Origin of the sequence: Lutibacter sp., from assembly GCF_041555395.1 — a bacterium.
Classification (GTDB): Bacteria; Bacteroidota; Bacteroidia; order Flavobacteriales; family Flavobacteriaceae; genus Lutibacter.
This window is the reverse complement of record NZ_JBFFKM010000016.1, coordinates 1-49,531: the sequence shown is the minus strand read 5'-3', so window position 1 is coordinate 49,531 and position 49,531 is coordinate 1. Positions and strand designations below refer to the sequence as shown.

45 protein-coding genes and 1 pseudogene are annotated in these 49,531 nt (G+C 33.0%); 23 read left to right on the top strand and 23 right to left on the bottom strand.

Annotated features, from left to right (window positions below; genetic code table 11):
* Positions 1-9 precede the first annotated feature (9 nt).
* Entirely contained in the window at positions 10-165 is a 156-nt protein-coding gene (locus tag ABY285_RS05525) for a hypothetical protein (protein WP_372767866.1), read from the top strand.
* A gap of 57 nt (positions 166-222) precedes the next feature.
* On the opposite strand, the gene ABY285_RS05520 is transcribed toward ABY285_RS05525, so the two are convergent.
* Complete coding sequence (locus ABY285_RS05520; protein WP_372767860.1) at positions 223-1,128, bottom strand: DUF6268 family outer membrane beta-barrel protein; 906 nt, start codon at positions 1,126-1,128, stop codon at positions 223-225.
* Between the two features lie 282 nt (positions 1,129-1,410).
* Between ABY285_RS05520 and ABY285_RS05515 the strand changes: the two genes are divergently transcribed.
* The 3 genes from ABY285_RS05515 (at position 1,411) to ABY285_RS05505 (ending at position 4,448) form a co-directional block, all read left to right on the top strand.
* Positions 1,411-2,343, top strand: coding sequence for an EamA family transporter (locus tag ABY285_RS05515; protein ID WP_372767858.1), 933 nt, complete (start codon positions 1,411-1,413; stop codon positions 2,341-2,343).
* 42 nt (positions 2,344-2,385) lie between these two features.
* Positions 2,386-2,766 (top strand): glyoxalase, encoded by a 381-nt coding sequence (locus ABY285_RS05510; protein WP_372767856.1) that lies wholly within the window; start codon positions 2,386-2,388, stop codon positions 2,764-2,766.
* 131 nt (positions 2,767-2,897) lie between these two features.
* Positions 2,898-4,448 (top strand): SDR family oxidoreductase, encoded by a 1,551-nt coding sequence (locus ABY285_RS05505; RefSeq protein WP_372767864.1) that lies wholly within the window; start codon positions 2,898-2,900, stop codon positions 4,446-4,448.
* A gap of 95 nt (positions 4,449-4,543) precedes the next feature.
* Here ABY285_RS05505 and ABY285_RS05500 read toward each other — a convergent pair whose 3' ends face one another.
* Entirely contained in the window at positions 4,544-5,632 is a 1,089-nt protein-coding gene (locus ABY285_RS05500) for an AI-2E family transporter (protein WP_372767854.1), read from the bottom strand.
* A gap of 298 nt (positions 5,633-5,930) precedes the next feature.
* Entirely contained in the window at positions 5,931-7,001 is a 1,071-nt protein-coding gene (locus ABY285_RS05495) for a DUF3667 domain-containing protein (RefSeq protein WP_372767852.1), read from the bottom strand.
* 221 nt (positions 7,002-7,222) lie between these two features.
* On the opposite strand from ABY285_RS05495, the gene ABY285_RS05490 reads away from it, so the two are divergent.
* Positions 7,223-8,323, top strand: a complete 1,101-nt coding sequence (locus ABY285_RS05490) for an alkene reductase (protein WP_372767850.1) — start codon at positions 7,223-7,225, stop codon at positions 8,321-8,323.
* Between the two features lie 100 nt (positions 8,324-8,423).
* On the opposite strand, the gene ABY285_RS05485 is transcribed toward ABY285_RS05490, so the two are convergent.
* The 4 genes from ABY285_RS05485 to yccS all read right to left on the bottom strand — a co-directional run bounded on the left by ABY285_RS05485 (position 8,424) and on the right by yccS (position 12,901).
* Positions 8,424-8,663, bottom strand: a complete 240-nt coding sequence (locus ABY285_RS05485) for a hypothetical protein (RefSeq protein ID WP_372767848.1) — start codon at positions 8,661-8,663, stop codon at positions 8,424-8,426.
* 303 nt (positions 8,664-8,966) lie between these two features.
* Positions 8,967-9,479 (bottom strand): thioredoxin family protein, encoded by a 513-nt coding sequence (locus tag ABY285_RS05480; protein ID WP_372767846.1) that lies wholly within the window; start codon positions 9,477-9,479, stop codon positions 8,967-8,969.
* A 505-nt stretch (positions 9,480-9,984) separates the two neighbouring features.
* Positions 9,985-10,416 carry a peptidylprolyl isomerase gene (locus ABY285_RS05475; RefSeq protein WP_372767862.1) on the bottom strand — a complete coding sequence of 144 codons (432 nt, stop codon included), beginning with the start codon at positions 10,414-10,416 and terminating at the stop codon, positions 9,985-9,987.
* A 343-nt stretch (positions 10,417-10,759) separates the two neighbouring features.
* Positions 10,760-12,901 carry a YccS family putative transporter gene (yccS, locus tag ABY285_RS05470; protein WP_372767844.1) on the bottom strand — a complete coding sequence of 714 codons (2,142 nt, stop codon included), beginning with the start codon at positions 12,899-12,901 and terminating at the stop codon, positions 10,760-10,762.
* Positions 12,902-13,145: 244 nt separating this feature from the next.
* Here yccS and ABY285_RS05465 point away from each other — a divergent pair, with 244 nt between their 5' ends.
* From ABY285_RS05465 to ABY285_RS05440, 6 genes are all read left to right on the top strand, one after another.
* On the top strand, positions 13,146-13,577 hold the full coding sequence (locus ABY285_RS05465) for a hypothetical protein (RefSeq protein WP_372767842.1): 432 nt from the start codon (positions 13,146-13,148) through the stop codon (positions 13,575-13,577).
* An 87-nt stretch (positions 13,578-13,664) separates the two neighbouring features.
* Positions 13,665-14,849: a TolC family protein gene (locus ABY285_RS05460; RefSeq protein WP_372767840.1), complete on the top strand. Its 1,185-nt coding sequence runs from the start codon at positions 13,665-13,667 to the stop codon at positions 14,847-14,849.
* Positions 14,850-14,867: 18 nt separating this feature from the next.
* Positions 14,868-15,110: a hypothetical protein gene (locus tag ABY285_RS05455; RefSeq protein ID WP_372767838.1), complete on the top strand. Its 243-nt coding sequence runs from the start codon at positions 14,868-14,870 to the stop codon at positions 15,108-15,110.
* A gap of 112 nt (positions 15,111-15,222) precedes the next feature.
* Positions 15,223-16,725, top strand: a complete 1,503-nt coding sequence (locus tag ABY285_RS05450; protein ID WP_372767836.1) for an efflux RND transporter periplasmic adaptor subunit — start codon at positions 15,223-15,225, stop codon at positions 16,723-16,725.
* A 112-nt stretch (positions 16,726-16,837) separates the two neighbouring features.
* Positions 16,838-17,122, top strand: coding sequence for a four helix bundle protein (locus ABY285_RS05445; protein ID WP_372767834.1), 285 nt, complete (start codon positions 16,838-16,840; stop codon positions 17,120-17,122).
* 27 nt (positions 17,123-17,149) lie between these two features.
* Entirely contained in the window at positions 17,150-20,239 is a 3,090-nt protein-coding gene (locus tag ABY285_RS05440) for an efflux RND transporter permease subunit (protein WP_372767832.1), read from the top strand.
* Between the two features lie 574 nt (positions 20,240-20,813).
* On the opposite strand, the gene ABY285_RS05435 is transcribed toward ABY285_RS05440, so the two are convergent.
* The 3 genes from ABY285_RS05435 to ABY285_RS05425 all read right to left on the bottom strand — a co-directional run bounded on the left by ABY285_RS05435 (position 20,814) and on the right by ABY285_RS05425 (position 23,944).
* Positions 20,814-22,151: an MFS transporter gene (locus ABY285_RS05435; protein WP_372767830.1), complete on the bottom strand. Its 1,338-nt coding sequence runs from the start codon at positions 22,149-22,151 to the stop codon at positions 20,814-20,816.
* Positions 22,152-22,228: 77 nt separating this feature from the next.
* Positions 22,229-22,840 (bottom strand): DEAD/DEAH box helicase, encoded by a 612-nt coding sequence (locus ABY285_RS05430; RefSeq protein WP_372767828.1) that lies wholly within the window; start codon positions 22,838-22,840, stop codon positions 22,229-22,231.
* 483 nt (positions 22,841-23,323) lie between these two features.
* Entirely contained in the window at positions 23,324-23,944 is a 621-nt protein-coding gene (locus tag ABY285_RS05425; protein WP_372767826.1) for a class I SAM-dependent methyltransferase, read from the bottom strand.
* 104 nt (positions 23,945-24,048) lie between these two features.
* On the opposite strand from ABY285_RS05425, the gene ABY285_RS05420 reads away from it, so the two are divergent.
* The gene (locus ABY285_RS05420) at positions 24,049-25,275 is read left to right on the top strand and encodes a multidrug effflux MFS transporter (protein ID WP_372767824.1); all 1,227 of its coding nucleotides are present in this window, start codon (positions 24,049-24,051) and stop codon (positions 25,273-25,275) included.
* A 167-nt stretch (positions 25,276-25,442) separates the two neighbouring features.
* A complete protein-coding gene (trxA, locus tag ABY285_RS05415; protein WP_372767822.1) occupies positions 25,443-25,739 on the top strand; it encodes a thioredoxin in 297 nt (98 codons plus the stop codon).
* 9 nt (positions 25,740-25,748) lie between these two features.
* On the opposite strand, the gene ABY285_RS05410 is transcribed toward trxA, so the two are convergent.
* The 4 genes from ABY285_RS05410 to ABY285_RS05395 form a co-directional block, all read right to left on the bottom strand.
* A complete protein-coding gene (locus ABY285_RS05410; RefSeq protein ID WP_372767820.1) occupies positions 25,749-25,928 on the bottom strand; it encodes a CPXCG motif-containing cysteine-rich protein in 180 nt (59 codons plus the stop codon).
* Positions 25,929-25,945: 17 nt separating this feature from the next.
* Positions 25,946-26,713: a sulfite exporter TauE/SafE family protein gene (locus tag ABY285_RS05405; protein ID WP_372767818.1), complete on the bottom strand. Its 768-nt coding sequence runs from the start codon at positions 26,711-26,713 to the stop codon at positions 25,946-25,948.
* A gap of 188 nt (positions 26,714-26,901) precedes the next feature.
* A complete protein-coding gene (locus tag ABY285_RS05400) occupies positions 26,902-27,615 on the bottom strand; it encodes an OmpA family protein (RefSeq protein ID WP_372767816.1) in 714 nt (237 codons plus the stop codon).
* On the bottom strand, positions 27,615-28,097 hold the full coding sequence (locus tag ABY285_RS05395) for a lipocalin family protein (RefSeq protein WP_372767814.1): 483 nt from the start codon (positions 28,095-28,097) through the stop codon (positions 27,615-27,617). Before ABY285_RS05395 ends, ABY285_RS05400 begins: the two co-directional genes overlap by 1 nt.
* 224 nt (positions 28,098-28,321) lie before the next feature.
* Between ABY285_RS05395 and ABY285_RS05390 the strand changes: the two genes are divergently transcribed.
* Positions 28,322-29,014, top strand: a complete 693-nt coding sequence (locus tag ABY285_RS05390; protein WP_372767812.1) for a pseudouridine synthase — start codon at positions 28,322-28,324, stop codon at positions 29,012-29,014.
* A 775-nt stretch (positions 29,015-29,789) separates the two neighbouring features.
* Here ABY285_RS05390 and ABY285_RS05385 read toward each other — a convergent pair.
* The 4 genes from ABY285_RS05385 to ABY285_RS05370 all read right to left on the bottom strand — a co-directional run bounded on the left by ABY285_RS05385 (position 29,790) and on the right by ABY285_RS05370 (position 34,272).
* Positions 29,790-30,236: an Hsp20/alpha crystallin family protein gene (locus ABY285_RS05385; protein WP_372767810.1), complete on the bottom strand. Its 447-nt coding sequence runs from the start codon at positions 30,234-30,236 to the stop codon at positions 29,790-29,792.
* A gap of 267 nt (positions 30,237-30,503) precedes the next feature.
* Positions 30,504-32,507, bottom strand: a complete 2,004-nt coding sequence (locus tag ABY285_RS05380; protein ID WP_372767808.1) for a thiamine pyrophosphate-dependent enzyme — start codon at positions 32,505-32,507, stop codon at positions 30,504-30,506.
* Between the two features lie 98 nt (positions 32,508-32,605).
* Positions 32,606-33,085: an Lrp/AsnC family transcriptional regulator gene (locus ABY285_RS05375; protein ID WP_372767806.1), complete on the bottom strand. Its 480-nt coding sequence runs from the start codon at positions 33,083-33,085 to the stop codon at positions 32,606-32,608.
* 74 nt (positions 33,086-33,159) lie between these two features.
* Positions 33,160-34,272, bottom strand: coding sequence for a M14 family zinc carboxypeptidase (locus tag ABY285_RS05370; RefSeq protein WP_372767804.1), 1,113 nt, complete (start codon positions 34,270-34,272; stop codon positions 33,160-33,162).
* 288 nt (positions 34,273-34,560) lie between these two features.
* Here ABY285_RS05370 and ABY285_RS05365 point away from each other — a divergent pair, with 288 nt between their 5' ends.
* On the top strand, positions 34,561-34,962 hold the full coding sequence (locus tag ABY285_RS05365; RefSeq protein WP_372767802.1) for a helix-turn-helix domain-containing protein: 402 nt from the start codon (positions 34,561-34,563) through the stop codon (positions 34,960-34,962).
* A gap of 50 nt (positions 34,963-35,012) precedes the next feature.
* Here the strand turns inward: ABY285_RS05365 and ABY285_RS05360 are convergent, their stop codons facing one another.
* The 5 genes from ABY285_RS05360 to ABY285_RS05340 all read right to left on the bottom strand — a co-directional run bounded on the left by ABY285_RS05360 (position 35,013) and on the right by ABY285_RS05340 (position 39,572).
* Positions 35,013-37,448 carry a M1 family metallopeptidase gene (locus ABY285_RS05360; protein WP_372767800.1) on the bottom strand — a complete coding sequence of 812 codons (2,436 nt, stop codon included), beginning with the start codon at positions 37,446-37,448 and terminating at the stop codon, positions 35,013-35,015.
* Between the two features lie 121 nt (positions 37,449-37,569).
* Positions 37,570-38,118, bottom strand: coding sequence for a DUF4252 domain-containing protein (locus ABY285_RS05355; protein WP_372767798.1), 549 nt, complete (start codon positions 38,116-38,118; stop codon positions 37,570-37,572).
* 8 nt (positions 38,119-38,126) lie between these two features.
* Positions 38,127-38,645: a DUF4252 domain-containing protein gene (locus ABY285_RS05350; RefSeq protein ID WP_372767796.1), complete on the bottom strand. Its 519-nt coding sequence runs from the start codon at positions 38,643-38,645 to the stop codon at positions 38,127-38,129.
* A gap of 8 nt (positions 38,646-38,653) precedes the next feature.
* Positions 38,654-39,076 carry a hypothetical protein gene (locus ABY285_RS05345; RefSeq protein ID WP_372767794.1) on the bottom strand — a complete coding sequence of 141 codons (423 nt, stop codon included), beginning with the start codon at positions 39,074-39,076 and terminating at the stop codon, positions 38,654-38,656.
* Positions 39,063-39,572: an RNA polymerase sigma factor gene (locus ABY285_RS05340; protein WP_372767792.1), complete on the bottom strand. Its 510-nt coding sequence runs from the start codon at positions 39,570-39,572 to the stop codon at positions 39,063-39,065. Before ABY285_RS05340 ends, ABY285_RS05345 begins: the two co-directional genes overlap by 14 nt.
* Positions 39,573-39,706: 134 nt before the next feature.
* Here ABY285_RS05340 and ABY285_RS05335 point away from each other — a divergent pair, with 134 nt between their 5' ends.
* The 8 genes and pseudogenes from ABY285_RS05335 to ABY285_RS05300 form a co-directional block, all read left to right on the top strand.
* Positions 39,707-41,194 carry a S41 family peptidase gene (locus ABY285_RS05335; protein WP_372767790.1) on the top strand — a complete coding sequence of 496 codons (1,488 nt, stop codon included), beginning with the start codon at positions 39,707-39,709 and terminating at the stop codon, positions 41,192-41,194.
* 108 nt (positions 41,195-41,302) lie between these two features.
* Positions 41,303-42,340 (top strand): oxidoreductase, encoded by a 1,038-nt coding sequence (locus tag ABY285_RS05330; protein WP_372767788.1) that lies wholly within the window; start codon positions 41,303-41,305, stop codon positions 42,338-42,340.
* A 121-nt stretch (positions 42,341-42,461) separates the two neighbouring features.
* Positions 42,462-43,019, top strand: a complete 558-nt coding sequence (locus ABY285_RS05325) for a hypothetical protein (RefSeq protein WP_372767786.1) — start codon at positions 42,462-42,464, stop codon at positions 43,017-43,019.
* A gap of 62 nt (positions 43,020-43,081) precedes the next feature.
* On the top strand, positions 43,082-44,314 hold the full coding sequence (gene pepT, locus ABY285_RS05320) for a peptidase T (protein WP_372767784.1): 1,233 nt from the start codon (positions 43,082-43,084) through the stop codon (positions 44,312-44,314).
* 149 nt (positions 44,315-44,463) lie between these two features.
* On the top strand, positions 44,464-45,675 hold the full coding sequence (gene lysA / locus ABY285_RS05315) for a diaminopimelate decarboxylase (protein WP_372767782.1): 1,212 nt from the start codon (positions 44,464-44,466) through the stop codon (positions 45,673-45,675).
* 344 nt (positions 45,676-46,019) lie between these two features.
* Complete coding sequence (thrA, locus tag ABY285_RS05310) at positions 46,020-48,464, top strand: bifunctional aspartate kinase/homoserine dehydrogenase I (protein ID WP_372767780.1); 2,445 nt, start codon at positions 46,020-46,022, stop codon at positions 48,462-48,464.
* Positions 48,465-48,468: 4 nt separating this feature from the next.
* On the top strand, positions 48,469-49,398 hold the full coding sequence (locus tag ABY285_RS05305) for a homoserine kinase (RefSeq protein WP_372767778.1): 930 nt from the start codon (positions 48,469-48,471) through the stop codon (positions 49,396-49,398).
* A 1-nt stretch (position 49,399) separates the two neighbouring features.
* Positions 49,400-49,531: pseudogene (locus ABY285_RS05300) on the top strand (threonine synthase); the annotation flags it as partial.

Genomic DNA, 49,531 nt, shown 5'->3' with positions numbered 1-49,531 from the left:
GGTGACAGTATGGTGGCCGGATTGATTTATGGAATTCAAAATAATTTGCCACCAGAAAAGATATTGAAATGGGGTGTGGCTTGCGGTGTGGCAACAACTATGAGTGAAGGAACAGGTTTGGCAACTAAAGAAAACATTGATCGTGTACTGAAATTGATGAAGTAAAATTTATTTTACAAAAAAACTAAAGCCATCGCTTAAAACTTTAAATATTTTCTTATTTTATTTAAAATGAACCCTGTATAAAAGCTCCACTTTAAAAATTGCGCCTTTTTCAAAATTAGTGTTTAATTGTGTTCGGTCATCACCAAAATATAGAGAACTCAGCGACAAATCCACTTTATCATCATTGTTGTATACTTTATATGTGCGGCTTATTGAATAACCAACCTTGGTTTTGGCATATAAAGATTTTCCAAGTTGAAATTGAAGATACGTATATAATTCGTTAGAGCTTCTCACAACATATTGTCCTCTAGGCGTGTAAATTGATTCATGTAAATTAAAACTAGAAGTCAATCCGTCGAAATTCATTCCCAAAGCTGTTTTTTTAGCCAGTTGATAATTAAAGTCAGCTTGTCCGGGCAACATTAAAGTCGATTCAAATTTATGGTTCGGGCTCAAATAATACAAGCCCAATAACGGCACAAAAAGTGGGCCATATTTTTCGGTATTGGCATAGAACCCAAATTTATATTTTAGGTTTTCATTTTTTTTGTAAGTGAATAATGATAATAATCCGAGCTGTAAATCTTCCTTAGTAATCGCTGTAAAATCTGAAGAAATGCTAGGCAGTAGGGCATAAGTTCCAGTCCATTTTTCAGAATAAACCTGATTTAATCCTATCTGTAGCCTAACTTTATTAAGAGCAGTATGATCTGGAAAATCTGGATCCAGTTTCAATCGGCTTTTGTCTGCAGACAATCCGGTCAATATAATTGTCTTTTCATTGAGCACTACCGGAAATGTCAAATTCAATCCAAATTCCTCAACTTTAGTTTGTTCCGAAGTGTTTTCAAAACTATTTAGAGGCGTATTCGCGTAGGAAAAACGTACAATATCAATATAATTTTGTGCATTGGCCGTGATCAAAACGAGTCCTAAAAAAAAACTTAATATGTACTTCATAATCTCAATTTATGAGTCCGAAGATACATGAAATAATATTACGATGAATTTTTTAAGTGACTGACTCCTGCTATTTAATAATTAGGCGTTTAACAAAAAAATGATTTGGCTTTTAACAGCAGGGTAGTGCAATTTAAAAATGAATTGGGATGTTCCTGAAACTAAGAAATTTTTCCATGGCAGAACCATAAAATTAAAGCGAATATATTTAGAATTAATCAATTTGTATTTCATAATATTGTTTGATTAACAAGCATCTAAAAAATTCAATAAAATTTAGTTATGGGCAAATTAAGAAGTCCGACTTTTCTCATCTTTTTAGCGTTTTTTTCTATTTATGTAATTTGGGGGTCAACGTATCTTTTAAATAAAATTGCGGTTACTGAATTGCCTCCTTTTATGCTGGCTTCTATTCGATTTATAACTGCAGGGATCTTAATTTTCATCATTGCCTATTTTATGGGAAGTAAATTAAGTGTTACCCGAAAACAATTGATTAATAGCATCATAGCCGGTTTTTTGTTCTTATCATTTGGAAATGGCGTCATTGTATGGGCTCTTAAATATGTTGACAGTAGTTTTGCAGCCCTTGAATCATCTGCACAACCACTGGTGGTGTTATTGTTAATGCGAATTTTAGAAGGAAAAAAAATAAAAGCAATGTCGGTTGTTGGTGTTGTTTTAGGAATGGTTGGAATTTTTCTTTTGGTGAGTCAAAAACAATTTATGAATCAGGAAGGAACATTGTTGGGAATGGTCATGATTTTTGTATGTATCATAAGTTGGGCGTATGGAAGTTTATTTGTTGTGAAAGCCGATCTTCCTCCAAACTTTTTTGTAAATACCGGCTACCAAATGTTAAGTGCAGGCATCACACTTTTAGTTGTTAGTTTATTATTGGGCGATGAATGGACCTATCCAACACAATGGAGCGGAAAAGTTCAGTTTTCTATGATTGCGCTTGTTTTATTTGGAAGCATTGTAGCATTCACCGCGTTTAATTATTTGTTAAGAACAGTGTCTCCAGAAAAAGTGGCGACTTCAACCTACGTAAACCCAGTTATTGCCATGGTTCTTGGGTGGTATTTTTTAGAAGAACAAATTACGACACAGTCTGTTATTGCAGCATCTGTGTTGTTAATAGGCGTTTATTTTATCAATACAAGGAAAAAAAGAGTTATGTTTTCACGGTTTTCAAGACGAATTAAACCTTAGAAATAGAAATTTTCTTAAAAATTATTAATTAATTTTGTGTATATGACAAATAGTAAAGACATGAATAGAAGGCCTATAATAGAAAAAGCAATAGTGTCTGAAAATATGAGCGAGATTGAAAAATTTCAGAACAAAACATTAAGGCCAATCATTAAAATGAAACATGAATTGCTGATTGCTTATTTTGAAAATTATTTGGCCAATAAAAAAATTGATTTCAAGAATTTAAGTGTCATAAAAAAGGCTGAAGTTACGAACCTGACATTTTTAAAAGACAATCAATTCCGAAATGAGTTAAAAGGAATTATCATTGGACATTTTACTTTAGAAGAATTTATTCTTTATAAAAACTTCTCTAAAGAATCAAATAAAAGAATTATAAACATGGTTAAAGAACGTCTTTTAAGCACTTTAATAAGTTAACCATATCCTTTCCTTTTATACTACCACAAAAAAATAAATCACAGCCAAAATTTTAAAACTATATTTGCAGCCTTAATGCTTCGGCAACGCTCAACACAAGTTTAGCCGATTTCAGCACAAGTTTTTTTATGATGCAAAAGAAGGAAATGGAAAATATCAAGACAATCACTCCTGAAGAAATTGAGAAATGTATTGCCGTATTGTCTCAATTGGTTACAAATACTGATCAGATTTTTGATATTGAGAAAGAACAAAGAACAGAACTTATAAAAGTTGCCGGTATGTTTTCCAGACCCGACAGGGATGAATTTGCACGCAGAAAAAAGGATGGTAAAAAAGTGGCGAAACGCAAGATGGCTGCCAAAGAAAAAAATGCCCGAAAAGAAACTGGCATCAGAAATGCCCGTGAAGCTTCAGTGTTTATTGCTCCTCTATTACTTCCAATGGCCGATTTGGAGCATAAAGAACCTCAGGAATTTGAGTCACACAAAAGCTGCTATGTTTGTAAAACGCCATTTATTAAAATGCATCATTTTTATGACAGCATGTGTTCGGATTGTGGCGATTTTAATTATGCCAAACGTTTTCAAACGGCAAATGTAGACGGACAAATAGCCGTAATTACAGGTTCTCGTTTAAAAATAGGATATCACATTACGTTAATGCTTTTGCGTGGCGGTGCAACCGTTGTTGCAACCACCCGTTTTCCGGTAGATTCAGCTTTGCGATTTTCAAAAGAAACTGATTTTGAGGAATGGGGGCAACGGTTAAAAATTCATGGGCTCGATTTAAGGCACATTCCAAGCGTGGAAATTTTTTGCAATTTTATTGAGCAAAAATATGGAAGACTTGATATTTTAATCAACAATGCGGCACAAACTGTGAGACGCCCTTCCGGATTTTATCAGCATTTGATGAAAAACGAAGAAACTCCAATAGCATCCTTACCAAAAAACACAAGAGATTTATTATTTGACCATTGGAGCTGTTTGCAAGAGTTAAATACATTAACTGCGGGAGCTTCATCCAATCAAAATATGCCGGTTACCTGGCATGGACCCGAACCGGGAATTGGGTTAAGGGCCTCTGCAAGGTTATCTCAAATTCCGTATAGTTTTGATAAAGAATTGGTTACCACTGAAGTATTTCCAACAGGAAAACTGGATGCAGATTTGCAACAGGTTGATTTAAGAAAAACGAACAGCTGGCGTTTAAAACTTGGCGAGATTGAAACCACTGAAATGATTGAGGTACAGCTGGTGAATTCTGTGGCGCCCTTTGTGTTGTGCAACCGCCTTTCTGAAGTGATGAAAAAGGACAATTCCGGACAAAAGCATATCATCAATGTTTCTGCTATGGAAGGAAAATTTTACCCGTCTTTCAAAGAAGATCGTCACCCTCATACCAATATGGCCAAGGCTGCATTAAATATGTTAACACATACTTCCTCAGGAACTTTAGCAAAAGACGGTATTTTTATGAATGCCGTAGATACCGGCTGGGTTACCGATGAAGATCCTGCTGAACTGGCAAAAATGAAAAAGGAACTGCATGATTTTCAGCCACCGCTTGATATTGTTGATGGTGCGGCACGTGTTATGGATCCGTTATTTGACGGTATCAATACAGGGAAACATTGGTGCGGAAAATTTTTAAAAGATTACAAACCGATAAGTTGGTAAAAGCTTAAAAAAATTATTAGGTCAGTTAATAAGAGCAAACTTTCTGTTTTTAAACAAATAAACAGTTACACAATTAAACTTTTTTTCATAAAAAGTCAATCACTTTTTTTAGGGCCGCTGTCACTACCTAATAATAAGGATAGCATTTTTAAACTTTCCGTACGGTCTGCAATTAATTTCACAATACTTATAAACGGTATGAATAAAATCATGCCAGCAGCTCCCCATAAAATACCACCGGCAACTATCACAACAATAATAGCCATCGTATTGATTTTTAATCTGTTTCCCACAGCAAAAGGAAATATAATATTAGCTTCTAGTATTTGAACAATGGTAAAAACCAGCACGACTCCCAATGGATACCAAAGAGAGTCGAAGGTTATCCACGAAATTGTAATCGGTATCAGCGAGGAGATGATAATTCCGGCATAGGGAATAAATGTTAATATTGAAGCAATAAAGCCGAACAAAAATGGATGTGGAATGCCTATAATAGCCAAACCAACACTATTTAAAATACCCACAATCAAATAAACCAGTAACATCCCCTTGATAAAATTGTAATAGGCATGAATTGTTTCAGCAAGAATTTCGCGAATGGTTTCGTTTTTACTGGATGGAAAAAGCATGTACAGCACATTTACGAGCATTTCGCGGTAATAAAGGATGAGGGCCGAAAAAACAGGAATTACAATGATAAAAAAAGTTGAAATAGACATTGAATAGAGCATATTTGCCAAAATTCCTAAAATTTGTGTTCTGGAACTGCTCATCAAATTTTTTGGTAAATCTGATAAACTATCTGTATTGATGCCATATTTTTCTTTTAGAAAAGCAAACAATTGCATTAAGGACTCTGAAAATTTAACCTTGAAGGTGGGCCATTCATGTAAAAATCCTCCAATTTGATAGAGTAGCAAGAAGGTAATTGCTCCAAGTAATAAGAAAACTATAGAGATTGATAAAAAAATACTAACTGTTTTATTGATTTTCTTTTTTTCAAACCACTTACAAATCGGATAAAGAATAAAACTGATAAGCATTGCAAAACTCAGCGGAATAAACAGCGTTTTTCCAAAATAAAGCACAACGGAAAGCAATACTGTAAATTGAAGAATTTCAAGTACAGAATATTTTCTGTTTGGAGGAAGAGGAACCAGTGTTTTTATAATTTGCACCATGAGTATTCGAATTTTAAAAGGTTCTGTACCGTGTTCAACGAGTTTAATCTTTTTTAAAAAGGTTAGCATAAAATTATAAAATGTTCTAAATCAATGCTTAGCGATTTTTTGTTTTAAAATTAACCACTCTAATTTAGTGATTTTTTAAATAATAATGGGCAGTTTTCAATTATATTTTCCACTCACAAACTCCTTCAAAAAACAACAAATAGGACGCGTAAATTAAAAGCTATTATAACTTGTAAGAAGCAATTGCAAATAATCACCTATAAAAAACCCTTAAAATGAAGAATATACTTTAATAAAATAAAAATGATGCCGTTAGCATGATCACTAATGCAATTGGCAAAACAAAAATTAAATAAATAAAAGTGACCATTCCTGTTTTAATAAAACTAATAAAATAACCTTGTCTATAAAATTGCTTTACAGCTATTAAGAGATAGATGTAAGATAAAGCTGTAACAACACCATTTATCCAGTCAGGTATTTTCCAAAATAAATTAACAAGCATAACAATGCCCATGACCGTAAATAAATAGGAGAAGTAATAAAAGCTAAATACCAGATGATGAGGAAAGTTTCCTCTTTTCCAATAGAATATTTTTAAAATAAACGCAAATATTGGAAGTAAAAAAAACAAGGCAATAGGAATACTGTCAAAAAGGGCTTGCATAATTCCCCCACCGCTATTTTTTTGAAATTTAAGTATTTGAGCGTAAAACCGTCGTTCTAAGAAACCGGCGTCATCATCCATTCCCATAGCCTTTAATAAATCTGCCTCAGGTGCACCGATGGCAATTAAGGAGTCTAATTTTTTATTATTGAAACCGAATTTTCCATGAACAATGTTATCAGGGGTTGTACTGGCTTTTATCATGGAATCCAATTCTTTTAATTCCTCATCATCCATACCTGTTATGATCTTCTGGTCGATTAAAGGCTTGGTAAGGTTTGTTACGGAAACAGAATCCAAGGTGTTTTCAGGAATAGAGTCGAACTTTAAAATTTGCTCATTTTCAAAACCTTTCTTCAAAACATTATCGACTTGTTGGGTGTATTCACGGGCTTGAAAAGAAAACAAAAAGAAGAAAACTACGGAAGTAAATAAATAGTATTGGGCAGGATGCAGGTATAACAAACGTTTCCCCTCAACAAACTTTTTTGCCAAATAACCTGGAAGAAACAATAGCGGAAAGAAGCTCTTTAAAAATCGGGCATCAACTGAAAAATAATTGCTTATTGTGTTATAAAATAAAACACCCATGGTAAGGTCGTCTTTTGCCTTTTGGCCACAATATGGGCAAAACTGAAATGATTCCTGAAATTCTTGTTCACAGTTTTTGCATATTGTTTTATTGTTTTCCATGGCAATTTAAGTTGAGGAAATAAAAATACTAAAAATTAAGCCAATATCTTTCAGTTCATTTAAAATATTTCAATAAGTTCTTGAACCATTAATATTTAAAAGAAATGTTAATGGTATATTGTTGTTTCTAGTGAACAAAAATAATATATTTGGGTTAAATAATTTTTTCCTTAGGCTTAGCTATTTTAACGAGTTAAATCTATATATAATATTTAAATTTCATGAAAAACAAACAAGCATTATTGCAACCATACAATAAAAATGGATTAGACTTAAAAAACAGGGTTGTAATGGCTCCAATGACCAGGAGCAGGGCCGATAACCCGGAATTTAAACCTACAGAAGCGCTGCAGGCTGCTTATTATGAACAACGGGCATCTGCAGGGTTAATTATTACAGAAGGCGCCCAGATTTCTGAAATGGCTGTCGGTTATATAAATACACCCGGAATTTATTCAAAAGCACAAGTGGAAAGCTGGAAAAAAGTCACCGAACGCGTTCATGCGAAAGGAGGGAAGATCTTTATACAATTGTGGCATGTGGGAAGAATTTCTCACCCTGATTTTCACCATGGAGAATTGCCTTTGGCACCATCGGCTATCAATCCGAACAGCAAATCTTTTACACCACAAGGATTTAAGGACACGGTTACCCCAAAAGTGATGACATTGGAAGATATTCAAACAACCATCAACGATTTTAGAAAAGCTGCAAAAAATGCTGTTGAAGCTGGCTTTGATGGGGTGGAGATTCATTCATCTAATGGTTATTTGTTCCATCAGTTCTTTAATAATTGTTCAAATCAACGAACCGACGCTTATGGCGGAAGCATTGAAAATAAGACAAGATTCTTTTTTGAAGTGTTGGAGGCGGTTAAAAAAGAAATCCCAGAAAATAAAATAGGGGTGAGATTCAATCCTTCGATGCACAATTTGCACGGAATTATGGTTGACGAAGAAACCATTCCAACCTTTGATTATATCATTAAAAAACTAAATGATTATCAGTTGGCCTATGTTCATTTATCTGAGCCTTTTACAGATGTTTCTGAGGTACCTTTTGCCGAAAAAGAAATCGCAAAACATTTTAGACCATTATATCATGGAACACTAATGATTAACGGCGGATTTACTCAAGAAACAGGAAATGCTGTTATTGAACGTGGAGAGGCTGATTTGGTGGCGTTTGGAAAGCTTTTTATTTCAAATCCGGATTTGGTGGAACGCTTTGAAAATAATCTGGCATTAACCGATTGGGACCAGGAAACGTTTTATACGCCCGGTATAAAAGGGTATTTGGATTATGAACCAAGTAAATTATAATTAATAAAACTAAATCAAGTAAAATAGCGCCTTTATGGCGCTATTTTTATGTTTATTAAATTGCTTTTAGCGATAGTTAAGTATGATTATTAAAGGCGAATTACAATTTTAATTTATTAACTTCTTCTTCATGTTTATTAAAAATTTCGGCAATCAGAAGGTGTTTCTCTGAAAAAGCTTTGTTTAAAGAATCCAGAAATTTTTCAAGTTCCTTATCAGGGTAATTAAATAAATCTACCTGTAGGTGACCAATTTTTACCACCAAACTTTCTGTGGAATTTTTAATGTCTTCTATTTTTCTTAAAATTTCTTCTTTGATTTCAATATTTCCTTTTTCCATGATATATGTTTTTTATTTTTATTTTTTTGAAGAATAATAGCTGCAGCTATTATCTAAATTATTTAAAGTTACAAATAATATTATTGAAAACAATAATTATTCAATACAAATATGCACTCAAAACCAACAGTTTACATTACATAATTTTTAATAAAATTTGCATAATTCACACATGATGCTTCCTTTTATACTGAGATTTAGAAATAATTAAGATGCTAGGAACCCTTTAAAATAGCGCCAATTGGCACTATTTTAAAGGGTTCCTAATCAATTATAACCGCAATGCTGATTTGTCAGCAATTATTAATTTAACTTACTTCTGTTTTTAGTAGGATAACTTTTTGGGTCTATAGAAGTAGCGGTCCAATTATTAAAAAATTCCAGAACTTCTTTGGTTGAATACCCTTTACCTTCTTCTAAATAAACGCTACTTTGGGTATGCAATCTATTTCCCTTAGCATCTAATACTACAAATACCGGAAAACCGAAGCGTTGAGGATAGCCAAGACCGGCCAACAGTTCTTCGTTCCAGTTTTCTTTAGAATAATTAAGATGATAGGTGATGTATTTATTTGTTAAAATACTTTTTAAAGTGTCATTTCCAGTTACCTTTTTATCAAATGCAACACACCATTTACACCAGTTTCCACCAATTTGCAACAGCACATGTTTTCCTTCAGCATTTGCTTTTGTTACAATGTTTTGAATATCCATTTTAGCATCTGCTTCAGGATTGTATAATTTAACTTCTGTTGTCTGAGCATTTAAGTCAATCATCAATAGTGTGATTAAAATAAGCAAGATTATTTTTTTCATTTGATAAAATTTTAGAGCCAAAAATAGGATAAATTTTTCACTCAAAAAATTTACTTATAACAGAATATTTTAATATCCTGTATGTCGTCAAACAAATCTGAACTTTTTTGCTTTCTCATTAATTTTTGTGGTGTTAATTTTAGTTTTTTCGGCTATATACATTGGTATAGGTTAAAAAAATAATATTTCATAGCCATTTAACCGCTAATATCTATTTATAATTTTCATTTTATTAGCGACTTTAATTATTTAAAGTAACTGTTAATTTTTTAGTGTTTCTTTAAATTTAAACATAAACTGATGCGTTACTTATGCAATGTTAATGGATACTTATTATACTGATAAAAGAAAGGAGGGAAGTCTTTTGAGCATTTCTAAATTGATATATCTCATTGTCTCATTCTTTATCATAACATAATTTAATACATCAAAAAAAGACCTGACGGGAGATGGTGAAATAAATTCAACAAATACTGTCAGGTCTATAAATAAGATATATTAAATTTTATTCTTTGATATCAACTACTTCAAGATCAAAAGTAAGTTCTTTACCAGCTAATGGATGGTTACCATCTATGATGATAGTTTCCTCTTTAACTTCAACTATTACCAAATTCATTTCCTGTCCATCTTCAGATTTAGATATAAGCCCCATTCCAACTTCTGGTGTCATATCAGGTGGAAGTTGACTTTTTTGAACTTCTTGAATTAGTCCTTCGTGTGGTTCACCATAGGCTTCCTCTTTTGAAATAGTAATTGTTTTTTTCTCATTTAATTTCATATCGATGAGTCCTTTTTCAAAACCTGGAATCAATCGTCCTTGTCCTAAAGTAAACTCTAAAGGTTCTTTTCCCTCTGAACTATCAAAAATCTGACCATCTGATAATTTTCCAATGTAATGTACCTTAACCGTGTTGTTCTCTTTAACTTGAATCATAAAATCACTTTTTAATTTTAAAAATACGTTTTGCATAATTTTTACGCGCTGTGTATTTAATTTAACTTCGTTTTTTAAATGTGCCAAAACCAAGCCAAAAACCGGAAATGATTTTAAAATAGGCTCATTTGGCAAGTATTCTGTATAAAAATAGCGCTTCATCCTTTTACTCATGGGTACTACCTGTTTTTATTAAAATGTTCAAATATTTATGAATGCCATCATTAAAATCGGTAATTATGTCAGTTGCCCTTAAAAATTCAGATAACAAATTACATTAATAGAACACTTTATACGAAACGACGCAGGAGGGAAGTGAAAGCTTTATGTTCAAAAATTCCTTTTAGTTGCTGTTTGTCGTAAGCTTAAATAGTTTTGCTTGCTCAAGTATTTGTAAAGTTACTTCAACAATGTTGTACAATAAAATATATTGCATTTGTGTGGCCTCTTTACTGGTGGTTAGTAATTGTGCGCTAATTTCTTCAAAAGCACCTTCAATATTTTCTATTTTGCTGTTATTTTGAGTTGTTAACCAGTTAAATGCTTCATCTAAAGCTTTTAAAATATGATCTTCAAACGCTAACATATCTAAAGTATCTTTATGGTGCCGATTTCTATGAGCTCCTAATGCCGATAAGTACGAAAGTAAAGCGTGGTTTAAGTAGGTTAATGTAAAGGCCTTATTTTTCAGTTGTTGCTGTTTTTGTGGATCTAATTGCATGTTTTGCCAAGCCATTACCAAATCATTATCGGCTAAATGAGCTTCTCTTCTTGCAATTCTATAAGTTAAATCATCTGTTGTTGGTTTATGATACTCATTTAAGATGGCTTTAAAATAAGCTGTATTTTTAAGTATGGCTTCACTTAATAAACCCGGTAATTTTTTGTATTGCCACTCTGGCCATAAAAACCTGACGACTATAAACGAAATAAATGCTCCTATTAAAGTATCTATTAAACGCGGTGCCATGACATCTACTCCTTTATTGGCTATAATATTAAATGCACATAACACAAAAATGGTAACAAAAATAACGCCTATTGAATAACGGCGTTTCATCCAGATTAAAAATAAATAGGCCGATGTAAGCATTAATACTATTTGCCCTGAAAAAGTGAACAGTCTGATAATTAAAATCCCAATAACTACGCCTGCTAAAGTTCCTATGGTTCTTTGTAATAACCGCCTTCTTGTTTCACTATAGCTGGGCTGTAACACAAATAAAATGGTAAGCAGAATCCATTCTCCTTTTGCTATATGAAAATACTCTGATAATGTATAACCAATTAAAAAAGAAACACTTAATCTTAAAGCATAACGCATTCTTGGGTGATTTATGTGTAACTGTACTTTTAATCGCTCAAAATAGGTACGGGTATCTTTTTCTAATTCTGGCAGTAAATTTGTATCATAATTTTTATAAATGCTTTTTAATGTTTTATGGGACTGACTTAAATTACGAATCAATAATTTGATGGGATGCGCAGCTTTCAACTCATTATTTTGTAACATACCATTGATTGTTTTAACCAACCAGTCTAAAGCCATAGGATGCTTATAGGGAACTCCTGTAAGTAAACTTTCTGCAAAATTTTGAGTTGCATATGACAGTTCATGCAGTAATTGACGAATACCTCCAATTAATTGACTATTTAAAGGGTTGGCACTTAATAAATCATAGCGTTCATGACTCGATGCCGCTCGTTCATGTAAACTTTGCAACACCATAAAATAATGTAAATAAGGTTTTAATGGTTGCTGATTTGTAAGAGATTCTCCATAACTGTTTAAAACTCCTTTACACCTTTCCAATGCTTCAACAGTCTGTACGTTTAATAAAGCCAGTTTTGCTCTTATTTCTTTTTCTGCATGCTCATCGCTCGGGAAAAGTTTTGATTTTTCATTTAAATATAAGGATAGCGCTGAAAACCCTCTGGACAATTGTTCTTCTAAAAGACTATAGGGTTTTAAAAGCAATAACAGGTAGGAGAAAATACCATAAATTAAAGCTCCTGATATCAATAAAACAGGTTGTATGTACCAGTTAGGACTTATTTCCACCCCAATCATCGTATAAATTCCAACCAATAAAGCTCCGAATGTCACCCCTCTAAAACGTTCACTTACACCTCCTATTAAAATAAAAACAATTGTTGATAAAGCAAGTCCAATAGCTAATATTATTGGGTATGGCTGCAACAATTCTACAGAAAAACTTGATATTGCAAAACCTAAAATTTTTAAAGCCATAGACTTTAAACGTCCATTGGGATGATCATCAGTTTCAGAAAGGGCTCCTGCAAGGGCACCTAAACCTAAAGTTACCGCGTAAAAAGGAAATCCAAGACTCACCGTTAAAATAACAAGCGTTCCTATTACTGTTGTTGCCTTAAAAGCCAATAATCTGTTTGGATTGCTTAAAAAATTATTTCTAAAAGAGTTGTACCATGGTATTTGTTTTAAGTTGAAAGAAAATTGCTTCATTTTTAAGGTATATACTTACGATATTACAATGGAACCACAAAAGTAAACAATAGCAATATATAACTAATAGTAATTAAACCTTTCTATTACAGCTAACCTTTTCTTTTTATGAAAAATTTTACCAAAAAGTTACTTCTGCAATGTTAATAGAGCACTTATTAAAATGACTAACGAAAGGAGGGAAGTGTCGTGTGGAATGAATTAATGATATAAAGATTAAAATTAATTTATATATTTACCGTTGATGCAAAAACACATTCAAATAAAATCTTTGTTTTTTCTGGGCATATTTAGCCTGTTGCTTTTGCATCAGGTTGCACCACATCTGCATCACCAATACGAAGTTGCGCACACGCATAAAGCTATTGCACATAGTGATAATCATAAGCATCACCATGATACCCCAAAAAATAAAAACACTAAAAAGGGATTTTTAGCGTTTTTCTTGGATGTACACGTTCATTCAGTAATAGTCGATGAAATAGTGCTAAGGCATCAAGGAAATATAAAAAAACACAATGTTCAAAAGAATGTAAAAATACCATTTCAACTTTATTATAACTTATCTGTAAACTATGATGATGTTGAAAGGGTTGCTGTTTATCAACCTCCTAATAACTATTTTAATCCTTTTCTTTTATCCCTCACTTCACGAGGTCCACCAACTATAGGTTAATCTTACAGGAATAGCTTATACTGGCATATCTAAATATGCGGTAATATTTCTCATTAAAAATTCAGATTAAATCTAAAATTACAAACAATGAATAAAACAATCGTATTCGTTATTTTCGGATGCCTCTTTTTTATTAATGGTTTTTCACAAACCAAAAGTATCGATGAACTACTTAATGAAATAGAACAGAATAATACAGAACTAAAAGGCTACCAGTCTTTTATTGAAAGTCGTCAACTTGAAAATAAGAGTGATAACAATTTGCCAGATCCTGAACTATCTGGGTATTATTTACCGTATGGAGATAATACCACGGAAACATACTTAGAGTATCAAATTTCGCAATCTTTTGAATTTCCTTCAGTATATGCAGTACGCGGAAAGTGGAATGATTTAAAAGCACAACAGCTTCAAACAACTTATGCGAAAAAAAGGCAAGAGCTTTTGCTTAATGCAAAAACACTTCTTATAGCTATCGCTTTCCTTCAAAAACAAAAGCATATTGAAAATGAAAGAAGAACCCAAAATAAACAGGTTTTCAACCAAATTCAAGCGTTATTTAATAAGGAGCAAGTAGGGATTTTAGATTTGAACAAAGCAAAAATTGCCTGGATTCAAGAGCAATTTGTAGTTGAGCAGATTAAAAGCGACATCCAGATTCTTAATGCTAAACTTGAAACTCTAAATGGAGGAAAAGCAATAGAAGTGCTTACATCCGAAATTATATTACCCATTGAAATTGAAACAGCAGAAAATCTTTGGCAAGAAAAATCAGCAAAAGAGCCTTCATTGCTGGAATTAAAGGCGAGTGAGGCTGCTTCATTTCAAAAAGTAAAATTGGAGAAAAATATGATTTTACCCAATGTAGCTTTAGGATATAATTATCAAGGTGTTAGTGGCAGTAATTATTCAGGTTTTTATGGAGGTCTTACTATTCCATTATGGAATAGTAAAAATAAAGTAAAAGCTGCTCAAGCAAATTATGAGTATCAGCAATCCAATAATGAAGTAATGACTACGATGCTTTACACGCAATTTCAAGAAACCTTTAATCGCTATCAATTGATGCTCGAAAAATATAATGAGTATCAACACACGATGACAGGATTAAATAGTGAAAAATTGCTATTTAAAGCCTATATGTTAGGCGAGTATTCATTTATGGATTACTATGTAGAGCTTCAGTTTTACCGAAATGCATCAGATAAAATGCTGCAAATGGAAAAAGAATTACAACTGCTTCAGGCACAATTATTAAAACATCAATTATAACATTTAAAACATAAACAGATGAAAATTTCAAAATTATTATTCGCAATTGCAACAGTTTCAATTTTTACACTAACATCCTGTAAAGACACAAAATCTAAATCAGAAACTACAGAAGAGCACGGTCACGAACACGATGCTGATGGAAATCATATGCACGATGAAACCGTTGAGCAAGAAGAATTTACGGTTGAAAAAGATTCTTTACAAATTAAAGAAGAGACCCATTCACACGATAATAGTGAAGAGCAACACAAACACTAAAAAATAAATAGAGATAAAAGATGAAACATCCATAACTAAAATCATAATTACATAAGTGAATCATTATATGGATGTTGCAGGTGACCAATTGAAAAACGATAAATATAAACACATGAAATATATAATCATAGTGCTTGCCTTTTTGGCAATGTCTTGTAATAACAAGGCAGAAGATGCACACGCACACAATGCCGATGGTAGTCACCTGGGTGAAGAAATTCCTCGATTAGACCATACCATATGGACGGATAAAACCGAATTATTTGTAGAGTTCCCTGCCTTAATAGTGGGTAACCCAAGTCGTTTCGCAGCTCATTTTACTGTATTAGATAAGCACCAACCAGTTAGTGAGGGTTCGGTAACAGTAAGTTTGATAAAAGACGGTAAAGGCATACGCAACACTGTTGATGCACCTTCATCACCAGGCATATTTTCGCCCACAATTCAACCTAAAGAAGCAGGAACTTACCAACTTGTTTTTGAATTAAAAACACCTGAATATTCTGATAAAATCACAATAGATGGTATTACTGTTTTTGCCAATACTGAAGAGGCTATAAAAGTTTTAGGTACTGCCGAAGATGATGGAAGCATTTCATTTTTGAAAGAACAAGCATGGAAAATTGATTTTCAAACTGCCCCTGTGGTTTCTGGTAAAATTTACGATGTGATTAACACTTCTGGTGTTTGGATGCCATCACCAGGTTCTGTAAAATCATTAGTCGCTAAATCAAACGGAGTTGTTGATTTTGCGGTTAGCAATCTTACAGAAGGTGCACAAGTGAAACAAGGCCAGTTATTAATGAATTTAAGCAGTAGGGGTTTGTCATCTAATAATTTGAGTACTGAAATTGCCAATGCAAAGGCAAATTTTGAACAGTCAAGGGCGGATTACGAACGTAAAAAGGAATTATACGAATCAAAAATTATCTCAAAAGCTGAATTTGAAAAGGTTGAAAGTAACTACTCAATTGCAAAATCTAATTATCAAACCCTGTCATCAGGGGTTTCAGGAGGAAGTAAACAGATTCGTGCACCTTTTAATGGCTTCATTAAATCCATTAACATTTCTAATGGCGATTATGTAGAACAAGGAGTTGCACTGCTAGTTATTGGAACGAATCAATCCAAAGTATTAAAAACCCAAATTGCACCAAATTACGGACTAACAATGGAAAATATGCAAGGCATTTGGTATCAAACTAAAGATGGTCATTGGACAAATGTAACAAAAGATGGAGGAGCAATACTTTCAATTAGTAAAGATGTAGATCGTGAAAAACCATTGATTTCAGTTTTTGCGCAAGTAAATGCAGCTATAAATATGCCGGAAGGAAGTTTGACACAAGTGCAAATTGCGATGGGAAATGCTATTCAAAAAACAATGATTCCTGTTAATGCTTTATTGGAGGACTACGGTAGTTATTCAGTAATGGTTCAGCTTTCAGGTGAAAGTTTTGAAAGGCGATCTGTAAAAATTGGCAAACGAAATGGCGAAAATGTAGAAATACTCCAAGGATTAGAAGTAGGCGAAGTGGTAGTTACAACAGGAACATATCAAGTTAAAATGGCTTCAATGTCGGGTTCAACACCTGCACACGGTCACGAACATTAATAATTAAATGAATTTTGAATTGAAAATTTTAAATGATGAATAAAGAAAAAGACAATATCATTTTAACCAAGTCCTTTGAGTTTGCTTTGGATATTATGAGCTATATAAGCAAATGAAGGCTCAAAATGAGTATGTGCTTTCTAAACAAATATTAAGAAGTGGCACAAGCATAGGTGCAAATGTTGAGGAGGCGATGGCAGGCTTTAGTAAGCGTGATTTTATTCATAAAATGTCAATTTCGTCAAAGGAGGCGCGTGAGACAAAATACTGGTTAAGACTTATCCAACATAGTCAAATTGTGGATGTAGAAATTTCAAGTATGTTGGCTCAAGTAGAAGAATTGATTAGAATCCTTACTTCTATTGTTAAAACGTCTCAAGACTCAATTCAAAATTGACAATTCAACATTAAAAATTAATAAAATATGTTAAACAAAATATTATCAATTTCACTTCAAAATAGACTACTCATTCTATTGGGATCGGTTGCATTGAGTATGTTGGGTATGTACTATGCTCGCACAATGAACGTAGATGTGTTCCCAGACCTTACAGCACCTACAGTAACCATTCTTACAGAAGCGCACGGAATGGAATCTGAAGAAGTAGAAAAATTAGTCACCTATCAACTTGAAACAGCCTTAAACGGCTCACCAAATGTGCGAAGAATACGTTCTTCATCTGCAGCAGGAATTTCAATTGTTTGGGTAGAATTTGAATGGGGAACAGATATTTATCGGGCACGTCAAATTGTAAATGAACGCATTCCAATGGTTCGGGAAAATTTACCCGAAGGTATTGGAGCACCAACTATGGCACCTATTTCATCCATTATGGGAGAAATAATGCTCTTGGGCGTAACGTCCGATAGTCTATCGCCAATGGAATTAAGAACCTTGTCCGATTGGACAATTAGACCACGTATAAAAGCAATTGGTGGTATTGCCAATGTAGTAGTTATTGGTGGCGATTATAAACAATACCAAGTATTTGCCAATCCTGAAAAGATGAAGCATTACAATGTAAGTCTTACTGAATTGGTAAAACACGTTAAGGAAGCCAATGTAAATGCACCTGGTGGTATTATCAATCAATATGGTAATGAGTATATTATTAAAGGAAGTGGTAGAGCGTATGCTTTAGATGATTTACAGGAAGCTGTCTTAAAACAAGTCAACGGTCAAACCATCAAAATAAAAGATGTGGCAACCGTTAAAATTGGTGCTTCCGATAAAATTGGGGATGGTTCTTTAAATGCAAATCCTGCGATTATTTTAACTGTTTCAAAACAACCCGATGTTAACACATTGGAATTAACAGACCGGTTGGATGAAGCTATTGCCGATTTAGAAAAAACATTGCCAAAGGGTGTCAATATCAAAAGTCATATTTTTAGACAATCCGATTTTATTAAGGCTTCTATAAGTAATTTGAATCAAACTTTGTTAGAAGGTGCCTTTTTTGTAATGATAATCTTATTCATCTTTTTAATGAATTGGAGAACTACGCTTATTTCATTACTGGCAATTCCAATTTCATTATTGGTATCAATCATCATCTTAAAATGGTTGGGTTATACCATTAATACAATGAGTTTAGGTGGAATGGCAATCGCGATTGGTGCGTTGGTTGATGATGCTATTATTGATGTAGAGAATGTGTATAAACGCTTACGTGAAAACATTAGAAAGCCAAAAGATGAACGCGAATCTACCTTAACAGTGGTACGTGATGCTTCCGTAGAAATAAGAAGTTCTATCATTATTGCAACCTTGATTATCATCGTGTCTTTTATCCCTCTGTTCTTTTTAAGCGGTATGGAAGGGCGTTTGCTAAAACCATTAGGGATCGCATTTGTAACTTCGGTATTAACATCATTAATTGTTGCAGTAACTGTAACACCAATATTGTGTTCCTACTTATTGAATGATGAAAAGCTATTAACTAAAAGAGCTGAAGGCACAAAAGTAGAACGTTGGTTGCAAAAACACTATGCTCATATATTACAACGTGCAGTAAAAATTCCTAAAACAGTTATTGGTGTAACGGTAGTAGTGTTTATCATTAGCCTTTTCGTTTTAACACAATTAGGAAGAAGCTTTTTACCAGAATTTAATGAGGGTTCTTTGGTAATTAGTGTTGTAGGTCCACCGGGAATGTCTTTAGAAGAAAGCAACAAAACAGGAAAATTAATAGAACAAATTTTATTGGATTTACCTGAAGTGGAAGTTGTTACCCGAAGACAAGGTCGTGCCGAATTGGATGAACACGCACAAGGTGTAAATGCAGCAGAAATTGATGTGCCATTTATTTTGAAGGACAAAACCAAAGAAGAATTCTTTGAAGAAGTCCGAAGTAAATTAAGTATCGCTCCAGGAGTAAATATTACTTTAGGGCAACCCATTGCACACCGTATAGACCATATGCTTTCTGGAACACGCGCTAATATCGCCATTAAAATATTCGGTTCAGATTTACAGAGATTGTTTGAAGTTGGTAAAAGCGTGGAGCAAAATATCAAAGATATTGAAGGATTAGCTGATGTTGCGGTAGACCAACAAATTGAAGTGCCACAAATTCGTATCAAACCAAAACGCCAAATTTTATCGGCTTATGGAATGACTGTCGGTGATTTAATGGAGCAAGTAGATATTGCTTTTGCAGGTGAAGAAGCAGGCGAAATTTATGAAGGTCAGCAGTATTTTGATTTGGTAGTTAGATACGAAAAACCATTTAGAGATGATATTGAAAACATCACAAATACTTTAATCAGTCTTCCAAATGGTGGTCAAACAACATTAGGTGAACTGGCAACGGTTGCTTCGGTAAGTAGTCCAAATACCATCAACCGTGAAGATGTACAGCGTAAAATAGTTGTGGCGGCTAATGTACAAGGGAGAGATTTGCGAAGTGCAGTAAACGAAATAAAGGAGGTTGTTGCAAATAATGTAACAATGCCTGAAGGCTACCGTGTGCAATATGGCGGACAGTTTGAAAGCGAATCCAAAGCTTCTCAATTACTTTTAGTAACCGCAATTATTGCCATAGCCATTATATTTCTATTGTTGTATTACGAATTTAAAGATGTAAAACTGGCGTTTGTGGTCTTAATAAATCTGCCATTGGCCTTAATTGGTGGAATCTTGATTGTGTATTTTACTTCAGGAATTATCAGTATAGCGGCAACTATTGGTTTCATTAGTTTGTTTGGAATTGCAACTCGTAACGGTATTTTATTAGTATCTCGTTATGAAGATTTAAGGAAAGAAGGAATGCAAGGGTTTCAGTTGATAAAAACAGGAGCTTTAGACAGATTAAACCCAATTTTAATGACAGCCTTTACCACAGGTTTAGCATTAATACCATTAGCCTTAAAAGGAGGAGAGCCCGGTAGCGAAATACAAAGTCCAATGGCCGTAGTTATATTAGGCGGATTATTATCGGCTACAATTTTAAATTTGGTAGTAATTCCTTGTGTGTATCAACTGGTGATTGTAAAACGAAAGTATGATTAACATTTTGAAAGTAAAATAATAAGGAAGTAGGCTACATATATCCCGATAGCTATCGGGATATATGTAGCTTTTTTTTCCAGCACGCCATTAGCTATTATATAATTATAACTATGATTGATTCAACCATTGTGGAATTTCGCCAGCGCGCCATCTTTCTTGATTATAGCTTCAGCCACTGGCTAAACCAACAATACAAAATGTACTATAATGTTAGCGTTATGTTACTTTGCTTTGGTTAAAAGCAACCTGTAAATTTTCATATTATGAAAAGTTTTATACCAAAAAGTTACTTCTACAATGTTAATACAACACTTATTATACGAAACGACAAAAGGAGGGAAGTGTAATGTGTGTGGAATGGATAATAATCTAAATTTATCACTTTTAAAATAAATAATGATATTTCAGTTCAAAAGTGATAATATCTCAAAATCCACTTTTAATAAAATTTGGGAAACTTCAAAATCTTGGAAATATCCCGAGAAAACCGTGTGTAAGTCAATTGGAGTTGGAACAGTTAGTAATTATATAGAATACTTGAAAGAGTTAGGAATAAAAAGGGAATTTATTCTTTCTATGCCTCAATACTTTGTTTTGGGACTTTGAACAAAAGAATAATACCTATTAAAAAGAATATAAATAAAAACAAAATGGAGTTTCTCATACTTCCCGTAATTTGATCAATTATCCCAAAAATTAACATTCCTATTACAATTCCTATCTTTTCAGCGACATCAAAAAAGCTGAAATAAGAAGTTGTATCTGCTGTTTTTGGTAAAAATTTAGAGTATGTGGAACGGGACAATGATTGAATGCCTCCCATGACGAAACCAACCAAACTGGCCGTAATATAAAATTGAACAGGAGTTTCAACAAAGTAACCATAGAAACACAAGGACATCCAGACCATATTTATACCAATTAAAGTGTTGATATTCCCAAATTTAGCGGATGATCTTGAAGTTAAAATCGCTCCAAAAACGGCCACAATCTGAATAATTAAGATACTCACAATCAATCCCATAGTTTTTTCACTCTGACTTCCCCAGTTTATCTCTTGTTCACCAAAATAAGCAGCTACTAACATAATGGTTTGAACAGCCATACTATACACAAAAAAAGCATTTAAAAATCGTTTCAACCTTAAATTATGAGTCAAACTCTTCCAAACAAATTTTAATTCATTTATACCATTAAAAATAACATTTCTTTTTATTTTATTCCCTGTTGGAACTCCTTTCGGCAAATGATAAAATGAATACTGGCTAAATAAGACCCACCATAAGCCTACCGTAATAAAAGAAGTACGCATAGCTAAAATAGAGGCCGCATTCCTTTCTGCTTCAGTCGTTCCAATATCAAAACCAAACCATTCAGGTTTCATTACCATGGCTAAGTTTAATATCAATAAAGTAACACTACCTATATACCCCATGCTAAAGCCTTTGGCACTTATTTTATCTTGTTGTTCTTCAAACGCAATATCAGGTAAATAAGAATTATAAAATACCAAACTACCCCAATACCCTAAAAGGCCAAAAAAATAAAAAAGCAAGCTTAAATAAATATAGTCCAAACTAAACCAGTATAAACCAAAACACCCAAAGGACCCTAAATAACAAAAAAACCGCATGAACATTTTTTTATTACCAACATAATCGGCTATTCCAGAAAGTAGAGGAGATGTAAAGGCCACTACTAGAAATGTAAAGGCGGTAACAAAAGAAATTAATGCCGTATTTTTTAATTGAACTCCAAAAATATCCACTTTATTATCATCAATAAAATTTAAGGTTCCATAAAAAATGGGGAAAATTGTTGATGCAATAGTAAGCGTATACACTGAATTTGCCCAATCATAAAAAGCCCATGCATTTAATAATTTTTTACTGCCTTTTTTTAAATCACCCATAATAAAAAAAGCTACTTTTATACAGCAGCTTCTAAAGTAAACAAATTATTTGTTATAAGTCATAAATCATAGGCATCCTAAATAGTGACTTTTTTAGGGTATACCATAAAATAGGATTCAAAACGTTTTAGTATTGGGTGCATTTTTTCTGAGTATAGCACATACTGGCACTTGTCAATACTTTGAGTGATCGACATCAGCGCATTATAAGCTGTTTTTTGAACTAAAAACTCAGCGTCATCAACACTAAATATCATTAATTGAGAGGTGCCTACACCGTTTGATAAGAACAATTTATTCATTGTTTCTGGTGTGGAAATAAGAATATCTACACCTTCAAAGATTTCTGATTTTTGCAAATCAAGATAAACATGTTCAAGCCCTACATAAACTCGTAACGAATTATGTTGCGTATACGTTAAAAAAGCATCATATAATTCTAAGGCTCTTTCCTTATTTTCTACAAGAACTATAGCCCTTGGAAGCGTTCCAACTGCCTCATATTTTAATTTTTGCAAGGTAGTAAGTATAAGCGTAGTTGTTTTTCCACTATCTTTTGCAGCGGTGCAATAAACATTGGATCCACTTTTTATTACAGGAATACTCTTGCTCTGAAAAGGAGTAGGTGTTACTATTTCGAGATACTCTAGCTTCTCTTGTATATCAGAATGTAATTTTTTAAAAGGCATAAGAATTAAAGAAATAAGTATTTTGTGTCGTATTTATAATTAGGGCAAATATACTACCTGCAATTGAAATAAATGAGGGAAGTTACTTTTTCTATTATCTAAAAAGCAATCGAGCAATTTTAAGCGAACAATTTCAAATCTGTAATTTAACATTAATGTACACCAATTTATCAACTATAAAAGAGAATTTAGCATAATGGCAAATTATAATTACAAATTAAGTATTAAAGCCACTTAACGAGAATCGCATATTTAAAACTTTCTTAACCTAAGTACAGAATATCGTAAAGAAATTTAAGGCTTATGGGATATTTAGCACAATCACAATAGACGATAATAACTATTAAATTGGCTAAACCTTTGGAATTTGGCCAACGCGCCATCTTTCTTGATTATAGCTTCAGCCACTGGCTAAACCCATAATACAAAATGTACTATAATTTATATTATGTTAAATAGGATATTTGAAAACCCAAACAGTCATTAATTGAATACCTTACCTATTTGCTTCTTTTGCATGACCAAAGTTGTCATAGCACGCTTATTATGGACTATGGTCGTTTTTACGTTTTCCAATAATGAGATGCTGTATTTCGTTTGTATATCATCAAGAATTTTCTGTGTTAATAAAAACCGGGTTGAGCCATCAAGCATTTCGTAAACACCAGCACTTATTAATTTAACGCGGTTTTCCATTCCAAAATTTGAAGCGATTCTAATAAATAAAGTTCCCTGAGGTTTCAATATTCTAAGTAATTCTTCAAACATAATGTAAAAATGGTTTAAATCTGCGGCAAAATGCAATACAGCAACGCAAATCACATGATCAAAACTATTTGATTCATAAGGCATTTTCTCTACAGTTCCCTGAATAAAATTTTCTTGTTGAAGCTTATACAATTCTATACACTGGTTCACTCGTTCCATATTTGGATCAATGCCATATATTTTAAAACCGGCTTGATAAAACCATTTTAAGTTTCGGCCATTACCGCAACCGACATCTAAAATCTTAGCTTTCGGTTGATAACGATCTTTTAAAATCTGATCCAAAATATAAATATCAACGTCTTTAATATGTTCCTTTAGTGATTGTATGTTCATATGTTTCATTTTTTACCCTGCAAATTACAAATTCTTATTTACAGATCAATTTAAACTATTAAAGTATCACATAATCATAAATTCAATTGCTGTACATTTGCAAAATGTTAAAAAGGAGTCCATCCCAATTTGAATTCATAGCACTCATGGCATCTTTGATGTCTATTGTCGCATTGGCCATAGACGCATTACTGCCTGCTTTAGAATATATTGGGATCTCTATTGGCATCACTCAAGTTGTTGACAATCAATTATTAATCACCATGATTTTCCTGGGACTTGGTCTTGGTCCGCTATTTTTTGGTCCAATATCAGACAGTTTAGGCAGAAAACCCATTGTTTATATGGGATTTGGTTTGTTTATCATTGCCAGTTTTATCTGTGTGTTTTCTGAAAGTCTGGAAATGATGATTTTAGGAAGAATTTTACAGGGAATTGGGCTTTCAGCACCAAGAACTATCAGTATTGCCATGGTTCGTGATACCTATAGCGGTGATTATATGGCACGTATTATGTCGTTTATTACGGTTGTATTTATTTTTGTACCTATCATTGCTCCTGCTTTGGGTAAATTTGTGCTGGATCACTACAATTGGCAGGCTATCTTTTATATTCAGCTAATATTCAGCGTATTGGTTTCATTTTGGTTTTGGAAAAGACAACCTGAAACTTTGGACAAAGCGCACCGTGTAAAATTAACAAACCATATTTTTGTGAACGGCTTCAAAGAAATTATGAAAGCCAAAAGAACGATTGGTTTTACCGTTATTGCCGGTTTTGTAACGGGTTCTTTTATGGTTTATTTAAGTACCGCCCAACAAATTTTTCAGATCCAATATGATTTAAAAGAACAGTTTCCGTATATATTTGCCGGATTGGCAATTGCCATTGGTTCCGCCACTTTTTTAAACGGAACACTGGTTATCAAATATGGAATGGAAAAAATGGTGACCGTTTCATTGAGCGCATTTTTTGGCGTTTCTCTTCTTTACATTGTATTATTTCATGGTGCAGCAAACCCCAATGTTGGTGTTTTGTTGTCTTTCTTCGCCATGCAATTTTTTGCTATCGGATTTTTATTTGGAAATTTAAGAGCTTTGGCTATGGAACCTGTTGGTCATATTGCAGGGATTGGCGCGGCAATTACCGGATTTATTTCTACTATGATGGCTGTTCCTATGAGTATTTTTATAGGCAGATTCGTTTCCGATACGGCCTTGCCTATATTTTATGGATTTTTATTTTGCAGCTCATTGGCGCTTCTTGTGTTGGTTTATTTAAAAGTATATACAAAAAATGTTGATCCTAATGTTATTGAGAATAAGCTTTAAGTCGGTTTGAGATCTTTAAAAAAAACAGAAGGCACTTCCTCCTATTAATTTGCGGTTTTTACTCAATAACGCTAATTATCTCACAAAATCAACTAAACTTTTTAATTAATACGCGCCCCAATTATAGTTCTTTTTGTAACTTTAAGTAAATTTAAAATACACGCTACATGAAAAAATCATTTCAAGAAATAGTCAATCATGAGGTTCCTGTTTTAGTCGATTTTTATGCAGATTGGTGTGCTCCGTGTAAAAATATGGCTCCTGTTTTAAAACAATTAAAAGGGGAATTAAAAGACAAGGTTCGTATTATCAAAATTAATATTGATACAAATCAATCATTGGCAGCACATTATCAAGTTCAGGGAGTACCAACTTTTATGGTGTTTAAGCACGGAAAACAAACTTGGCGACAATCCGGAATGCAAACTGTTTCGCAATTAAAACAAGCGATTGGATCTAACTAATTTGAGGTATTATTGAGATTGTTGCACTGAAAAACTGGTTAATTGTTCGTTTTCAAATTTCACGGCAAATTCCAAAGGATTACAGCATACTTCACAATCTTCAATATAAATTTGATTTGTTACTGAGGTATCCAATAATATAGAAACTTCTTCCCAACAATAAGGACACTGAAAAAAATGTTCTTCCATAAGTATTTAATTTTAAATTATCTAAAAAGCATTAATAATGCTCCCACAGCAGTTACAACCATAATAAATTTACGATATACTTCATTGTTTAATAATTTAACAAGCATCACACCGGTAAAAAAGCCTATTAAAATTCCAGGAATCAAAAATAAATTGAGCAAAAGCGTTTCAGTAGTAACTGTTTTCCATACAAAAATATGGAAAGGCAGTTTAAATACATTGATAATTAAAAACAGCCAGGCTGCAGTTCCTATAAATTCGTTTTTAGGCAAGCGAATGGCTAAAAAAAAGACATTGACAAAAGAGCCCGCCAAGTTTCCAATCATGGATGTAATTCCCGATAAAAGTCCCATACTGCTGGCGAACAACCAATGTTTTGGAACTCCTATTTTCTTTTTTTGATCCATCCAAACCATCATAATCACCGTTATAATAATAAAAATGGCCATAACCTGTTTAAATAATTTCTCAGAAATGTCATTTCCAAACCACACCCCTATCAATACACCTAAAATCATAGTAGGCAATAATTTCAACAATAACTTCCACTGTGTATCTCTATGATAATATACAACGGCTAAGATATCAACAACAATCATTAAAGGGATTAAGATCCCTGTAGAAGCTTTTCCACCAAATACGATAGCCATTAAAGTAACGATAAGTACGCCTATTCCTTTAATTCCTGCTTTTCCCATGCCCAGTAATAATGCTGCTAAAAAGGCCAAAAACCAGTTTAACCACGATAATTGGGGTTGAATAACGATGTCAATGATGTCTTGCAATTCTTATAATTTAAGGGGTGTAAGTTAGGTATAATTCATATTAATTGATGAGGCGTTTTATTGTTTAATTGAATAGTTTATTAATTATTATGCACTACAAATAAATTTGAAGATTTGATTCGTTTAAATTTTAAACAAAAAAAAGCCCGAAACAAATTGTTTCGGGCTTTTTCAGTGCAATGGGGTTATTAGTTTTGGCCAGCTTCTTTTTTAGCATCATCAATCATTTTGTCATTTGGAACGATTGCGATATTTACCCTACGGTTTTGAGCGCGACCTTCAGCTGTATCATTGTCAGCAATTGGTTGATCCTCACCAAACCAAGTGGTTGTAAAACGTCCTGAACTCAATCCTTTATTATTCACAAAGTAATTGGTTACTGCATAAGCTCTTTTTTCAGAAAGCGTCATATTGTATGATGCTGAACCAGAACTGTCTGTATGTCCAACCACAAGTACATCTGTATCAGGATATTCTTTTAAAATATTTGCTAATTTGGTAAGCAATACTTCGGAAGTCGCATTGATATTGTATTTTTCAGTTTCAAAATGAACACCACTATTTTCATCAAATGTTACCAAAATACCATCATCAATACGTTCAACTTTAGCTCCAGGAATTTCTTCCTCAATTTTTTGAGCTTGTTTGTCCATTTTATTTCCAATAAGTACTCCTGCAGTTCCGCCAACAACACCACCAATAACGGCACCAAGCTCTCCTCCACTACCTTTTTTACCTGTGTTATTTCCTATAATAGCGCCCAATATAGCACCTCCGGCAGTTCCGATTACGGCACCTTTTTGAGCGTTATTTGCGTTTTTGGTAGCTTCACAACTACTTAGGCCGGCTACAAGTACTACTGTTAGGGCCACTAATGCTGTTTTTTTAAAGAATGTTCTCATTATTCGTTTATTTTATTAAAGTTCATATAAATTTTAAAAGCTTTACCTTCTAATGAAACGGTCTGTTCCCATATCATAGTAGTTTCTGTCAATTGTGTCAACTGAAGTCTGAAACCTGCATTGTCTTCAGAATTTTGTTTTGCATCCGTTGGTTTTAACAAGAAATCATAAAGTCCGGTAGTGGCATCAATTTCCTGAATGGTAAAATTGAAATTACGTTCACCGGTTGGTACACAATGTGCATCATTAATGGTGTATATCCCGGTATTGTTATTCGGAATAAAACGCCATGTACTTCCTATGAAACATTCTTTGGAAGCGTCATTAAATAAGGTTACATCAAATGTTCCCGGTTCACTATAAGAAATTTGGCTTAATGACCAATATCCTTTAATTACTTTTTTGGACTGTATAACCGTTTTTGGAGTTCCACAAGAAATGACCATGGAAGCTAAAAGTACAAATACTATTATTTTTTTCATCTTATGATTGTTTTTAAATGTTGAAATTATATACTGCAAAGTTGCGAAATAATAAGTTTAATAAAGTTACATATTTTTTGTTATTAGTTGCAAAATTCACACATCTTTAATGTTAAAGATGTATTAAAATAGCTGTAATCGTTAAGAATTACGCTTTATTAGGGTCTTTCCTGATAAAATAACAAGCACATTATAACCATCCTTTTTACGCGTATATTTGCAACATGAAAATTGAAATTCTTTTTGAAGACAACCATATTATCATTGTAAATAAACCCAACAATGTGCTTATTCACAATTCCTATTATGCGCGAAATATTAAAGACGAAACCTTATTAGATTTGCTTTACGCGCAATTCGGATTCCATTTTTATCCTGTTCACAGGTTGGACAGGAAAACATCGGGCATTTTAATGTTGGCAAAGCAAAAAGAAAATGTTTCTGTGTTTCAGGAGTTATTTAACGCCAATCAAATTCAAAAAACCTATTTGGGAATTGTTCGCGGATTTGTAGATTTATCAGTTTCAATAACCTCTCCGGTTAAAAATCCTGATACCAATGTATATAAAGATGCGGAAACATTTTGTGAACCCATTCATACAAAACTTCTTGATATTCCGGTAATTCCTTATGAAAATTCACGTTACAGTCTGGTTAAATTAACGCCATCAACAGGAAGAATGCACCAATTAAGAATCCACATGAACAAGATCAGCCATCCTATCGTTGGTGATTACAAATATGGAGATCGATTTCACAACAGAATGTTTGAAAATGAATTTGACTGTGAAAATTTATTCTTACACGCATATTCACTTCATTTTACGCAACCTATATCCGATGAGGTTATTGACTTAACGGCGATGCTGCCAAATGACTGGGGAAAAGTTTTTAAAATATTTGATTGGGATTTTTAGCAAATAATAAACCGTTTTCAATCTTCAATTCTTGCACTTTCTCTTTTTATATATTTATAAACTGAATGTCATTTAAATGGAGTATCATCCCATATCCCATTAATAATACCCTCATAAACAGCAAAATGATTTATAAAAATTATTACTCCTATTTGTATAGTGCATCATTGTAATCCCCAATATTAAAATCATTGGTGTTTATTAAACATTTTCTTATTATACCATACAAAATTTCAAAAAACTGAAAGATTGAAAACGGAATTATTAAAAAAAACCGTTTTCAAATTCTGGTTTATACAGACCTGCTGCTTGAAAATTTTATGTAAACACACTAAGTAAGGTTTCATTTCACCCCAAATAAAACAACCCTGTTTTTAGCTGTGTTTTAATATATTATTAACATCTTATGTTTTTCAATTGTCACGTCCACAATGTATTAAACCATAATTTGTTTTTAACTCACATAAAAATTTCAAAGAACCAAAAGTTGAAAACGGCATATAAATTAATTATACTTTACACTGTGCCTGCGCATAATTATAGGTTATACATAACCCAATAATGTGCTCGGCAAGTAATTCCTTTAGAAAATTTTGTTCAATTTCAATAAACTCAATTTCTGAAATCCATTGTTGGGCTTTGGAGTGTAAACGCTCGATAGTGATTTCAAAATTTGTAGTTTTTTCTTTTTAGGTCAACTGATTTCTTTCCATTTTTCCCATATTTAGGTTAAAGAATCCGGAAAGTGTTAACTTCGCGGATTTTGAGAAGAAAATTAGCTTATTTCAATTATTTTTTTCTTTTCTCCAGTTTTTGAAGCTTCTAATTTTTCTAAATGAATTAACAATACACCGTTCTCATAATTCGCTTTAATTTTATTTTTGAGATCTACACTTTTTGGCAAAGTGAAAGTTCTGTTAAATGAATTACAGGAAAACTCCTTACGAGAATAATTTTCCTCTTTTTCTTCCATTTCCCTCTTACTTTCAGCCGAAATTGTTAAAATATCATCAGAAATTGAAACTTCAAAATCTTTTTTTGTAAAGCCTGGCGCAGCAACTTCAATTTCAAAGTCTTTATTGTGTTCTTTTACATTAACTGCTGGCATCCAGTTGTCTCTTTGAAATAAATCTTCGGTCAACATGTTGTCAGTAATGTCTGAAATTTCAGGAAACATTCTGTCAAATATTGGAAGACGTCTGTTAAATTGTACTAATGACATAACTAAATAATTTAATGGTTAATAATGAGCAAATTTATTCTTAAGGTATTATGATTACAATGATGCTCATCATTACAAGCAATGATAGATATCAGTTTATACCACCAAATTTATAGTTTTAAAATTTTTTATTTTTAAAGTTGACTGAACAAGGAAAAAACAGCTGTAAATAATTTAGCTCCTTAAAGTTAATTAGGGAGAAATATAAATAAAGTAGAAAAAAATGACTTATTTCATATGATGAAAATCAAATTTAGTTTTCTATAATCAGTAATTTAACAGGTCAATTATTTCACTATGTAAACGGTTCTTAGGTAAAAACTGATCTTCCAGGTTTTTGGCAAACGGTATTGGAGTTTCTAAACTGCCTAAGCGTTTTACCGGAGCATCTAAATAGTTAAAGCAATTTTCTGTGATTAATGCCGCTAAATCTGATGCAATGCCACCAAACAACGTGTCTTCATGCAAAATTAAAGCCTTTCCGGTTTTTCTAACCGATTTGTAAATAGCTTCTGTATCTAATGGTTGCAAAGTTCTCAAATCGATGATATCGGCTGAGATTTGGTGTTCTTTAACTTCGTTTAACGCCCAATGCACGCCGGCACCATAAGTAATAATACTTAAGTCGTTACCCTCTTGTAATAAAGAAGCTTTACCTAAAGGAATGGTATAATAATCTGTAGGAACATCCTGATAAACCGATCTGTACAATGCTTTGTGTTCAAAAAATAATACTGGATTTTCATCTTCTATTGAAGTAGCCAACAAACCTTTTGCATCATAAGGAAATGCAGGATAAACCACTTTTAGTCCGGGGGTTTTTGTAAACCAGGCTTCATTGGTCTGGCTGTGAAACGGCCCTGCTCCTAGTCCGCCGCCGCAAGGCATACGCAATACAACATCAGCAATTTGATTCCAGCGATAATATGATTTTGCAAATAAATTAATGACCGGATTAAACCCGGAAGTCACAAAATCAGAAAATTGTAATTCCACCACCGATTTATATCCGTTGATAGAAAGTCCGTAAGCCGATTCAATAATGGTGGATTCACAAATGGGTGTATTCCGAATTCTGGCTGCTCCAAATTGTTCTAAAAACCCTTCAGTAATTTTAAAAGCACCGCCATATTCTGCAATATCCTGCCCCATGATGATCAACTTATCAAAGCGCTCCATACTTTGTCTTAAACCTTGAGATACAGCATCAATGAATCTAATATTTGAAGTTTTGGTTAAAGGTAAAGTTTCCTTATAATTTTGATGTTTGTACACATCGGCTAATTCATTTTCAATGGTTGAAGAAATCTCTTCTTCAGCAAAAGCTGTTTTTAAATGTTCATTAATTTCGTCAACAATTTCCTCCTTAATTAAAGCATCCATTTCATCGGAAAGCATATTTTGTTCTTTCAAAAACGCATGATAATTTTTAATGGGATCTTTTTCTCCCCATTCATTGATCAATTCCTGCGGAATATATTTCATCCCACTAGCCTCTTCATGGCCACGCATTCTAAAAGTTTTAAATTCAAGAAGTACCGGACGCGGATTTATTCGCAGGCTTTTGGCAATTTCACTCACTTTTGAATGAATTTCCAAAATGTTATTTCCATCTATAATATGGCTTTCCATTCCGTATCCAATTCCTTTATCTGCAATATTTTCACAATTAAACTGTTGGCTTACAGGAGTTGATAGACCATATCCATTATTTTCAATACAAAAAAGCACCGGTAAATCCCAGACAGAAGCCACATTCAAGGCTTCATGAAAATCACCTTCACTGGTACCGCCTTCTCCAGAAAAAACAGCAGTGACTTTAGGTTCATTTTTAAGTAAATTGCCTAATGCAATCCCATTTGCGATCCCAAATTGCGGACCCAAATGTGAGATCATGCCCACAATTTTATATTCCTGGGTTCCAAAATGAAATGAGCGTTCACGACCTTTACTAAACCCGCTTTTTTTACCCTGCCATTGAGAAAACAGTCTGTGTAACGGAATATTTCTTGAAGTGAAAACCCCTAAATTTCGGTGCATCGGCAAAATATACTCATCAAAATTTAATGCGTTTGTTATGCCCACTGAAATAGCTTCTTGCCCAATACCCGAAAACCATTTGGAAATTTTGCCCTGACGCAATAGAATTAACATTTTCTCTTCTATCAATCGAGGTTTAAGAAGGGATTTATATAAATCGATTAATTGTTTATCTGAGTAATTTTCGCGGTTGAAAATCATTTTACCAAAAGTGTTGTTAATTGTGTCCATTAAAAATGAATAATTATATCAAAGATAATACTAATGCTATGAAACAAAAATACCCTATTATAAAAAATAATAAGGTATTTTCAGCTATTTGATTTCAATTAAACTTCCTTAAATATGGAATGCATTAAACGTGTTTTGTCATTAATGCTTTCTTCCAAGGAAATCATTGTTTCAGTTCTTGAAACGCCGTCAATATCGTCAATTTCAAAAATTATTTCTTTTGCGTGTGTGGTATCTTTAGCTCTAATTTTGCAGAAAATATTATATTTCCCGGCAGTAATATAAGCAATGGTGATATTGGGGATTTTCTTTAATTCGCTGATAACCTGCTTTGTTTTTGAAGTTTTGTCTAAATAGATACCTACGTGTGAGATAAATGAATAACCCATTTTTTCATAATCAAGCGTTAAGGTTGAACCTTTAATAATCCCTTCATCTTCCATTTTCTTAACCCTAACGTGGATTGTTCCTGCGGAAACCACTAATTTTTTGGCTATATCGGTAAATGGTGTTCTTGCATTTTCGATAAGAATATCTAATATTTGATGATCAATTTCATCAAGTATAAATTTTTTCATAATAACTACTTTGTTTAAGATAAAATAATAAAGTACAAATTTATTAAAAAAAAATCGATAAATAGATAATATATTTACGAATTTGACAATTCTAATTCCTTAATATCTAAATTTTCTGCATTTATATGGTTATACGAATAATAATCTGATAAATCCCCCACTTTTTCAATGTGTTTGTACATTACAAGTTTAGATGCTATCACTTTGAATTTTAGCTGAATACCAATATCAACAATTTGAATACTATTATTTTCAGTAATTTTTATATTTTTATAAATTATATCTAAAAACTTAGTGTCATTGTTGGGAATGTCATGGTATGACTCATAATTATCGTAAATTTTTTCTGTTCCAATAAAATAGAGTGCTTGCAGGAGTGCGTAAAAATTATATTTCCTTGTAATTTCTCGTTGATAATCGTCTTTAAAATGCCCTGCTTCTATTAATACGGTATTATGTCCCAATTTTTGAAAATTATCACCAGTTGCTGTCGGGTAAAATTCATCGGTATAGCGTCCAATTTGATTAGGAATAACTTGTTGTAATAAACGATTCATGGCTACAATAACGCTCATTGTTTCTTTTCTTCCTTTCGTAACTGTTCTGTCAACATCTTCGGAAGGTGCCAAAAAAGATATCGTAGCAGGATTTTGCGTGCCCTCAACATTAAAAATAGAACGTTGGTCGTGTAAGTTGAAACAAAATTTAGGGTTGAAATTATCTAAAACGGTCCGGAGCAGTCTACTTTCCTTAGCCTTTCTCTCAACAGCATCTCGATTTAAATCGATATTATTGGCATTTTCTCTGGTAAATTTAATGGCTCCATCGGGGTTTAACAATGGAATAAACTGAATTGTGCAACTTTTTAAGATGGATTCCGTTATTTTTGACAATTCAGTATTGCTTTTTTCGAAAAAATTAAACAAGTCGAATAAGGCCTTTGTTCCTGTGCTTTCATTCCCATGCATTTGTGACCAGATTAAAATTTTTGTTTTACCGGTTCCTATAGAAATTTTATAAATAGGGAGGTTGTTTTCCGAATAGCCTAAAATTTCCTTTTTAAATTTTGCGGATAACTTTTGAAGTAATGGATCTATATCATCAAATAAAATTCTTCTTCCTTTTAAATTTTTTTCAAAATTTTCCAAATACCAAAGCTCTAAGGTTTTTACGTCTGTCAATTTCATGTTACAAAAGTAAATATAAGATTGTTTACATTTGTAAACAGTAAATATGGAGGGTGATTATACAATTGTAATCAAGTTTTCCTCAAATAGAAAGGCTACTCACTCTTGCTGAACAATCACTATAATAAAAGTTGATATTAAACACATATAACACTATAATTGAATTAAATAACTAGTTTAATATAAACCTATGCTTAAATATATTTTAACATGATAAATTAAGATGTAACTTCTAATTTGTGAATTAATATTAAAATGATTACATTTGTAACTAAAATATAATTTACAATGGTAAACATTGAGCAATTTGCGAAACGACTGAATATCCTTATGGATTATTATGAAATATCTGCCGCTTTATTGGCGGAAAAAATAGAAGTACAACGGTCCAGTATTTCCCATATTCTTTCCGGAAGAAATAAACCCAGTCTTGAATTTGTGTTGAAGATTTTAAAAGAATTTCCTGAAGTTGAATTATATTGGCTATTAAATGGAGTTGGACATTTTCCTAAGCAGGTCGAAATTAAGGAGTCTGCTCCTACACTATTTTCGACTACTAAAGAACCTGAAACAAAAAAAGAGGAACCAAAAGCAATAACAAAATCTATTGTCAGCGATCATTTAAATCAGGAAATTGAGCGAATAGTTATTTTTTATAGAAATGGTAATTTTAAAAATTATTTACCATAAAAAAAGCCTCTGTAAATACAGAAGCTTTTGATTAACTTTTCGTTAAATTCTTATTCAATCAATTTTGATATCCCTGTTTTTAATATAAGAATTAACTCGTTTTTATTGCTGCTTTTTGATTGTTGCTGTGTATATACCAATTGATTTAGCATATTTACGCTCATTTTATCGAAATTGTATTTTTTGTATTGCAGTCCCAATTTTACAAAATCGTTTGTTAAATTTGTTATAGCTTCTATATTATCGCTTTCTGAAATCCATTTAAATGCTTCTCCATAAGTTTGCTGGGTTCTTTTATCTTCTGTTAAAAATAGACCTTTTAAAAGGTGTTTGGCGATGAAAGGAAGCTTTGTTTTGTCCTTTTCCCTAATATAAATAGTGGTAATGGCGTCAGCCAAATAATCTTTGGTATCTTCACTCAATGAATTTACCTTAGCAATAGCTGCTTGTTTATCAATTAAGTATAAAGATGTCAGTGAATTCCCGGTAACTGAATAGCTTTCACTAGTCATTCCTTTTTCAAATAGCGGCTTATAGATAGGGTCAATTAATTTGCCAATTATGCCAATGGCGGCTGCCTGCACCAATGTTTTTGGATCGAATTGCGCCAAATTCACTATTTTGTCAATGGCTTCCTTTTTATTGTATTTTTGAAATAAATCAATATTTTCCAATGCCAATACTCTAATTTCATAATAAGGATCGTTAAGCGCCTTAATTAAGGTATTAAAAGCTTCTTTATTTGATTGGTTTTTTGAAATCTCTTCCAAAGACAACCTTCTGTCTAAATAATGAGGCGCATTGTTAAATTGGTAAATATATTCCTCCAAAGTTTTTTTCTCAGCAATTTCTGCCAACAACACATGTTTTGCGTCGATATTAATTAATTTAGGCAATTTGTTAAATGAGAATGTAAATGAATTTTGCGCGTTTTCAACCCAAACATTATGGCTTGTTTTTCCGCTTTCTTCATAAATATCAATAGATAAAGGAAATTTAAATATATTTCCTTTCTGATTGACGTTAACGGTAACCGTTTTGTTGATGGTATTGTAATCGTAGGTAACGTTCATTTTTATATGTCCGTTTCCATAATACCACTGGTTAAAAAACCAATTTAAATCTTTTCCGCTCACTTTTTCAAATGCCAAACGAAGATCTTGGGCTTCTGCAGTTCCATATTTATGCTCCGTTAAATAGGTATTCATTCCTTGGAAAAAGGCATCATCGCCCAAAATGTCACGTAACATGTGTAAAATGGCATTTCCTTTATGGTAACTTACCGTGTCAAACATATCTTCCCTGTCCAAATAATAAAAACGCACCAAATCTTTATCTTCACTCTTACTTTGCATATAGGTTTGAACATCGCTGTACATATTTGCATCAGCCTTGTCTTTACCGTATTTATGGGCAAACCACAAATAAACACTATAGGTTGCAAATGATTCGTTTACGGTTAAATTAGACCAGCTTTCAGAAGTGACCAAATCCCCAAACCAATGGTGAAACAATTCATGTGCAATGGTACTTTCCCATTCGTTATTATCAATTAATTGTCCTTTTTTTTGATGCGCGTTTTCGGCATGAACAACTGCTGTGGTATTTTCCATGGCACCACTTACATAATCCCTAACCACAATTTGGCTGTATTTATCCCAAGGGTAAGGAATTCCGGTTAGCGTTGAATAAAAAGTAATCATTTCAGGAGTATTTCCGAAAATGGCTTTGGCTTCAAGCGCAAATTCCGGTTCAACATAATAATTAACTTCTATTCCATTCCATGAATCTTTTACTATGCTAAATTCACCAACACCCATAAAAACGAGATATGGTGCATGTTTTTGATCCATTTTCCAGTAATCGGTTCTTGTTCCGTTTGGGTTTTTTGTCTGACTTTTTAATGTTCCGTTTGAAAGTGTCACAAATTTATCCGGAACTGTCATATAAATTTCCTGGGTTGTTTTTTGGTTTGGGGAATCAATAGTGGGAAACCAGCAACTGCTGGATTCTGTTTCGCCTTGTGTCCAAATTTGTGTTGGCTTATCAGGATCTTCTTCTTTTGGATCAATAAAATACAAACCTTTTGCATCCGTAATATTTTCGCTTCCTTGTTGGGTGACTTCTTCAGGTTTTGCCGTATATTTTATGTATACCGTGTATTCTTCTCCCTTTTTATAAGCTTTGTCCAGCTCTATGGTTAATTCATTTTCTGAATAATTATAGCCGGCTTTTGCATTGTTAACTTTTACTTCATAAATATTAAATGACTTAGCATCTAAAACAACTTTGTTAACCTTATAAAAATGGGGTGTTAACGTTACCCAGGCTTCCCCGTTTAACTGACTTTTTTCAAAGTTGAAATCTACTTTTAACTTGGTATGGACTAAATCATTTATTTTTTCTCTTTCAGCCTGGTACATCCTGTCTTGGGCACTAAGAGCTATTGAAAATAATAAAATAACAGCAATTAAAATTTTTTTCATTTGAGACGTATAAAATTTAAGAAAACAAAAATACTGTTTTATTCTTTTTAAGTAGTTAACGGATAGTTAAAAAGCCATACTTTTTAGGGTATGGCTTTTAATTTTTACATTAGAATGAATATTATTTTAAACTGCTAAACAATCCTTCCAATTGTTTTAACTCATTAGAATCTCCATCCATTTTTATTTCTTGAGTTAATGTTAAAATAGCAGCAGGGTTCATTTTTTCTCCAATAACTCTAATTACTGTAAATCCCTTTTGATTATCAGTTCCAAAAATCACAACTTCATCAATTGCATCTTCTTCTCCCAAATAGTTGATACTTACATTTCCTTCTCCTAAATTCATTCTAACCAATTGTTTGTATTTCGGGTTTTTTAGAATTTTTTTGACTTTTTCTTTTTCAGTATTAAATAATTCTAAATTTGTTTCATTTAATTGTAATGCTAAAAAATTAACTTTTTTTATTGTTTTCAGTGTGTTTTTAACTTCTTCAGAAACATCTCCATCTTTCAACTGTAAAATGCTTGAAGGCAAATCAATTGAAATAAACTCATTATTTTCCTTACTGTCCACAATATATTTCTGTAAAGACGGATTTGTATCACATGCAGTTGTTAAAAGTGCTATAAAAAAAGCGACAATTGAAATTTTTAAAAACGTTTTCATGGCGGCTCTTATTTATTTTTTAGTTGTTTGCTACTGTTGGGGATATGGGCATCCGTAATTTCAGAAATTTTATTTAGGTCAATTTCACCGGTTAAAGACAACACGACAGCTTGCTTGTTGGCTTTATTTGTGAGGTCATTCACAAACATTAACAATTCACTCACGTGATTTTCATCTTTGCCTGAACGTATGTAAATTTTAACGTTGGCATCTTTATCTTTTACACGCATCAACTCAACAAGTTTTGAAGATTTCAAATATTTTGAAACTACTTCTTCCATTTGATTGGCAATAGTTGTGCTTTCTGTGGTAAAAACTTTTAAAGATTCTAAGCTTTGAACCATTTCAACATATGATTTTGATTCGGGGCTGCTACCTTTAAATTTACTTAACATTTTAAAGGCTTCTTTGTTTACAATAACTGAGGTAACATCATCCATATCTTCAAACTTGTCGAAGATTGAAATTTGTGCATAGTTTGCGAAGGGCATTATTGCAAGTGCGATTATAAAAATTATTTTTTTCATTTTTTGGATTATTTAGGTTGTTTTAAAATTTTGTTTGTGGTGGTTTCAAACTCTTGCAATTTCGAAATTGCTACAGTTCCTTTGTTTAAATTTGCCGAAAGCATATTGAAAGCCATTTGCGTTTCATTATAAATTTTTTCAGCTTTTTGTTGTTGGTTTTTTTCATACCCGGTATACACACTTACCAATAAAACTATTGAGGCCGCTACAGATAACCATTTCCAATTCCGCTTTTGAGTTTTTAATTGAATGGTTTTTGTAAATTTTTCATTTTTATTGGCTGAAAAATAGCCGAACATCGCTCGGTATTCTTCTAAATGTGGCGCTACATTATCACCTGAAAAATAGGCTTTTAAATTATTTTCTTCAGCAATAGTCGTTTCAGCGGCCAGGTATTTTTCCAACAACTTTTCTATGTTAACTAATTCCATAATTGTGTTGTTTTATTAATTGTTCTTTAATTGTTTTTCTTGCTCTTGATAAGGAAACTCTAACTGCGGTTGGCTGCATGTTCAGCATTTCGGCAATTTCATCAAATTCATATTCTTCAATATCTCTAAGCTGTATTATTAATTTTTGTTGCTCTGGTAAGTTCTCTATCAACTTATGAACCAAACTTACACTGTCATTAAGTTCTACTCTTTTTTGTAAAGACGTTCCACCTTCCTTATAGTTACTGTGCACCAAAGACAAATTACTTGCCTGCTTCGATTTTAATCGATCAAAACAATAATTTTTCGTCATTGTCATCGCAAATGCTTCAATGCTGTTGTAATCTTTTAATTTCGACCTGTTTTTCCACAGTTTAAAATACAGCTCTTGAGTGGCGTCTTCTGCTTCTTCTGTTGAAACCAGTAACCTTTTCGCTACCCGAAACACTTTATCTTTAAAAGGCATAACTGTTTTTAAAAATGCTGACTGATCCATTTTAAGTTTGGTTGTTAAAACTTCTTTATGATGTTGTTACTATTATGACGAGCAAGTTACATTTTTGTAACAGTTGGCATTAATTTTGTAATAAAAATTAATATATTGCGTTCAATTAAACAAAAATAAAAAAAATGAAAAAATTAAGCTATGCCCTTGTAGTTTATTTAGTGTTGGGCCTTACTTTCGGTAGTTGTAATAAAAACGATGAAATAACTCCTGATATCGTTGAAATAGTAAAATTGGAGAACCCAATAAACAATTTTATTTGGAAGGGAATGAATTCCTGGTACAATTGGCAATCCAATGTCCCTAATTTGGCAAATACTAAAGATGATAATTTAGATGCTTATAATACTTTTTTAAATGGGTATTCAACTCCTGACGATTTGTTTTACAGTTTGCTTTTCCAGGAAGGGACCACCGACAGATTTTCTTGGATTGTTGATGATTTTGTGGCTTTGAATAATTCTTTCCAAGGAATTTCTAAATCATTCGGAATGCGTTTGCAAGCAGTATTATTAGAAAATAAAGTTGATATTATTTTTTATGTACGTTATGTTGCGCCAAATTCTCCAGCAAGTGATGCAGGTATTATAAGAGGTAACATTATTAATGCTTTAGATGGTATTGTTTTAAATGAAGGTAATTATTCTGCCACTGTTAGTAAATTATCCAATGAAACGGTTACGTTATCAATTGTTTCTGAAAACGGAGGCATTTTAACTCCTATTGAAGATAAAACAATTACAGCTATTCAATTATCTGAAGATCCTGTTTACTTTAAAACAGTATTTCCTGATATCAGTGGTAAAAAAGTAGGTTATTTGGTTTATAACGGATTTAGATCTTCTTATAACGATGAACTTAATGCAGCTTTCGCTGATTTTAAAAATGAAGGGATTGACGAATTGGTTTTAGATTTAAGACTAAACGGCGGTGGATCTGTATTAACCTCTGCCTATTTGGCAAGTATGATTGATGCAAGCGCTGGTTCGGAAACCTTTGCAAAATTAACATTTAATGCAAAACACAGCATTGAAAATGGTTCTTATACCTTTCAAAATACTTTAAGTGTATATGATACAAATGGTACAAAAACTGGTGAACAAGCCATTAACAGACTTTCAAATATCAGTCAATTGTATGTATTAACTTCCGGCAGCACTGCTTCTGCAAGTGAAATGATTATCAACGGATTGAAAGCTTTTATGCCTGTTAAAGTTATTGGAACAACCACTTACGGTAAAAATGTAGGGTCAATTACCTTATATGATTCTCCTTCATCAGATTATACAAGTGAAACATCAGCAAATTCAGCACATTTATACGCCATGCAACCCATTGTATTTCAAATATATAACAAGGATGGTCAAAGTGATTATATAAATGGATTTGTTCCGGATATTGAAGTGAAAGAATACCAATTTTGGAATACTATTTTACCTTTCGGCGATGAAAATGAAGTGGTTTTAAAAGCGGCGCTTGATGATATTAGAGGTATTACTGCTAAACAGGTAAAGTCACTTAAATTTTCTGAAATTAAAGAAATTGAAGTTTCCAAACTTGAAAAAAGATTTGATAAGGAAATGTATATTACTGATGAATTTTTCAATCAGTAATAACTATGGATTTATATTGACAAAAAAGGCAGGTTTTACTTGCCTTTTTTGTTGTTTAAGAATCCGATTAATTTTACCTAAATTTGTTTTAATCTTCAACAAAAATAAATGAGAAATATATCAATTATTTTAATACTCCTCTTCACTTTTTCAGCTTGTGAAAAAAAATACCAACCACGTGAATTCGTGAAAATTTCCATTGAAAAGTTTAAAATAGACAGCGCCAGCATTCGTGCCATTGAAATTGTGAATGATTCTTCCATTGTGTATGCAAGCTCAAATGGAACTATTGGTATTTTAACCGGAAATGGAAAATTTTTGGGAACCAAAAAAATTATGACTGACACCATCGTTCCTCATTTTAGGGCGATTGCCTACACACAAGAAGCTGTTTTTGCTTTGAGTATTGAGAATCCTGCACTGCTTTATCGTTATAAAAACAATGAAATTGAATTGGTTTATAAAGAAGTTCACGATAAAGTTTTTTACGATTCCATGAAATTTTTTGATGAACTCAACGGAATTGCCATCGGTGATCCAACTGATAAATGTTTATCCGTTTTAATTACCCGTGACGGCGGAAAATCATGGGGAAAAATGGATTGTGAAAATTTGCCGGAAATTGAAGCAGGGGAAGCTGCTTTTGCGGCCAGCAATACCAATATTGCCATTGTTGGCGAAAGTGCATGGGTGGTTACGGGCGGATTAAAAGCGCGCGTTTTTCATACGCCGGACATGGGTTTAACATGGAAAGTATATGATACGCCAATGATACAAGGGAAAAACAGCACGGGGATTTATTCGGTTGATTTTTACAATGAAAGACAAGGAATTATCTGCGGAGGCGATTATACCGATATGCAAGGAAATTACGCCAATAAGTCAATTACTCAAAACGGAGGAAAAACTTGGGAAGTGGTGTCAGAAAATACAGAACCAAAATACGTCAGCTGTGTGCAATATGTACCTAATACACAAGGAAAAGAAGTGTTTGCTGTTTCTGAAAATGGCGTTTTTTACTCAAAAAGCTCAGGAAAAACTTGGGATAAAGTAAGTGACGAAGGTTTTCATGCCATTCGTTTTGTAGATGAAAATACAGCTTGGGTTTCAGGCAATGAAGTGATTGCTAAAATGACGATCAATTAAAATGAGAAAATAGCAAAGTTCGAAGTCCGAAGACCGAAGACCGAAGTTTTAAAAAAATCAATCATATAATTTTCAATTTTTTATGCCAATTAAGTCAATGAAAATGAACTATTATTATAAAATGAAAAATATTGCTTTTATATGCTGGATTTTTTTGCTGATTTTAGGATGTTCCAATCAATCTGAAATTGGTAAAAAGATGAATTGCAGTCCGACAACTTATAAAAACACAAAACAAATTACGGATTTTAACAAAAACTTTACATTAAATATTCCAAGTAATTGGAAAACAGAATTATACTTTGATAATTATCAGTCTGAAATCTTTACCGCTGACACGATTAAGCAGCTTTCTGAAACTTATATTTTAGCAGCTTCCTTTAATTTGGGAGCCTTAAATTTCGACAAAGATTTTCACCACCTAAAAGATTCTGTTTTGAGCGTAAACAACCTAAAAATAACAGATTCCGGAAATCAGACGTTTCAATCAAAACCTACCTTTTGGTATGTTACAAAAGGAACAAAGAATAATTTCGATTACCATCGTTTTACGGTTATAACTAAAATTTCAGAAAATACTTATTTTTCTGCCTATTCTGAAATTTATGGAGATGACAATATAGAGAAACGCATCTGTGAATCAATTTCATTACTGGAAAGTATTCAGTTTTTGGAATAATTTATGATAATTGAATTGTAAAACCTTTCATGAATACTTACTTTTGATAAAAATTTAAAAAAATGCAAAAAATAATAGATCGATTTGTAAAGTACGTTCAAGTGGACACTCAATCCGATGCAAACAACCCCGACTTTCCAAGTACCGAAAAACAATGGGATTTGGCGCATATTTTGGTTGATGAATTGAAAGAAATTGGCATGCAGGATGTCACTTTAGATGACCATTGCTATATCATGGCCACGCTTCCTTCAAATGTGGATTTTAAAGTTCCAACGATTGGTTTTATTGCCCATATTGATACCAGTCCTGATTATTCAGGCACCAACGTAAAACCTCAAATTCATAAAAATTATGATGGCAAAGATATTCTGCTGAATAAAGCAGAAAATATCATTTTGTCTCCTGATTATTTTGAAGATTTATTGCTTTATAAAGGACAAACTTTAATTACAACTGATGGCACTACCCTTTTGGGCGCCGATGACAAAGCCGGTATTACTGAAATTGTTTCGGCCATGGAATATTTGATTAACCATCCTGAAATTAAACACGGTAAAATAAGAATTGGTTTTACACCTGATGAAGAAGTTGGAAAAGGTGCACACATGTTTGATGTGAAAAAATTTGGTGCCGATTGGGCCTATACGATGGATGGAAGCCAAGTGGGTGAATTGGAATATGAAAATTTTAATGCAGCCGGAGCAAAAGTAATTATCCACGGAAAAATTGTGCATCCAGGTTATGCAAAGGGAAAAATGATTAACGCTATGTTAATTGCCAGTGAGTTTATTGCAGGGTTGCCAAAAAATGAGATCCCACAGAAAACTGAAGGTTATGAAGGTTTTTATCATTTAACCAGTATGAAAGGGGAAGTTGAAAAAACTGAACTTGAGTACATTATCAGGGACCACGACATGAAATTGTTTGAACAGCGGAAAGTCGTTTTTCAAAAGGTCGCAGATGATTTAAACAAAAAATTAGGCAGTAAATTGGTTGAAGTTGAAATGAAAGACCAATATTACAATATGCGCAAACAAATTGAGCCTGTCATGCACATTGTTGATATTGCTGAAGAAGCAATGTTACAATTGGGAATTAAACCTCTTATAAAAGCAATTAGAGGCGGAACTGACGGATCTCAATTGTCATATAAAGGATTGCCTTGTCCAAATATTTTTGCAGGCGGACATAATTTTCACGGACGATACGAATTTGTTGCTGCGGAAGCTATTCAATTGGCTACCGATGTTGTTGTTAACATTGCAAAATTAACTGCTGAAAAAGCAAAGTAAAAAATTATATAAATTCATTTATATACTCCCTTTCTGAAATAAGACTGGGAGTTTTTTTTAACAAAATGTTAAATATTGTTATTTTATTGACACTATCTTTCAAAACTATGGTGAGATGGTTACTTTTGAACACTTAAAGAATTAAATTCATGGAAAGTCAATTGTTAGTTTCTCTTACCGAGAAATATGGAAGTCCGCTGTATGTTTACAATGCAGAAAAAATGGAATCGCAATATCATAGAATCACTGCAGCCTTTTCTTCCGTTAAAAATTTGAAATTGAATTACGCGGTAAAAGCCAATTCCAATATCAGTATTTTAAAATTTTTCAAAAAGTTGAATTCAGGTATTGACACGGTATCCATACAAGAAGTGCAATTAGGTATGGAAGCAGGTTTTGCACCGGAAAATATTATTTTCACACCAAACGGCGTTTCGCTTAAAGAGATTGAACAAGCGGCAACAATGGGTGTTCAAATCAATATCGATAATCTCTCTATTTTAGAACAATTTGGCCACCTCTACCCTAACACTCCTGTTTGTGTACGTATCAATCCGCATATTATGGCAGGCGGACACCATAAAATTTCTGTAGGCCATATAGATTCCAAATTCGGAATTTCAATCCATCAATTACCTCATATTAAAAGAGTTGTAGAAAATACAGGGATGCGCATAAACGGCGTTCACATGCATACAGGTTCAGATATTTTAGATATTGATGTGTTTTTGGCCGCTACCGAAATTTTGTTTAATACAGCCACAGCATTTGAAGATTTAGATTTTATAGATTTTGGAAGCGGATTTAAAGTGCCCTATAAGGAAGGTGATATTTCTACAAATATTGAAGAATTGGGTGAAAAATTATCCGAACGATTCAATAGTTTTTGTAAATCTTACGGTAAAGAACTTACGCTTATGTTTGAACCAGGCAAATTTTTGGTGAGTGAATCAGGTCATTTTTTGGCGCACGTAAATGTGGTAAAACACACAACATCCACTGTTTTTGCGAGCATTGATTCCGGTTTTAATCATTTGATACGTCCAATGTTTTATGATGCTTTTCATCATATCCATAATATTTCCAATCCGAGCGGACGAGAACGTTACTATTCTGTAGTCGGTTACATCTGCGAAACTGACACTTTTGCCACCAATCGTAGAATTAGTGAAATTACTGAAGGTGATGTGCTTTGTTTTAACAATGCAGGCGCCTATTGTTTTTCGATGGCTTCCAATTACAATTCCAGATATAGACCGGCAGAAGTTTTGTATTATAAAGGCAAAGATTATTTAATAAGAAAAGAAGAAACATTCGACGATTTAATTAAAAATCAGGTGATTGTAGATTTAGAAGAATAAATACTGAAAATACAATTCGTTTTTTCATAAAATAAAATTGTTTTTAACGGTAATTAGATAGTAATAGTGATTGAAAAATAAATTTTTATTAAAAATTACATAAAATGATTGTCTTTTTAAAAAAATAATTACTTTTGACCTATGCAAAAAGCAAATTCACATAACATTCTGTTAAGCGAAAACACCTCGCTATATTTTGTTGTTGCTACTACGACTACATTCGGGACAACCCTTTAGGGGTTCTTTCTATTTATATCACCCGTATCTATATTCGTTTTCATAAATAATTGAAACAAGGAATAGCCTTTCAAAAAATATAAAAATCAGTTTAAAAAACGACTCCTATGAAGGTTTTAAAATTTGGCGGATCATCGGTCGCCACTTCAGAAAATATAAATAAAGCAATAAACATTGTTAAAAATAGTGCACACGATACAAATATAATTGTGGTGGTTTCAGCCCTTGGCGGAATTACTGACGTGTTGCTGGAAGCAGGGAATTTGGCTTGTGGCGGCGACGAAAATTATAAAAATCAGTTTAAATTAATAGAAGAACGTCATTTAAAAGTGATTCGTGAATTGATTCCCGTGGGCAACCAAAGCGGCATTTTGGGTCATGTAAAAAAAATGCTCAATAAATTGGAAGCTACTTTGGAAGGCGTTTTTTTAATCAATGAACTGTCGGCCAAAACTTCTGATAAAATTGTAAGTTTTGGAGAATTGTTATCTTCCTTTATTATAGCTGAGGCAATGAAAAACAAAGGGTTAGACGCAGGATTAAAAAATTCCCAAGAGCTTATTGTAACCGATGAAAATTTTTCGAATGCAGTGGTTAAGTTCTCTCAAACCAATGAAAATATTTCGACCTTTTTCAGTAAAAACAATCATAAAATAATAGTATTGCCAGGTTTTGTATCTAAAACAGAAAGCGGTGAACCTACCACTTTAGGTCGTGGCGGATCAGATTATACCGCCGCCATAGTCGCTGCTGCAGTCAATGCTTCTGTATTGGAAATTTGGACAGACGTAAGCGGCATGTTTACAGCAAACCCTAATTTTGTGCAACAGGCTTTCCCTATTAAAAACATTTCTTATCAGGAAGCCATGGAATTGTCGCATTTCGGCGCAAAAGTTTTGTATCCTCCAACAATTCAACCAGTTTTAGAGAAAGAAATTCCGATAAAAATCAAAAACACCTTCGATGCCGAGGCAGAAGGTACTTTAATTACAAAAGTTACTTCAAATGCCAATCCGATAAAAGGAATCAGCCATATTGAAAATATGACTTTAATTACTTTGGAAGGAAGTGGAATGGTTGGCATTCCTGGATTTTCTAAACGCTTGTTTGAAGCCTTATTTCAACAAAAAATAAATGTTTCCCTAATTACACAAGCCTCTTCAGAGCATTCTATCTGTATCGCTATCAATAATACTGATGCCGAAAAAGCTAAAAACGCAATCGATGCTGAATTCAGTTTTGAAATTTCACAACATAAAGTGAATCCACTCATTGTTGAAAAAAATAACGCGATTATTGCGTTGGTGGGAGACAATATGAAAAGTCACCAAGGTATAAGCGGTAAAATGTTTAGTGCTTTAGGTAGGAATAACGTAAATATCAGAGCCATTGCTCAGGGTGCTTCAGAAAAAAATATTTCAGCAGTCATTACGCATAAGGATATTAAAAAGGCGTTGAATACTTTACATTCCGAATTTTTTGAAGATCAAACCAAACAGCTCAATTTATTTGTGGTGGGTGTTGGAAATGTGGGGCAGAAATTATTGACGCAAATCAAAAATCAGCAATCCTATTTATTGGAACATTTAAAATTGCAGGTGAGGGTCATTGGAATTGCCAACTCAAAAAAAATGTTATTTAATGAAGATGGAATTGATTTAGAAACATGGAAATTGCAATTGGATAAAGCTAATCATTTAAATATGGATCATTTTCATGATAAAATAACTGATTTAAATTACAGAAACAGCATTTTTGTCGATAACACAGCCGAAGAATCCGTTTCAAATTTATATGCCCGTTATTTAAAAGAAAGTGTAGCTGTGGTTACCTGCAATAAAATTGCTTGCTCTTCTAATTATTCAAATTATGTAGAATTAAAAAATTTAAGTCGAAAATATAATGCGCCATTTTTATTTGAAACCAATGTTGGTGCAGGATTGCCTATCATTGATACCCTTAAAAACTTAATTGCGTCCGGAGATAAAGTCACCCAAATACAAGCCGTTCTTTCAGGAAGTTTAAACTTTATTTTCAATAATTTTAATGAACAAAATTCATTTTATGATGTTGTTCAACAAGCCGGAGTTGAAGGCTATACAGAGCCAGACCCAAGAATAGATTTAAGCGGTGTTGATGTGATGCGAAAAATTTTGATTTTGGCCAGAGAAAGCGGTACAGAACTCGAATTAAACGATATCACAAATGATTCCTTTTTACCAAAATCCAGTTTGGAAGCCAAGTCTGTAACCGATTTTATGGAAACATTAAAAAACGAGTCAGCTCATTTTACCCAGCTGCGAAAAAATGCAGAAGCAAAAAAATGCAGACTTAAATATGTTGCTGAATTCAATCAGGGAATCGCTAAAGTTGGATTAAAAGAAATTCCGGCGACACATCCATTTTACGATTTGGCAGGGAAAGACAATATTGTGTTATTTTTCACAAATAGATATTGCGAACAGCCTTTAATTATTAAGGGTGCCGGTGCAGGAGCCGATGTTACGGCTTCCGGTTTATTTGCCGACATTATTAGAATTGGCAATAATTAACAAGATGAATGAACTAAAAATATTTACACCGGCTACCATCGCAAATGTTTCTTGCGGATTTGATGTATTGGGCTTGGCCTTAGACACAGTTGGCGATGAAATGATTATTAGAAAAGTTGCTGAAAAAGGAGTCAGGATTACAAAAATAACAGGGCAATCAATTCCTTTTGAAACCCATAAAAACGTGTCTGGCATTGCTGCATTGGCACTTTTGGGAGAAGTAAATACCGATTTCGGTTTTGAAATTGAAATAGACAAACGAATTAAACCGGGAAGCGGCATTGGCAGCAGTGCGGCAAGTTCTGCCGGAGCGGTTTGGGCTATAAATAAATTGTTGGGAGATCCTTTCAGTACCAAAGATTTGGTGCGTTTTGCCATGGAAGGCGAACGATTGGCAAGTGGCGTCCCGCATGCCGATAATGTGGCTCCTGCCCTTTTCGGCGGATTCACCTTGGTTAGAAGTTATGAACCACTTGATATCATTAACATTCATACGCCAAGCGAATTATTTGTAACGGTAATTCACCCACAAATTGAGGTAAAAACCTCTGATGCCCGTGAAATTTTAAAAACAACAGTCACTTTAAAAAATGCGATAAAACAATGGGGAAATGTTGGCGGTTTAATTAGCGGACTTTACACGGAAGATTATGAACTTATTGGGCGTTCGCTGGAAGATTTTATTGTTGAACCCATTCGTTCCATTTTAATACCTGCTTTTGATTTGTTAAAGCAAGAATCTATTAAAGCTGGTGCGCTTGGATGTGGCATCTCCGGTTCCGGACCTTCTGTTTTTGCACTCAGCAAAGGAAAGGAGACCGCTTTAAAAGTGGCTGAAGCAATGAGAATGGTTTATGATAAAGTAGGATTGTCCTATGATATCCATGTCTCAAAAGTGAATAAAGAAGGAATAAAAATTTTAGAAAGCAAGTAATATGAACTTTTACAGTTTAAATAAAATAGCACCAAATGTTACGTTTAAAGATGCGGTAATTAAAGGTTTAGCGCCCGATAGAGGTTTATATTTTCCAGAGACAATGCCCCCTTTAAGTAAAGAATTTTTTAAT

Bases quoted from the DNA above. Each gene is read 5' to 3' on its own strand.
- ABY285_RS05525 (WP_372767866.1), top strand. From the start codon at position 10: ATGGTGGCCGGATTGATTTATGGAATTCAAAATAATTTGCCACCAGAA.
- ABY285_RS05520 (WP_372767860.1), bottom strand. From the start codon at position 1,128: ATGAAGTACATATTAAGTTTTTTTTTAGGACTCGTTTTGATCACGGCC.
- ABY285_RS05515 (WP_372767858.1), top strand. From the start codon at position 1,411: ATGGGCAAATTAAGAAGTCCGACTTTTCTCATCTTTTTAGCGTTTTTT.
- ABY285_RS05510 (WP_372767856.1), top strand. From the start codon at position 2,386: ATGACAAATAGTAAAGACATGAATAGAAGGCCTATAATAGAAAAAGCA.
- ABY285_RS05505 (WP_372767864.1), top strand. From the start codon at position 2,898: ATGCAAAAGAAGGAAATGGAAAATATCAAGACAATCACTCCTGAAGAA.
- ABY285_RS05500 (WP_372767854.1), bottom strand. From the start codon at position 5,632: ATGGTGCAAATTATAAAAACACTGGTTCCTCTTCCTCCAAACAGAAAA.
- ABY285_RS05495 (WP_372767852.1), bottom strand. From the start codon at position 7,001: ATGGAAAACAATAAAACAATATGCAAAAACTGTGAACAAGAATTTCAG.
- ABY285_RS05490 (WP_372767850.1), top strand. From the start codon at position 7,223: ATGAAAAACAAACAAGCATTATTGCAACCATACAATAAAAATGGATTA.
- ABY285_RS05485 (WP_372767848.1), bottom strand. From the start codon at position 8,663: ATGGAAAAAGGAAATATTGAAATCAAAGAAGAAATTTTAAGAAAAATA.
- ABY285_RS05480 (WP_372767846.1), bottom strand. From the start codon at position 9,479: ATGAAAAAAATAATCTTGCTTATTTTAATCACACTATTGATGATTGAC.
- ABY285_RS05475 (WP_372767862.1), bottom strand. From the start codon at position 10,416: ATGATTCAAGTTAAAGAGAACAACACGGTTAAGGTACATTACATTGGA.
- yccS (WP_372767844.1), bottom strand. From the start codon at position 12,901: ATGAAGCAATTTTCTTTCAACTTAAAACAAATACCATGGTACAACTCT.
- ABY285_RS05465 (WP_372767842.1), top strand. From the start codon at position 13,146: ATGCAAAAACACATTCAAATAAAATCTTTGTTTTTTCTGGGCATATTT.
- ABY285_RS05460 (WP_372767840.1), top strand. From the start codon at position 13,665: ATGAATAAAACAATCGTATTCGTTATTTTCGGATGCCTCTTTTTTATT.
- ABY285_RS05455 (WP_372767838.1), top strand. From the start codon at position 14,868: ATGAAAATTTCAAAATTATTATTCGCAATTGCAACAGTTTCAATTTTT.
- ABY285_RS05450 (WP_372767836.1), top strand. From the start codon at position 15,223: ATGAAATATATAATCATAGTGCTTGCCTTTTTGGCAATGTCTTGTAAT.
- ABY285_RS05445 (WP_372767834.1), top strand. From the start codon at position 16,838: ATGAAGGCTCAAAATGAGTATGTGCTTTCTAAACAAATATTAAGAAGT.
- ABY285_RS05440 (WP_372767832.1), top strand. From the start codon at position 17,150: ATGTTAAACAAAATATTATCAATTTCACTTCAAAATAGACTACTCATT.
- ABY285_RS05435 (WP_372767830.1), bottom strand. From the start codon at position 22,151: ATGGGTGATTTAAAAAAAGGCAGTAAAAAATTATTAAATGCATGGGCT.
- ABY285_RS05430 (WP_372767828.1), bottom strand. From the start codon at position 22,840: ATGCCTTTTAAAAAATTACATTCTGATATACAAGAGAAGCTAGAGTAT.
- ABY285_RS05425 (WP_372767826.1), bottom strand. From the start codon at position 23,944: ATGAACATACAATCACTAAAGGAACATATTAAAGACGTTGATATTTAT.
- ABY285_RS05420 (WP_372767824.1), top strand. From the start codon at position 24,049: ATGTTAAAAAGGAGTCCATCCCAATTTGAATTCATAGCACTCATGGCA.
- trxA (WP_372767822.1), top strand. From the start codon at position 25,443: ATGAAAAAATCATTTCAAGAAATAGTCAATCATGAGGTTCCTGTTTTA.
- ABY285_RS05410 (WP_372767820.1), bottom strand. From the start codon at position 25,928: ATGGAAGAACATTTTTTTCAGTGTCCTTATTGTTGGGAAGAAGTTTCT.
- ABY285_RS05400 (WP_372767816.1), bottom strand. From the start codon at position 27,615: ATGAGAACATTCTTTAAAAAAACAGCATTAGTGGCCCTAACAGTAGTA.
- ABY285_RS05395 (WP_372767814.1), bottom strand. From the start codon at position 28,097: ATGAAAAAAATAATAGTATTTGTACTTTTAGCTTCCATGGTCATTTCT.
- ABY285_RS05390 (WP_372767812.1), top strand. From the start codon at position 28,322: ATGAAAATTGAAATTCTTTTTGAAGACAACCATATTATCATTGTAAAT.
- ABY285_RS05385 (WP_372767810.1), bottom strand. From the start codon at position 30,236: ATGTCATTAGTACAATTTAACAGACGTCTTCCAATATTTGACAGAATG.
- ABY285_RS05380 (WP_372767808.1), bottom strand. From the start codon at position 32,507: ATGGACACAATTAACAACACTTTTGGTAAAATGATTTTCAACCGCGAA.
- ABY285_RS05375 (WP_372767806.1), bottom strand. From the start codon at position 33,085: ATGAAAAAATTTATACTTGATGAAATTGATCATCAAATATTAGATATT.
- ABY285_RS05370 (WP_372767804.1), bottom strand. From the start codon at position 34,272: ATGAAATTGACAGACGTAAAAACCTTAGAGCTTTGGTATTTGGAAAAT.
- ABY285_RS05365 (WP_372767802.1), top strand. From the start codon at position 34,561: ATGGTAAACATTGAGCAATTTGCGAAACGACTGAATATCCTTATGGAT.
- ABY285_RS05360 (WP_372767800.1), bottom strand. From the start codon at position 37,448: ATGAAAAAAATTTTAATTGCTGTTATTTTATTATTTTCAATAGCTCTT.
- ABY285_RS05355 (WP_372767798.1), bottom strand. From the start codon at position 38,118: ATGAAAACGTTTTTAAAAATTTCAATTGTCGCTTTTTTTATAGCACTT.
- ABY285_RS05350 (WP_372767796.1), bottom strand. From the start codon at position 38,645: ATGAAAAAAATAATTTTTATAATCGCACTTGCAATAATGCCCTTCGCA.
- ABY285_RS05345 (WP_372767794.1), bottom strand. From the start codon at position 39,076: ATGGAATTAGTTAACATAGAAAAGTTGTTGGAAAAATACCTGGCCGCT.
- ABY285_RS05340 (WP_372767792.1), bottom strand. From the start codon at position 39,572: ATGGATCAGTCAGCATTTTTAAAAACAGTTATGCCTTTTAAAGATAAA.
- ABY285_RS05335 (WP_372767790.1), top strand. From the start codon at position 39,707: ATGAAAAAATTAAGCTATGCCCTTGTAGTTTATTTAGTGTTGGGCCTT.
- ABY285_RS05330 (WP_372767788.1), top strand. From the start codon at position 41,303: ATGAGAAATATATCAATTATTTTAATACTCCTCTTCACTTTTTCAGCT.
- ABY285_RS05325 (WP_372767786.1), top strand. From the start codon at position 42,462: ATGAAAAATATTGCTTTTATATGCTGGATTTTTTTGCTGATTTTAGGA.
- pepT (WP_372767784.1), top strand. From the start codon at position 43,082: ATGCAAAAAATAATAGATCGATTTGTAAAGTACGTTCAAGTGGACACT.
- lysA (WP_372767782.1), top strand. From the start codon at position 44,464: ATGGAAAGTCAATTGTTAGTTTCTCTTACCGAGAAATATGGAAGTCCG.
- thrA (WP_372767780.1), top strand. From the start codon at position 46,020: ATGAAGGTTTTAAAATTTGGCGGATCATCGGTCGCCACTTCAGAAAAT.
- ABY285_RS05305 (WP_372767778.1), top strand. From the start codon at position 48,469: ATGAATGAACTAAAAATATTTACACCGGCTACCATCGCAAATGTTTCT.